Annotated in this window: 39 protein-coding genes and 6 pseudogenes (2 of these 45 only partly in view); 21 read left to right on the forward strand and 24 right to left on the reverse strand. The window is 71.2% G+C overall.

Going from position 1 to position 57671, the window contains the following annotated elements:
• Together ACMTAK_RS42450 and ACMTAK_RS42455 are read right to left on the reverse strand one after the other, a co-directional pair.
• On the reverse strand, nucleotides 1-255 hold the 5' portion of the coding sequence (locus ACMTAK_RS42450; protein ID WP_413811057.1) for a cyclophilin-like fold protein. It extends 126 nt beyond the left edge of the window; only the first 255 of its 381 coding nucleotides appear in the window; the start codon lies at nucleotides 253-255; its stop codon lies off the left edge, out of view.
• 217 nt (nucleotides 256-472) lie between these two features.
• A complete protein-coding gene (locus tag ACMTAK_RS42455) occupies nucleotides 473-1489 on the reverse strand; it encodes a zinc-dependent alcohol dehydrogenase family protein (RefSeq protein WP_413811058.1) in 1017 nt (338 codons plus the stop codon).
• A 216-nt stretch (nucleotides 1490-1705) separates the two neighbouring features.
• On the opposite strand from ACMTAK_RS42455, the gene ACMTAK_RS42460 reads away from it, so the two are divergent.
• Nucleotides 1706-2590, forward strand: coding sequence for a helix-turn-helix transcriptional regulator (locus ACMTAK_RS42460; RefSeq protein WP_413811059.1), 885 nt, complete (start codon nucleotides 1706-1708; stop codon nucleotides 2588-2590).
• Between the two features lie 383 nt (nucleotides 2591-2973).
• Here ACMTAK_RS42460 and ACMTAK_RS42465 read toward each other — a convergent pair.
• The 3 genes and pseudogenes from ACMTAK_RS42465 to ACMTAK_RS42475 form a co-directional block, all read right to left on the reverse strand.
• Nucleotides 2974-3138 (reverse strand): annotated as a pseudogene (locus ACMTAK_RS42465) (ISL3 family transposase); the annotation flags it as partial.
• 248 nt (nucleotides 3139-3386) lie between these two features.
• Complete coding sequence (locus ACMTAK_RS42470; protein ID WP_413811060.1) at nucleotides 3387-3737, reverse strand: winged helix-turn-helix transcriptional regulator; 351 nt, start codon at nucleotides 3735-3737, stop codon at nucleotides 3387-3389.
• A 310-nt stretch (nucleotides 3738-4047) separates the two neighbouring features.
• Nucleotides 4048-5175 (reverse strand): NADH:flavin oxidoreductase, encoded by a 1128-nt coding sequence (locus tag ACMTAK_RS42475; protein ID WP_413811061.1) that lies wholly within the window; start codon nucleotides 5173-5175, stop codon nucleotides 4048-4050.
• 295 nt (nucleotides 5176-5470) lie between these two features.
• Between ACMTAK_RS42475 and ACMTAK_RS42480 the strand changes: the two are divergent.
• A pseudogene (locus tag ACMTAK_RS42480) lies at nucleotides 5471-5605 on the forward strand (winged helix-turn-helix transcriptional regulator); the annotation flags it as partial.
• Nucleotides 5606-5633: 28 nt separating this feature from the next.
• Here the strand turns inward: ACMTAK_RS42480 and ACMTAK_RS42485 are convergent.
• Nucleotides 5634-5834 (reverse strand): annotated as a pseudogene (locus ACMTAK_RS42485) (helix-turn-helix domain-containing protein); the annotation flags it as partial.
• 89 nt (nucleotides 5835-5923) lie between these two features.
• Nucleotides 5924-6832: a LysR family transcriptional regulator gene (locus tag ACMTAK_RS42490; protein WP_413811062.1), complete on the reverse strand. Its 909-nt coding sequence runs from the start codon at nucleotides 6830-6832 to the stop codon at nucleotides 5924-5926.
• A gap of 237 nt (nucleotides 6833-7069) precedes the next feature.
• Here ACMTAK_RS42490 and ACMTAK_RS42495 point away from each other — a divergent pair, with 237 nt between their 5' ends.
• The 8 genes and pseudogenes from ACMTAK_RS42495 (at nucleotide 7070) to ACMTAK_RS42530 (ending at nucleotide 14569) form a co-directional block, all read left to right on the forward strand.
• A complete protein-coding gene (locus tag ACMTAK_RS42495; protein WP_413811063.1) occupies nucleotides 7070-7819 on the forward strand; it encodes an SDR family NAD(P)-dependent oxidoreductase in 750 nt (249 codons plus the stop codon).
• 4 nt (nucleotides 7820-7823) lie between these two features.
• Nucleotides 7824-8093 (forward strand): annotated as a pseudogene (locus tag ACMTAK_RS42500) (inositol monophosphatase family protein); the annotation flags it as partial.
• A gap of 267 nt (nucleotides 8094-8360) precedes the next feature.
• Complete coding sequence (locus tag ACMTAK_RS42505; protein WP_413811064.1) at nucleotides 8361-8936, forward strand: HPP family protein; 576 nt, start codon at nucleotides 8361-8363, stop codon at nucleotides 8934-8936.
• Nucleotides 8933-10720 carry a glycoside hydrolase family 15 protein gene (locus tag ACMTAK_RS42510; protein WP_413811065.1) on the forward strand — a complete coding sequence of 596 codons (1788 nt, stop codon included), beginning with the start codon at nucleotides 8933-8935 and terminating at the stop codon, nucleotides 10718-10720. The genes ACMTAK_RS42505 and ACMTAK_RS42510 overlap by 4 nt, the downstream gene beginning before the upstream one ends.
• A 627-nt stretch (nucleotides 10721-11347) precedes the next feature.
• Entirely contained in the window at nucleotides 11348-11992 is a 645-nt protein-coding gene (locus ACMTAK_RS42515; protein ID WP_413811066.1) for a cytochrome c oxidase subunit II, read from the forward strand.
• Nucleotides 11989-13668: a cytochrome c oxidase subunit I gene (locus ACMTAK_RS42520; protein WP_413811067.1), complete on the forward strand. Its 1680-nt coding sequence runs from the start codon at nucleotides 11989-11991 to the stop codon at nucleotides 13666-13668. Before ACMTAK_RS42515 ends, ACMTAK_RS42520 begins: the two co-directional genes overlap by 4 nt.
• Nucleotides 13665-14024 (forward strand): hypothetical protein, encoded by a 360-nt coding sequence (locus tag ACMTAK_RS42525; RefSeq protein ID WP_413811068.1) that lies wholly within the window; start codon nucleotides 13665-13667, stop codon nucleotides 14022-14024. The genes ACMTAK_RS42520 and ACMTAK_RS42525 overlap by 4 nt, the downstream gene beginning before the upstream one ends.
• 8 nt (nucleotides 14025-14032) lie before the next feature.
• Nucleotides 14033-14569: a hypothetical protein gene (locus ACMTAK_RS42530; protein ID WP_413811069.1), complete on the forward strand. Its 537-nt coding sequence runs from the start codon at nucleotides 14033-14035 to the stop codon at nucleotides 14567-14569.
• Between the two features lie 278 nt (nucleotides 14570-14847).
• Here ACMTAK_RS42530 and qcrB read toward each other — a convergent pair whose 3' ends face one another.
• The gene (qcrB, locus tag ACMTAK_RS42535) at nucleotides 14848-16434 is read right to left on the reverse strand and encodes a cytochrome bc1 complex cytochrome b subunit (protein WP_413813166.1); all 1587 of its coding nucleotides are present in this window, start codon (nucleotides 16432-16434) and stop codon (nucleotides 14848-14850) included.
• A gap of 708 nt (nucleotides 16435-17142) precedes the next feature.
• Between qcrB and ACMTAK_RS42540 the strand changes: the two genes are divergently transcribed.
• The 8 genes from ACMTAK_RS42540 (at nucleotide 17143) to ACMTAK_RS42580 (ending at nucleotide 23001) form a co-directional block, all read left to right on the forward strand.
• Nucleotides 17143-17529 (forward strand): STAS domain-containing protein, encoded by a 387-nt coding sequence (locus ACMTAK_RS42540; RefSeq protein ID WP_413811070.1) that lies wholly within the window; start codon nucleotides 17143-17145, stop codon nucleotides 17527-17529.
• A gap of 247 nt (nucleotides 17530-17776) precedes the next feature.
• Nucleotides 17777-18196 carry a CBS domain-containing protein gene (locus ACMTAK_RS42545; protein WP_413811071.1) on the forward strand — a complete coding sequence of 140 codons (420 nt, stop codon included), beginning with the start codon at nucleotides 17777-17779 and terminating at the stop codon, nucleotides 18194-18196.
• 119 nt (nucleotides 18197-18315) lie between these two features.
• Nucleotides 18316-18528 carry a hypothetical protein gene (locus ACMTAK_RS42550; RefSeq protein ID WP_413811072.1) on the forward strand — a complete coding sequence of 71 codons (213 nt, stop codon included), beginning with the start codon at nucleotides 18316-18318 and terminating at the stop codon, nucleotides 18526-18528.
• A 361-nt stretch (nucleotides 18529-18889) separates the two neighbouring features.
• Nucleotides 18890-19753, forward strand: a complete 864-nt coding sequence (locus ACMTAK_RS42560; RefSeq protein ID WP_413811073.1) for a 3-hydroxyacyl-CoA dehydrogenase family protein — start codon at nucleotides 18890-18892, stop codon at nucleotides 19751-19753.
• A gap of 2 nt (nucleotides 19754-19755) precedes the next feature.
• The gene (locus ACMTAK_RS42565) at nucleotides 19756-20028 is read left to right on the forward strand and encodes an acyl carrier protein (RefSeq protein ID WP_413811074.1); all 273 of its coding nucleotides are present in this window, start codon (nucleotides 19756-19758) and stop codon (nucleotides 20026-20028) included.
• Entirely contained in the window at nucleotides 20021-21130 is a 1110-nt protein-coding gene (locus tag ACMTAK_RS42570; RefSeq protein ID WP_413811075.1) for an acyl-CoA dehydrogenase family protein, read from the forward strand. The genes ACMTAK_RS42565 and ACMTAK_RS42570 overlap by 8 nt, the downstream gene beginning before the upstream one ends.
• A gap of 27 nt (nucleotides 21131-21157) precedes the next feature.
• A complete protein-coding gene (locus ACMTAK_RS42575; protein ID WP_413811076.1) occupies nucleotides 21158-22234 on the forward strand; it encodes an HAD-IIIC family phosphatase in 1077 nt (358 codons plus the stop codon).
• An 89-nt stretch (nucleotides 22235-22323) separates the two neighbouring features.
• Entirely contained in the window at nucleotides 22324-23001 is a 678-nt protein-coding gene (locus ACMTAK_RS42580; protein ID WP_413811077.1) for an O-methyltransferase, read from the forward strand.
• Nucleotides 23002-23078: 77 nt separating this feature from the next.
• Here the strand turns inward: ACMTAK_RS42580 and ACMTAK_RS42585 are convergent, their stop codons facing one another.
• Complete coding sequence (locus ACMTAK_RS42585; protein WP_413811078.1) at nucleotides 23079-24371, reverse strand: carboxymuconolactone decarboxylase family protein; 1293 nt, start codon at nucleotides 24369-24371, stop codon at nucleotides 23079-23081.
• Between the two features lie 431 nt (nucleotides 24372-24802).
• Between ACMTAK_RS42585 and ACMTAK_RS42590 the strand changes: the two genes are divergently transcribed.
• Nucleotides 24803-38497 (forward strand): type I polyketide synthase, encoded by a 13695-nt coding sequence (locus ACMTAK_RS42590; RefSeq protein ID WP_413811079.1) that lies wholly within the window; start codon nucleotides 24803-24805, stop codon nucleotides 38495-38497.
• A gap of 102 nt (nucleotides 38498-38599) precedes the next feature.
• On the opposite strand, the gene ACMTAK_RS42595 is transcribed toward ACMTAK_RS42590, so the two are convergent.
• The 5 genes and pseudogenes from ACMTAK_RS42595 to ACMTAK_RS42615 form a co-directional block, all read right to left on the reverse strand.
• Nucleotides 38600-39967, reverse strand: a complete 1368-nt coding sequence (locus ACMTAK_RS42595) for a protein kinase domain-containing protein (RefSeq protein ID WP_413811080.1) — start codon at nucleotides 39965-39967, stop codon at nucleotides 38600-38602.
• Between the two features lie 102 nt (nucleotides 39968-40069).
• Nucleotides 40070-43495 (reverse strand): protein kinase domain-containing protein, encoded by a 3426-nt coding sequence (locus tag ACMTAK_RS42600; RefSeq protein ID WP_413811081.1) that lies wholly within the window; start codon nucleotides 43493-43495, stop codon nucleotides 40070-40072.
• A gap of 223 nt (nucleotides 43496-43718) precedes the next feature.
• Nucleotides 43719-44558 carry a helix-turn-helix transcriptional regulator gene (locus ACMTAK_RS42605; RefSeq protein ID WP_413811082.1) on the reverse strand — a complete coding sequence of 280 codons (840 nt, stop codon included), beginning with the start codon at nucleotides 44556-44558 and terminating at the stop codon, nucleotides 43719-43721.
• Between the two features lie 200 nt (nucleotides 44559-44758).
• Nucleotides 44759-45508, reverse strand: a complete 750-nt coding sequence (locus ACMTAK_RS42610) for an SDR family oxidoreductase (RefSeq protein ID WP_413811083.1) — start codon at nucleotides 45506-45508, stop codon at nucleotides 44759-44761.
• A gap of 195 nt (nucleotides 45509-45703) precedes the next feature.
• Nucleotides 45704-46019, reverse strand: a pseudogene (locus ACMTAK_RS42615) (fused response regulator/thioredoxin-disulfide reductase); the annotation flags it as partial.
• 127 nt (nucleotides 46020-46146) lie between these two features.
• Between ACMTAK_RS42615 and ACMTAK_RS42620 the strand changes: the two are divergent.
• Both ACMTAK_RS42620 and ACMTAK_RS42625 read left to right on the forward strand, forming a co-directional pair.
• The gene (locus tag ACMTAK_RS42620) at nucleotides 46147-46743 is read left to right on the forward strand and encodes a TetR/AcrR family transcriptional regulator (RefSeq protein WP_413811084.1); all 597 of its coding nucleotides are present in this window, start codon (nucleotides 46147-46149) and stop codon (nucleotides 46741-46743) included.
• A gap of 106 nt (nucleotides 46744-46849) precedes the next feature.
• Nucleotides 46850-47584 carry an NADPH-dependent F420 reductase gene (locus ACMTAK_RS42625; RefSeq protein WP_413811085.1) on the forward strand — a complete coding sequence of 245 codons (735 nt, stop codon included), beginning with the start codon at nucleotides 46850-46852 and terminating at the stop codon, nucleotides 47582-47584.
• Between the two features lie 64 nt (nucleotides 47585-47648).
• On the opposite strand, the pseudogene ACMTAK_RS42630 reads toward ACMTAK_RS42625, so the two are convergent.
• The 10 genes and pseudogenes from ACMTAK_RS42630 to ACMTAK_RS42675 form a co-directional block, all read right to left on the reverse strand.
• Nucleotides 47649-47921: pseudogene (locus tag ACMTAK_RS42630) on the reverse strand (MFS transporter); the annotation flags it as partial.
• Nucleotides 47922-47955: 34 nt separating this feature from the next.
• Complete coding sequence (locus tag ACMTAK_RS42635; RefSeq protein WP_413811086.1) at nucleotides 47956-49134, reverse strand: CoA transferase; 1179 nt, start codon at nucleotides 49132-49134, stop codon at nucleotides 47956-47958.
• A complete protein-coding gene (locus ACMTAK_RS42640; protein WP_413811087.1) occupies nucleotides 49127-50323 on the reverse strand; it encodes an acetyl-CoA C-acetyltransferase in 1197 nt (398 codons plus the stop codon). The genes ACMTAK_RS42635 and ACMTAK_RS42640 overlap by 8 nt, the downstream gene beginning before the upstream one ends.
• Nucleotides 50320-51141, reverse strand: a complete 822-nt coding sequence (locus ACMTAK_RS42645) for an enoyl-CoA hydratase/isomerase family protein (RefSeq protein WP_413811088.1) — start codon at nucleotides 51139-51141, stop codon at nucleotides 50320-50322. Before ACMTAK_RS42645 ends, ACMTAK_RS42640 begins: the two co-directional genes overlap by 4 nt.
• Nucleotides 51138-52067 carry an HpcH/HpaI aldolase/citrate lyase family protein gene (locus ACMTAK_RS42650; protein WP_413811089.1) on the reverse strand — a complete coding sequence of 310 codons (930 nt, stop codon included), beginning with the start codon at nucleotides 52065-52067 and terminating at the stop codon, nucleotides 51138-51140. Before ACMTAK_RS42650 ends, ACMTAK_RS42645 begins: the two co-directional genes overlap by 4 nt.
• Complete coding sequence (locus ACMTAK_RS42655; protein WP_413811090.1) at nucleotides 52064-52930, reverse strand: HTD2 family dehydratase; 867 nt, start codon at nucleotides 52928-52930, stop codon at nucleotides 52064-52066. The genes ACMTAK_RS42650 and ACMTAK_RS42655 overlap by 4 nt, the downstream gene beginning before the upstream one ends.
• Nucleotides 52927-54303 (reverse strand): MFS transporter, encoded by a 1377-nt coding sequence (locus ACMTAK_RS42660; protein ID WP_413811091.1) that lies wholly within the window; start codon nucleotides 54301-54303, stop codon nucleotides 52927-52929. The genes ACMTAK_RS42655 and ACMTAK_RS42660 overlap by 4 nt, the downstream gene beginning before the upstream one ends.
• A gap of 284 nt (nucleotides 54304-54587) precedes the next feature.
• Nucleotides 54588-55337 (reverse strand): 3-oxoacyl-ACP reductase FabG, encoded by a 750-nt coding sequence (gene fabG / locus ACMTAK_RS42665; protein WP_413811092.1) that lies wholly within the window; start codon nucleotides 55335-55337, stop codon nucleotides 54588-54590.
• A 26-nt stretch (nucleotides 55338-55363) separates the two neighbouring features.
• Complete coding sequence (locus tag ACMTAK_RS42670) at nucleotides 55364-56221, reverse strand: MaoC family dehydratase (protein WP_413811093.1); 858 nt, start codon at nucleotides 56219-56221, stop codon at nucleotides 55364-55366.
• Nucleotides 56218-57671 carry the 3' portion of an acetate--CoA ligase family protein gene (locus ACMTAK_RS42675; protein ID WP_413811094.1) on the reverse strand. The gene runs 685 nt beyond the window's last position, so 1454 of the gene's 2139 nt are visible here — the last part of the coding sequence; its start codon lies beyond the right edge, outside the window; it ends in the stop codon at nucleotides 56218-56220. Before ACMTAK_RS42675 ends, ACMTAK_RS42670 begins: the two co-directional genes overlap by 4 nt.

Consider the following 57671-nt stretch of genomic DNA (forward strand, 5'->3'; position numbering starts at 1 on the left):
GTTGCCCCACGGCGCGTAAAAGGCCAGGTCACCCGCCTTGGGCTCGGACGACGCCGGGGCGCCCTCGATGCTCAGCTCGCGCGGCAGGTCGGCGATGCGCTCGGTCTTCTGGAAGTCGTCGAGTTCGAGGGTGAGGGGCAGCAGCGCGGCGAAGTCCCGCGCGGTGGAGCAGTCGTTCAAGGCGGCGTCCACACTGTTGCCGTCGATCGTGAGATGGATGTGCATGGCGCTGTTCTCCTCGGAGGTTTCGGTCATCTACTGGCCGGTCGCGGACTGCCGCGGTGAACCCTGGGGTGCGGCGCCGCGGGCGTGGTGTCCGGCGTGGCGCCGCACGCCGTCACAGCCGGCAGCAGCGCTGCGGCCGGAACCGCGCGAGCCCAGGTGCACCGGGCGAGTGCAGGTTCCTCCGAATGATCGGAACGGGGTCGGTCAGCGCTCGGGCACACCGCTCGGACGAGCGAGTCCCTCCTGGTCAGGGCTTCAGGAGCGCCTTGATGGCACGGCGCTCGTCCATCGCACGGTAGCCCTCGGCGACCTCGTCGAGCGGCAGGGTGAGGTCGAAGACCTTGCCCGGGTCGATACGGCCCGACTGGACGAGGCCGATGAGGTCGGGCAGGTAGCGGCGTACGGGGGCGGGACCGCCGCGCAGTCCGACGTGGGAGAAGAACAGCTCCTGCCCGTCGATGGCAACGTCGTGGGGGACGCCGACGAAGCCGACGTTGCCGCCCGGACGCGCGGAGCGCAGGGCCTGCTGCATGGCCTCGCCGGTGCCGACACACTCCAGCACACTGTCGGCGCCGATCCCGCCGGTCAGCTCCTTGATCCGCTCGACGCCTTCGTCGCCGCGCTCGGCGACGATGTCAGTGGCGCCGAACTCGCGGGCCAGCTTCTGCCGGGAGGTGTGGCGGGACATGGCGATGATGCGCTCCGCGCCCATCTCCTTGGCGGCGATCACCGCGCACAGGCCGACCGCACCGTCACCGACCACCACGGCGGTCGAGCCGGGCTTCACCTCGGCGGCATCCGCGGCCCACCAGCCGGTGCCCATGACGTCGGAGACCGCGAGCAGGCCGGGCCACAGCTCCTCTCCCGGGACGCCGTCGGTGGCGACCAGGGAGCCCTGGGCATTGGGGATGCGCACGTAGTCGGCCTGGCAGGTGGACATGAACTCGCGGTGCAGGCAGTTCGACTGGAATCCGTTGCGGCAGTTCGCGCAGGTGTTGTCCGAGGTGGCGAACGAGCCGATCACGAACTGGCCCGGCTTCACCGAGGTGACCCCGGGGCCGACCTCCTCGACGAACCCGACGTACTCGTGGCCCATCGGATGCGGCTCGTCCGTCGGCTCCAGGCCACGGTAGGGCCACAGGTCCGAGCCGCACACGCAGGTCACGGCAGTGCGGATGATCGCGTCGGCCGGATTGAGGATCTTGGGGTCGTCCAGGGTCTCGAAGCGGATGTCGCCGGGGGCGTAGATCATTGTGCCGCGCATGAGCGGTTCCTTTGCGTGCCGAGGCGACATACCGACAGAGGGGAGCGGCCGTCGCCGAGTGCAGAGCCCGTGGTACCCGTCCCGACCGGCTCACGGCCGGGCGACAAGCACCACGTCATCGAGGTAACCCGCTCCTGGCGCGCGGAGCGAGGCACGGTCAAGGGGTGTACTGCCAGTACATCCCTTCCGCCGCGGACGGGACGTACCGTCGAAGGCGTGGACAACCGAGCAGAGGTCCGCGAGTTCCTGACCTCGCGGCGAGCCAAGATCACCCCCGAGCAGGCGGGGCTGCCCTCCGGCAGCCGGCGCCGCGTGCCCGGCCTGCGCAGGAGCGAGGTCGCCGCACTGGCGGACATGAGCGTGGAGTACTACTCCAAGCTGGAGCGCGGCAACCTCGCCGGCGCCTCCCCGGCCGTCCTGGAAGCCCTCGCCCGCGCCCTGAAACTCGACGACGCAGAACGCGCCCACCTGCTCAACCTCGCGCACGCTGCAGACGGCTCCGACGCCCTCACCCGCCCCCGACGGCGTAGCCCTCAGTGGAAGGCGCACCGCAGCCTGCAATGGGTCCTGGACGCCGTCACCGCCGGCCCGGCCTTCGTACGCAACGGCCGCATGGACCTGCTCGCCGCCAACCAGCTCGCCCGCGCCTTCTACGCCGACGTCTACACCAACCCGCACAACCAGGCCAACCTGGCCCGGTTCAACTTCCTCGACCCGGCCTCACGCCGCTTCTACCCCGACTGGGACCAGGCCGCCGACGTCGCCGTGTCGATCCTGCGCACCGAAGCCGGCCGCAACCCCCACGACAAGGGCCTGCACGACCTCGTCGGTGAACTCTCCACCCGCAGCGACGACTTCCGCACCCGCTGGGGCGCCCACAACGTCCGCCACCACGGCACCGGCACCAAACGCTTCCACCACCAGGCCGTCGGCGAGCTGACCCTCGCCTATGAAGGACTGGAGATGGCTGCCGAACCCGGCCTGACCCTCACGATCTACACCGCCGAACCCGCCTCCCCCTCCGAAGAGGGGCTGCGCCTCCTCGCGTCCTGGGCCGCCACCCGAGATGTCGACACCACGGAACCCTCCGCGACGAGCTGAGCCTGGTATTCGGCGAGCGTGTGAAGGCAGTGACCAAATAGTCGTGGTGGCCCTGGAGTTCTGTCCAGTTCTGCCTTCCGTCGAGCCCGCTGCTGATCACGCGCACCCGGCCGACCACCGCTGGTGGAAGAGACGGTCGCGCTCATCCAGCGCCTGGCGAGAGAGAATCCGACCTGGGGATACGTCAGGATCCAGGGCAACTTCGACGGCTTGGCCATCGGGCCCTGCTCATGGACCTCGAGGAGAGGGCTGGGTGCTTCCGGTTCCTCATCCGCGAACCGGGACAGCAAGTTCACCGCCGCAGGCGACGTGTTGTCCGATTGCTGCTACCGCCGGGAAGGGCGCGGTGCAGGTCCAGATGACGTCGTCGACGGTTCCCGGTGTCGGGTGACGGAGTCACGAACAGCACCCTGAGCGCCGCAGCGTCGACACCAGCCCTCGGTGCCGTCGTCGGCGTCGAGGACTCGGCAGGCCAGGACGGCACGGTCGGGCTCGAGGCGTTGGCCGGTCACGGTCAGGCCGAGCTCGTCGAGCCGGCAGAACGTCAGGTCAGGGCGCCCGAAGGTAACGTCAGCAAGTCGAGGTCTTCCGGATGAGGCGTGTAAGAACCCTCATCTTCGGAAGACCTCGACGCCTATCCGCTCAACGACGCGCCGACCACACCAGCGGTGCGCGCCACACCCTCAACCGGGAAGAGCCAGACAACGCTATCCATCGAAATCGGCTGACGCGCTCCGCGATGTCGTCAACGAACGATCGTCCCGGTGACCAGCCGCCGACTAAGCATCGTCATCCATCAGGATCTGACGGGTTGGCTCGCCAACGCCCCGATCCGATCCATGTGGGCGTATCCCCATTCGCACAGCGGGCGCAGCGCTTCAGCCAGACTCGAGCCGAACGGTGTCAGGGAGTATTCGACGTGAGGGGGAAGCTCCCGGAAGTCCTTGCGGACGACGATGCAGTCTGCCTCAAGGTCTTTGAGCGCGCCGATCAGCATTTTCTCGGTAATGCCGTCGACAAGGCGGCGCAACTGGCCGAACCGCTGGGGACCGTGCACGGCGAGCTGCCACAGCACCAGAAACTTCCATCTGCCCCCGACGACGGACAGTGCGGCGTCCAATCCGCAGTAGAACCCACGCTCAGTCATCTGGACATACCCTTCCGAAGGAGATGATGTGACCGATCCACTCACCGCATTCGACTCCGTACTTGGTGCTGGCCACAAACCATCCCCCACGCCGAGGAACTGGACAACCGCACGCTCGCGCGGCCGCCGCCGTACCGCTCGTTCACCGCCCGCCGCGCGAAACGGCCCGTCCGCTCTTCCTGCCTCATCCGGCATGCCTCATCCGAGACGGCGTCAACGCGGCGCCAATCGGGGCAGTCGTCTCAGTGCGGTGGAAAGTTGGCCATCGTGCCTGAGCTGAATCGGCGAGGGCGGATGCCGGGACCCGATGTCAGTGCAGGGTGGCGACCTGGTCGACGGTGAACGGGATCAGCGCCTCCGTGTCCCCGGTGAGGACCTTGCGAGCCCACTCCGGGTCGGCGATCAGGGCCCGGCCGATCGCGATCAGGTCGAACTCGTCCCGCTCCAGCCGGTCCAGCAGGTTCTCGATGCCCGCCACCCCGGTCCGGCTCCCGCTCTGGAACCCCGGTTTGAACGCCTTGTCCAGGCCGACGGAGCCGACGCTGATGGTGGCCTTGCCGGTGAGCTTCTTGGTCCAGCCCGCGAGATTCAGGTCCGAGTCCTCGAACTCCGGCACCCAGTACCGGCGGGTGGAGGAGTGGAAGGCGTCCACCCCGGCCTCCGCGAGCGGGGTGAGGACCGCCTCCAGCTCCTGCGGGGTGGTGGCCAGCCGCGCGTCGTAGTTGTTCACCTTCCACTGCGAGGTGCGGAAGACGATCGGGAAGTCGGCGGAGACGGCCTTCCGGCAGGCGGCCACGATCTCGGCGGCGAACCGGGTACGCGCGACCGGGTCACCGCCGTAGCCGTCGGTGCGGCGGTTGGTGCGCTCCCACAGGAACTGGTCGATCAGAAGGCCATGGGCGCCGTGCACTTCGACGCCGTCGAAGCCGGTGCGCTCGGCCACGGCGGCGGCCTCGGCGAAGGCGGCGATCACCGCGTCCAGGTCGTCCTGGCTCATGGCCTTACCGGCCGGGGCGCCGTCCAGCCCGATACCCGACGGGCTGACCGTCGGGGCGTCGGGGAACGGGCCCGCGCCCTCGGGGCGCTGCACCCCGACGTGGCAGATCTGCGCCAAGATCCGGCCGCCCGCGCGGTGCACCTCCGCCACCACGTTCTTCCAGCCCGCCAGGGCGTCCTCGCCGTGGAATAGCGGCGCCGTGACGCTGTCCCCCGCCGCGTCGTGACGGATGTACGTTCCCTCGGTGACGATCAGCCCGACCCCGCCGGCCGCCCGGCGCGCGTAGTACCGCGCCACATTGGCACCGGGGACGCCGCCCGGCGAGAAGTCGCGCGTCATCGGCGCCATGACGATCCGGTTCGGGACGGTGAGCCCGCGCAGGGTGAACGGGCGGGACAGGGTCTGAGCCGCACGGTCGGCGGCAGCGCTGCTGGCAGGCACGTGAATGCTCCTCGAAGTAGGACGACTTTTCGCGGAGGGCCGGCTCTCGGAGGCGGCGGCGATGTCGGTGGTGCTGGACGTGTCGGGCATGATCGATGTGTCTTTCGTGCATTCGGTTGGTTTGGTCTGCCTCCCCGACGCCGAGACTCGTGCGCCCGAACCCGGGACGGGGCTTGACGGCTAGGCCGGTTACCTACGCCAGAACCGAGGGAACATGCCGTTCCTTCCCATGGACAAGTACCTACTTTTTTGTAAGTGCCTCCAGCGTGGGTGTTTTCGTAAAACAGGAGCCACGATGAGAACCGATCGCCAGTACTACGGTGGGCTCGACGCAGCACTATCGGTGGTTGGCGGCCGGTGGAAGTACTTGGTCGTGTGGCAGCTCGCCTCGGAAGGGCCTCGCCGGTTCGGGCAATTGCGATGCCACATGGACCAATTGAGTGGCGTACCAGATTCAGCCCATCGTAGTAGGGCTGGTTGGCGGCGATGCGGTCGAGGATCACGTACGCCTTCTTCCGCACGGTCGTCATGGCCTGTTCCAGCGTGCGCGCCCGAGCGGCCAGGAGGTCGACGGCCTCGCGTATGTACCGGTAGACCGTCGCGCTCCCGACGCGGAATCCTGCTGCAAGGCGGGCGTAGGTGTCGCCGCAGCGAAGGTGGATCTCGGTCGTGAACCCGTCTACCAGGGGCTTTTCCGCTGCCGGGGTCGCCCGTCCAACCTGCCGTCAGGCTGGGAACAGCTCAGTACTCAGGCGCAAGCAGGCGGGGCAAGAAGACCTATGCCGCACCAATTCTGTTGGTTCAGGTGATCGAGTACGGCCGTCTCCGCCGGACTCGGATGGCGTCGTACCCCGGCAATGACAGGTTCGGCCAGTGCAGGCAGAAGCGGGCGGGCCAGTTTCTCGAAGCCTTCAGGGAGGGCCGAAGCCGGGGCGACCGTAACACCCAGGCCCTGCGCCGCCAGTCGTACCGCAGTGGAAATCTGTGAGGCTCGGGCCACTGTGCGAGGGCTCAGGTCCGCGTCGGCGAGCTTGCGAGCCAGGTACTCATCGAGGAGGCTGGCGCGCCGGAACCTGACCCAGCCCTCTGACGCCAGATCCTCCAAGCGCAGCGGCGCGCCATCTTCCAGAAGGGGGTGTCCTTCCGGCAGGACGGCTACGTAGGCCTCCTCGCCCAGAACGCGGATGTCGAATGAGCAGCCGTCGGGGACGCGGTGCACCAGAACCATGTCGAGGACACCCTGGCGGGCCAGGCGTTCCATGTCTGCGGGGTCGGGCTCCTCGTGGAGAGTCACCTGCAGCTTGGGGTGGCGGTGGCGTAGCTGCCCCAGCGCTTGCGGCAACTGACGTGCGCCCAGGCCCATGTGGACAGCGATGATGAGCTCGCCTGCCAACTCGCCGTCGGCGGCGCGGGCAGCCGCGAAGGCCCGCCGGGACGCTGTCGTCGCGATCTCCGCTTCCGCGAGGAAGGCTCGCCCGGCAATCGTCACCGTGACCCCGCTCGGGGTACGGGTGAACAGTCTTACCCCAAGGTGCTTTTCCAGGGTGCCGATCTGCTGCGACAGAGACGGCTGTGTGACCCGTAGGCGCTCCGCTGCCGCGGTCATGGAGCCCTCCTCGGCAACGGCGAGAGCGTATTCGTACTGTCGCAGATTCATGCGCATTGACCTTCGAACGACATAGAGGATGTCAATGCAGTATATGCATGTTCACTATTTTTCTCTATGGCCGATCGGTCCTACCGTGTGGCGCATGCATGACGGCGACCAGGAGCGGATGGGTGTGAGCCGGCAGTCTCATCACGCCGACCTGCGGAGTCCTGTGACGCTCGGTGCGGATCCAGGAAGCCGCGGAGCCCGCATCTGGCTCCAGCCGTTTCGACCAAAGGAGAAGACATGCGTCTCGCAAACAAAGTAGCCCTCGTCACCGGCGCGAGCACGGGCCTCGGTCTGGCGATCGCCGAAAGTTTCGCCGCTGAAGGCGCCCACGTCTACATCACGGGCCGACGGAAGGATGCGCTCGACACGGCGAAGGCATCCATCGAAGGACGAGTCACCGCCGTCGCTGCGGACGCCACTTCGTCGGGTGATCTCGATGGTCTGGTCGAAGCCATCCGCCGAGAGAGCGGACACCTCGACGTGGTTGTCGCAAATGCGGGAAACATTGAGCGGATGAACTTCGGGGACGTGACCGAGGATCACTTCGACCGCACGTTTGACCTCAACGCCCGCGGCACGTTGTTCACCGTCCAGAAGGCGCTGCCGCTGCTGCGAACGGGCGGCTCGATCGTTCTGTTGGGCTCGATCACGGCTTTCAAGGGGGATCCCGGGGCGGGGACATACAGCGCGGCCAAGGCCGCCGTGCGCTCCTACGCCCGCACATGGGCGGCAGAGTTCGCCGACCGCGGCCTTCGAGTCAACGTGCTGAGCCCGGGGCCGATCGACACGCTCATCATCGATGGGCAAACTGACTACTTCGGGCAGGACCCGGCAGCCCTCCGAACCATGATGAGTACTCTCGTCCCGATGCGTCGCCTCGGGCGCCCCGAGGAGATTGCCAGCGGTGCATTGTTTCTCGCTTCGGACGAGAGCAGCTTCATGACGGGCGCAGAACTTTGCATCGACGGCGGTATGGCTCAGGTGTAGCTGCCAGCAGGGTGCCGCCGACGCTGTGCGCCAGTGGTTGGTGGACCCCCTGTGCGGCACGCTCAACTACGCCGTCGGCATCATGCTGGTGGCCGTCAACGTGGCGCTGCGCGACGGGGTGGCGGCGGTGGCCGACCCCTTCAGCGGCGAGGTCTTCTTCACCGATCGGGGGGCCGCCTGGGTGCGGCGTGACGGGGCCGACGACGCACCGCTGACGCCCACGCCGTCCACCCGATTGGTGGACGTCAACCTGGATCCGCCGTTCCCGAGTGCGTCAAGCCCTCCACGGCCCGAGCCTGTGGAGTCGTCTCCGCCCGCTCGTAGCCGGCCCTGAGCTCCATCAGGTCAGGGTGCTCTTCGATGCGGGAACCAGGTGTGGTCATGAGGAGGAACCTCCTGACATCATTTGTGCCGAGTTGCCACGAAGGTCGGGGTCAATCGCCGGGGCCATGCCGAGTTCGCCGGATGGGCGCCGTGCTTTCCCCGGTTGCCGTGCCATCACCGGGTACCCGGGGTACCCGGTGAGAAGAGGAGGGGCCGGATGGCACACATGCCCAGTACTGAGACGTTTCCGGCTCGGATCGGCAGGCGGTGGGCGGCCGGTAGGCGTCTCTTCCTGGCCTCGGCGGCGCTGCTGGCCATCGTCGGCGCGATCGGCCAGGGCGTCGGCTGGATCATGCTGACCACCACGCTCGGCCCGACGGCATACGTGCTCCTGGCCCATCCGGAGAGTGAGGCGGCCCGGCTGCGCAACTCCTCGCTGGGACACATGGTGGCCACCGTCTGCGGACTCGCGTGCCTGGCCGTCTTCGGACTCTGGGAGCACCCCTCCGTCGCCGAACAAAAATCCGACACCTGGCCGCAGATAGGCGCCCAGGCGCTCGCCGTGGGCCTGACTCTCCTTGCGCTCGAACTGATCGAGGCCCAGCACCCGCCCGCGGCCGCCACCGCCCTGCTGATTACCTCTGGAATCGCCCGGCCGGGACCACCCCTGTACGGCATGCTCCTCGGGCTCGTCCTGCTGATCGCGGGCGCCGCCCTGATCGCCTGGGTCACCCGGCGGCGGGGCGCGGCCACCACCGGGGAACCTGCGCGGGAAGAGGAAGGCGAAGGATGACCGACACGCCCCCGGGCCGCCAACTCGGCCCGACGCCCCCGGGCGACCACGCCTCGTCACCGTGGACTCTCCGGGAGTACTCCTTTCTCGGAGACGGTGAGCGCGGCGCCCTGGTGGGGCCGCGCGGCGAGATGGTGTGGCTGTGCGCACCCCGCTGGAACAGCGACGCGGTGTTCTCGACCCTGATCGGCGGACCGGGGGAGTACCTCCTGGGTCCCGAGGACCACTGGAACGTCTGGGGCGGTTCCTACGAGGAGGGCACCCTCATCCATGTCGGCCGCTGGCTCACCGGTGACAGCGAGATCGAATGCCGGGAGGCGCTGGCCGTGCCCGCCGACCCGGACCGGCTCGTCGTACTGCGCCGGATCCGGGCGGTGCGCGGCGACGCCCGTGTGACGCTGAGGCTCGATGTCCGCCCCGGCTTCGGCGCCCACCCCATGACCGGCCTGCGGCGGGAGGGCGGAACCTGGTTCGCCCACGGCGGTGGACTGCACCTGCGCCTCACCGGAGCGGCCGACGCCACCCCTGGCCCGCAGGGTGCGCTGGAGGCGCGCTTCGTGGTGGCCTCCGGCGAAGTGCGGGATCTCGTCCTGGAGATCGGCACCCGGGCGGGGACGGAGAAGCTGGACGCGGAGCGGCTGTGGCAGGCGACCGAACGCCACTGGGCCGACGCCGTACCCGACTGCTCCGGGCTGGCCGCCCCGCGCGACGCCCGGCACGCCTACGCCATCCTCCACGGGCTGACCAGCTCTTCCGGCGCCATGGTGGCCGCCGCCACCACCTCGCTTCCGGAGCGCGCCAACGGTGAACGCAACTACGACTACCGCTTCGCATGGATCCGCGACCAGTGCTACGCCGGTCTCGCGGTGGCGGCGCACGGCCCGCACCCCCTCCTGGACGCGACCGTGGGCTTCATGACCGAGCGTCTGCTGGCCGACGGTGGCGAACTGCGCCCCGCATACACCGTCACCGGGGACCCGGTGGCCGAGGAACGCTCCCTGCCGCTGCCCGGCTATCCGGGCGGCACCGATCGGGTGGGCAACCGCGCCGGCCGCCAGTTCCAGCTGGACTCCTTCGGCGAGATCCTCCAGCTCTACGCCGCCGCCGCACGGCTGGACCGCCTCGACGCGGACGCCCGCCGCGCCCTCGACGTGGCCGTGGACGCCGTCGAGCGCAACTGGACGCGCCCGGACGCCGGTCTGTGGGAGCTGGAAAACCATTGGTGGACCCACTCACGGCTGTGCGCGGTGGCCGGTCTGCGCGCCGCGGCGCGCGCGGTGGGGGGCCGGGCGGCGCGCGACTGGGACGGCCTCGCCGAGGCGATCCTGCGCGAGACCCGCCGCCGCTGTCTGAGCCCCCGGGGCCACTGGCGCCGCGCCGAGGGCGACGACGGGCCGGAAGCCGCCCTGCTGCTGCCCCTCGCACGCGGCTGCCTCCCGCCGGACGACCCCAGTGGGCCGCGCACCCGCCGGTTCATCGCGGAACGGCTGTCCGAGGACGGCTACCTCTACCGTTTCGACCACGGCGACCGGCCCCTGGGCGAGGCGGAGGGAGCCTTCCTGCTGTGCGGGTTCATGATGGCGCTCGCCGCCCACCGCCAGCGCGATCCCGTCAGCGCGTTCCGCTGGTTCGAACGCACCCGGGCCGCCTGCGGCTCACCGGGGCTGTTCGCCGAGGAATACGACGTCCGCCAGCGCCAGCTCCGCGGCAACCTGCCCCAGGCGTTCGTCCACGCCCAACTCCTCGAGACGGCGGTACGTCTCAGCGATGAACGGGAAGATTGACACGAAGGCCGTCGGCCAGGTCGGGGGCGGAGGGGCACTCCGGTCCGTCCGGCTGTCGACCACCTCGGTGGTCACGGCGGGGTGGCCTGTGTGGAGGCGATCGAGGCGGCGGGCTGGCGGGTCATCATGCCTGCCGAGCACATCTGCTGCGGGCGGCCGGACCCGCAACGCCTACCACTTCCCGGAGTTCTTCCAGTCTTCCGGAATCGAGCCCCCGCGGCTCGACGGCAGCGCACTGCTGTGGGGCCACTGCCACCACCGCGCCACCGGTGGGTCATCGGCGCCCTCGCGGGAGTCGTCACCGCGGTCGGCGTCCGCGCGGCGTAGGTAAGCCCAAGGTTCATCGGGCAGCCGCCGGCGTGCTCCCGCTCGAACCTCGGGTCAGCCCGACCTGCTGGCAGGCACGCGGTACCGGGTGTCAGTGCCGGATACCGCGGCACTCCGATCGGCGGTGTGTCCGCTCGCGGACCGTTCGGCCTGCCCGTAATGTCCGCTTGGCTGCGTTCTGGAATAGTACGACGGGAGCGATCGAATGCATCTTGGGGACTTCCGCCGAACGGTAGAGGCCCGGGCGAACGTGGAGAGCATTCGATTGAGGGCCACCAACCGCGCGAACCGGGTCGCGCGATGAAGCAGCGTCATATCTTCGGCCGCGTCTTCGCGCTGGAGGCGGTCGTCTCGGCCGGGGTCTTCGCCATCGTGCTCGCCCTCCTGGTCTGCGCGCTGCTCAGGCGGCGGGCCGGGCGGCGGACCGCCGCCTCCGGGCGAGCGGAGCGCCCGCGTCTGGAGGCCTACTACGTTGCCGTCCTGGCCGCGTTCGGCGTGTTCCTGGTGGCGTGGACGGCGTGGCAGAACCACCGGGAACACCGGACGGCCGAGCGCCCACCCGTGCGCGTCGACGTCTCCTCCTTCCAGTGGTGCTGGACCTTCAGCTACCCACAGGCACCCCAGCGGCGCAGTGCCTCCGGGACGTGCCGGGGCGACGACCTGCCGACCCTGGTCGTGCCGACCGGCCGTCCCGTGAAGCTGCGGCTGACCTCCCGCGACGTCATCCACTCGCTGTGGGTTCCGGCACTGCGGTACAAGATGGACGCCTTCCCCGACCATGTGAACTCCTTCACCCTGACCCTGAACCGGGAGGGCCGCTGGTTGGGCAAGTGCGCGGAGTTCTGCGGCCTTCGGCACCACACCATGCACTTCTGGATCAAGGCGGTCTCGCCCGAGGAGTACGACCGGTATGTGCACGGCGGACAGCAGGGAGCGGCGGCATGACCGTCGCACCACCCACCGCCGAGGAGGGCACCGGCGGGCGGCCGATCCCGCCGAGCGGCTGGCTGGGCTGGGTGACCAGCACCGACCACAAGCGGATCGGCGTGCTGACCATCGGCACCTCGCTGGTGCTGCTCCTGGTCATGGGCACCTTCGCGCTGACCATGCGGGCCCAGCTGGCCCAGCCCGAGCAGCACCTGGTGAGCACGCAGTTCTACAACCAGCTGTTCACCCTCCACGGCTCGGGCATGATCTACATGGTCGTCACCCCGTTCGCGATCGGCATGGGCGTGTACCTGGTGCCGCTCCAGATCGGGGCCCCCGGTATCGCCATGCCACGCCTCACCCTGCTGGGCTACTGGCTCTACGTCCTCGGGGCGCTGGTCATGCTGGCCGGTTTCGCCACGCCCAACGGGGCCCATGCCGACGGCTGGTTCTCCTATCCGCCGATGGCCGACAGCGTCCACTCGCCGGGTGCGGGCTCCGACCTGTGGATCGTGGGGGTGTTCCTGGCGACCACCGGGACCATCGTCATGGGCTGGGCCGTGCTGTGGACGGTGCTGCGCAGGCGGACCCACGGGATGACGATGCTGCGGCTGCCCGTGTTCTCCTGGTCGATGGTCGCCACCTGTCTGATGGTGATCGGTGCCTTCCCCGCCCTGCTGGCCGCGCTCGGCCTGCTCGCCGTCGGACGCGCCGACCCGGCGATCTTCCAATCGAACGTGTGGAACATCGGCTACCAGCACCTGTTCTGGTTCTACGGCCATCCGGTCGTGTACGTCATGTTCTTCCCCTACCTGGCCGCCGTGTCCGAGGTGCTCGCCGTCTTCGCCGGGCGCCGCTTCTTCGGCTACACGGGCACGGTCCTGTCATTGCTGGTGTTCGCCGCGATGTCGATGAGCGTGTGGGGGCACCACATGTTCGCCACCGGCCAGGTGACCAACGACTACTACTCGCTGACCTCCATCGCCCTGCTCGTCCCCGCGGGCGTGGAGTACTTCTCCATGATCGGCACCATTCTCGGCGGGCGGCTGCGCCTCGGCCCGCCGATGCTGTTCGCCCTGGCCTTCATCCCGCAGTTCCTGATCGGCGGGCTCACCGGCATCATGCTCGGCACCCCGGTGATCGACTACCACGTGACCGACAGCTACTTCGTCGTGGCGCACCTCCACTACGTGCTGTTCGCGGGCAGCGCCTTCGGGCTGTTCGCCGCCGTGTACTTCTGGTTCCCGAAGGTCACGGGCGTGATGCTGGGCCACCGGGCGGGCCGGCTGCACTTCTGGCTGCTGGTGATCGGCACCAACGTCACGTTCCTGCCCATGTTCGCGCTCGGCTACCTCGGCATGCCGCGCCGGGTGTCGACGTACGCGTCCTTCGAGGGCTTCGGCTGGCTGAACCTGCTGTCCAGCATCGGTGCCGCCGTCCTCGCCGCGAGCGTGGTGGTGTTCGCCGTCAATGTGCTGTGGACTCTGCGCAGGCGGACCCTGGGGAGCGCCGAGCGGGCCCCGGACGACCCGTGGGGCGGGCACACCCTGGAATGGGCCACCACGTCCCCGCCGCCCCGGCTGAACTTCACCCCGGACCACCCGGTGCCGTCCGTAACCGGCTTCGCCCCGCTGCTGGACCTGCGGCAGCGGCGGGACGAGGAGGCCGCCGCGGCCGACGGGGGGCGGCCGTGAAGCGGCACCTGTCCGTCGTCGTCGTGGCCGGCTGGGGCCTCCTCAACGGTGTGCTGCTCGCGGTGCTGGCGGTGTACGGCGAGAGCGCGATGGTGTTCTGGCTGTGGGGTGGCGTCGTCGTGCTGCTGGAGCTGGCGGCCGTGGCCGTGCTCGCCTCCTCCCGCCTCGGGCCCGACCAGCACGTCCGCTATCGGGTGCCGGACCGCGCGGCCAGTGCGGTGGTGCCCGCCGCCTTCGGCTTCCTCCTCGTCGCGCTGGCGTTCGTCTACGGCGCGTGGCTGCTGGCCCTCGCCGGGCCGCTGCTGCTCGTGGCGGTGGCTCTCGCGGTGCGCGGCACGACGGCACGGGAGGAGTAGAACCGGTGATGGACCACTCGGCACACGCCACGCAGCTGTCGTCCGTGGCCGCGATGGCCCTGTCGGGTTTCGCGCTGGCCGCGGTGGTGCCGGGCGTCATGTGGCCGTTGAGACGGGCGTCGCTGTGGGAGCGGGTGAGCCTGCCCCCGGGCGTGGCCCTGCCCCTGCTGGTCCTGCTGCACGGTTGGGCGATGCTCGCCGGCCTGATGCGTCCGATGCCCACCGCTGTCACCATGGTGTCGGAGCTGCTCCTGCTGCCGGCCGCGGTGGCGTTCTGGGCGCCCGTCGTGGTGCGTACCCGGCACCGCCTCAGCGATCCCGGCGCGTGCCTGTATTTGTTCCTGGCCGTCCCGCTGCTGGACCTTCCGGTGCTCGGGGTGATCGCGGCCGGACACTCCGTGGAAGGGCTCGCCATGATCGTCGGCATGCTGCCCCTCGGCATCGCCGCCGCCGCCGTCACCTGGTCCTGGATCAGCCGGGAGGAACGGCAGGCGGCGGACGCGCTCCCGCTCGCGCTGCGGGGCGGTGATCCCCATGGTCGCTGACGGCCGCCCGGGTGTCCTACGGCCGGATACCGCCTGGTCACCCTGACGAACGGCGCGGCGACGATGGTGGCGGTGCACCCGTGGGACATCGACGGCGCCGCCCGTGCCGGTCTCTCCACCGTCTGGCTGCGGCACACGCCGGGGCACTACCCGTCGGCGGCGCGGCCAGCCGACCGGCAGGCGACCGGGGTCGCGGATCTGGCCCGACGCCTGGGGCCGCCCCGCCCGGCTGACCGGTCGGCGGCCGGATCGCGTCCGTGCTCAGCGGGGCCCGTCGCTCACCTGTGGTCGGCCTCCTCCGCCTCGCCCGGGGCGGCGTGCACCACTTCGATGGCGTGTCGCTGCCGGTCGGTGGCGGGCAGTTCCACCCGCTTGCCCAGGTACCAGCGGCTGAGCGCGTTGCGGACGTGGTGCCGGTGGAACCAGCGCCATGCCTCCGTGCCGGGCGCCCGTGGCTCCGGCTCGGCGCGTACGAGGATGCGGTACGCCTCGGCCGCGGGCAGCAGCGTCCGGGCCTGCTCGTAGCCGCCGTCCGCGTTCTGCCGTACCTCGGCGGTTGCCCGCCCCTCCACCAGCCGTCGGCGGTCGGCCGCCTGGAGACCCAGGCAGGCCCGTTTGGTGGCGTGGTAGGCCAGGAACGGCAGCACGAACAGGGCGGTGCGGAGGGTGTATGTCACCAGTTCCACCGAGGTGCTGAAGACGAAGGCGATGACGTCCTGACCGCCCGCCATGAGCAGGACGGCGTAGGCGGAGACGGCGGCGACACCGAGGGCGGTGCGGGTGGGCTGGTTGCGCGGGCGGTCGCACAGATGCTGTTCGGGGAAGGGCCCGGTGATCCACCGTTCGAAGTACGGATAGCCGTAGAGGATCACGAACAGGGCCACGGGCAGCGCCGCCCCCGGCAGGAAGACGTCCCACACGATCGTATGCCCCGCGACGTTCGTCTCGGCGGCCGGCATCAGACGCAGCGCGCCCTCCAGGAAGCCCACGTACCAGTCCGGCTGGGAGTCGAGCGAGACGTGGTCGGCGCGGTAGGGGCCCACCGACCAGATGGGGTTGATCTGCAGCAGCGCGCTCAGCAGGGTGAGCACACCCGTCACGGTGAAGAACAGCCCCAGGGACTTGGCGGCGTATTGCGGGAAGAGCGGCTTGCCGACCGCGTTCCGGTTGGTCCGGCCGGGCCTGGCCCACTGGGTGTGCTTGTGGTACACGATGAACGTCAGGTGCAGGGCGACGAGGGCCAGCAGAAGTCCCGGCAGCAGCAGGATGTGGGCCGCGTACATGCGCGGGATGATCTCGTGTCCGGGGTACTGCCCGCCGAAGACGAAGAACGACAGATAGGTGCCGACGACGGGGACCGAGAGCATGATGCCCTGGGCCGTGCGCAGACCGGTGCCGGACAGCAGGTCGTCGGGGAGCGAGTAGCCGCAGAAGCCCTCCAGCAGGGCCAGCAGGAACAGTGTCACGCCGACCATCCAGTTGGCTTCCCGGGGCCGCCGGAAGGCGCCGGTGAGGAAGATCCGCAGCAGATGCAGGCCGATCGCGGCGACGAATACCAGGGCGGCCCAGTGGTGGACCTGCCGGATCAGCAGACCGCCGCGCACCTCGAAGCTGATGTGCAGCACCGACGTGTACGCCTCCGACGTCATCACGCCCTGTAGCGGCTCGTAGGAACCGGTGTACGGCGTCTCCGTCATGTCGGGGTGGAAGAAGAACGTCAGCCAGACGCCCGTCACCACCAGGACGACCAGGCTGTACAGGGCGACTTCGCCCAGCAGGAAGGACCAGTGGTCGGGGAACGCCTTGCGCAGGAACTCCTTGCCGGCGGCGGCGAGCGGCAGGCGTTTGTCGAGCGTGGTGAACATCCGTTCCGCACGCCCGGTGGGCGGCTCGGATTCATTGGCCAAACCGCGCTCGCCCTCCTGCCGTTCCGCTTCCGACCCCGCTGCGTGGTCAGTCGCCGACTGTTCGTTCCCGAGCCTGGCACGAGTGCGCTGGACACGCGCGGCCGATACGGCGTCGGAGGGAAACGCATGGCGATGTGGGCGACGGCTCCCCCCTGGGTGGTCACCGCCGCCCACGGCGCTCGGGGCCGGGATCGTCTGGAACGTCGCCCGTTCTTCCCGCGAAGGAGAGCTCGTGCTGGATCCGCACACCGGCGCGTGGGTCCGGCTCGTCGGAATTCTCAGCTCTCTGCCTGCGACCGCGGACGTCGGCACCAAACCTGCTTGGGCGCCGCCTCGGCCGGCGGCAGCCGCCGATCACGCACGGAAAACACCGCAGCCCGCACGGTCCGGCCACTCCGGTCCGCGGCAGCCATCAGCGAAGGCACCCATTCCACGGCAGGTCACCTCGCCTCCCTGCCGTCACAACCTCCTTCGCATACCAGGTCCAGCGCGGCGCCAACCTCACAGATTCCTCACAGGCAAACCCAGGAGAATCTTGTCGAAATGTCTCTTATTTGGTATATGCGAACTATGAGGGGGGGGGAGACGAGGCCACGCAAAACCGGATCTCATCAAGCGGAGGAGTTCAGACCTGCCCGGCGTCCTGCCGGGGACGGGGTGAGATTCATGGACGCGCTGAAGATTTCTTTCCACCGGCAAAACGCATGGCCGGTCATCCAGGTGGACGGGGAACTCGACCTCGCGACGCGGGACCAACTGCGGCACCATCTCGATAAGCTCATCGCCGCTCGCAATCCGGCCAGAATCATCGTCGACTTCTCCCGGCTGAGCTTTTGTGACGCGAGCGGCCTGAGCACGCTCGCGGCCGCAGACCGGGAAGCCCGGAGGCGTCACGGCGGACTGCGCCTGGTGTGCCCTGAGGGAAAGGTCCGGCGCCTGCTGAGGCTCACGCAACTGGCCCGGTTCATTCCGGTCTTCGACAGCCTCTCCCAGGCCATCGCCGACGGCGAAAGCGGCCCCTATTCCACCTCTCCACGTCAAACGGCGGTGTGATCGCCACCTGGGCCATACGAGCCGCTTACACCGATTCCCGGCCGGCGAGTGCCCGGCCCGGATCTCTCCGGCAGCTGCTCACCTGAGCGGCGCCCGCGGGGCGATGCCCTGTCCTTGGCACCCACCTCAGGGAACAGAAACCCTCCCGCACAACGAGGTACAAGCGGTTCGCCGGGTACTCGGAGCCGCGAAGGCCGCTGTACAGGCCAAGGGGGATCCGCACCTTCAGGCACTGAGGAGCGTTTCCATGTCGCAGCGCATACGAGAGATCATGACCAGACCTCCTGTCGCGGTCCAGCCGCAGACCCCGGTGGCCGATGTCGCCCGCCGCATGCGGGAGGAGAACATCGGCGACGTCCTGGTCACCGAAGGCGATCAGCTCCGAGGTCTGGTCACCGACCGGGACCTGGTGATACGAGCGCTTGCCGAGGGCGGGAACCCCGGCGCCAAGCCCGTTCAGGAGGTCTGCAGTGAAGACCTGATCGCCGTCTCCCCCGACGATGACACCGACCGAGCGGTGCAGCTGATGAGGGAGCGGGCCATGCGCCGACTGCCCGTCGTCGAAGGGAACCGGCCGGTGGGCATCGTTTCCCTGGGCGACCTCGCCCTTGAGCGCGACCCCGACTCCGCGCTCAGCGACATCAGCGCCGCCCAACCCATCCAGTAGCCACGTGGCCCCTGCCCTCGGGCAGGGGCCTTTCGGGGCGGAATCGCTGAGGTCAGTGGCCGGCGGTGAGTTCGCCGCTGAGCTTGCCGTGAAGGTGGGCACTGGCTTCGTTCAGGCCGGTGATCTCGACGGTCTTGCCCCGCTGGGCGTACTTGGTCGCGATCGCGTCGAGGGCGGTGCCGCCCGGTGAGCAGGAGAAGCTGCTGGACCGGGTGCGCGGTTACCAGGAAACCGCGCGGCAGCGGGTGGCGGATCTGCGGACCCAACTGGCGCGAGCGGAAGAGTTCGCCGCCACGCTGGACGAGCGCCTCACCTCGGCGCGGCGTCCCTGAGGACAGGGCTTCGGCGTCCGGCTCGTCCGCCGCTCCGGGAGGCTCCCGGGGCGGACGGCGTTCCATGTCCGTGGGACGGACGTTGGCTGATCCTCACCATCATGCTGCAACGCTGGTGGAAAGCCTGGTCCAGCACGCCCCCGCCAGCAGAGCCACAGAACCTGGTCAACGCAGTCAGTACCGGCCGACCACTCAGCCCCTACCTCCCACTCCCGCCCTAACGAACCACGGGTAACGGCGTCCTACTAGTATTTTTACCTGAAAGTGCCATTGAAGCAGTGGTCTGCCGTTCCTGTTGGCATTCACTTGTTGTGCGCCCTACGGAGGGCGCACACATCTGAGTGACGATTGGAGGCAGGGGATGGCGGGTTCCGCATCCGACACGATCGCTGTCGTCGGTGCCGGGGTAATGGGACGCAACATCACCGCACTCGCGCTGGGCCGTGGGGTCGATGTCGTGCTGGTCGATGTCTCGGGTGACGTGCTGGAGAGCGCCCGAGCGGAAATCGCCCAGCTGTTGCGGCACGGGCAGTTCATGGGCGCCTTCCCCGCCTCCCAGACCACCGGGACACTGACCACGACGCTCTCCAGCGGCGATGTCGCGGACGCCGATGTGGTGATCGAGGCGATCACCGAGGACGCCTCGCTCAAGGCGCGGGTCATGGCGGACCTCTCCGGCACGGTCCCCGCCGGGGTGCCGCTGATCACCAACACCTCGGGAATTCCCATCGCCGAACTGGCGAAGTCGGTGCAGCGGCCCGCGGAACTGGCCGGGGTGCACTTCATGAATCCTTCCTATCTCATCGAGATGGTGGAAGTGGTGCGCGGCCCGCAGACCGGCGAGGCCGCCATGGCCGCGATCCTGTCCCTGCTGGGCCGACTGGGGAGGAAGACGGTCGTCGTGCGTGACGCGCCGGGGTTCGTCACCAGCAGGCTGCTGCACCCCATGATCAATGAAGCGGCGCGCATCGTGGCCGAGGGCACCGCGAGTGTCGAGGCCGTGGACCAGCTGATGCACGGCTGCCTCGGTCATCCGACCGGTCCGCTGCGCACCGCCGATCTGATCGGACTCGACAATCTCGCGGACGCTCTTCGGCTGCTTGCCGAGCGGACCGGAAATTCCACCTTCGAACCCTGTGAACTTCTGATGGAGAAGGTGCGCCGCGGTGATCTGGGGCGCAAGACAGGGCGCGGGTTCTACAACTATGGAGAGGTGCTTTCGTGAGTATGGACCAGGCAGTCACCGCCGAGGCGACCGAGCAGGCGATCACAGCGTTCGTCTCGGAGCGGGTGAAGGCGGAGGTCCCTGCCGACCAGGACCTCTTCGGGTCCGGGCTGGTGTCGTCGATGTTCGCGATGGAACTCGTCGTCCATCTGGAACAGGCCTTCTCCGTACAGATCCTGGGAGACGACCTCAAGCGGGACAACTTCCGCACCATCGAGGCCATGACCGCTCTGGTGGTGCGGTTGCGCGGCGCCGAGAAGTCCGCCGATGACTGAGCCGCTCGACGGCGCCCGTGACCTCGTCGACGACCTCGTCGGCGACCGGGCCGCGGAGTGGGACCGGACCGGTCTGATCCCCGACGACGTACTGCGCACGCTGTCCGCTCGCGGCCTGCTGTGCGCCGGGGTGCCGGAGGCGTCCGGCGGACTCGGCGCGAGCAGCGCGGCGAACGGCGAGTTCACCGCGTTCGTGGGCAGCCGGTGCAGCTCCCTGCGGAGCGTGATGACCTCGCAGGGCATGGCCGCGTGGACCATTCAGCGCCTGGGCAGCGCGCAACAGCACGCCGAGTACCTGCCGAAACTGGCCGGGGGTCAGCTCGCCGCCGTCGCGTTCAGCGAGCCGGAGGCGGGCAGCGATCTGTCGGCGATGACCACGACCATCGAGCGGGACGATGACACCGTCATCGTCCGCGGCCAGAAGGTCTGGACGACCGCGGCCCACTACGCCGACATGATCGTTGTCGTCGGACGCTTTGGCTCAGGTGCGGCCGCCGTCGTGGTGCCCACCTCGGCTCCGGGCGTCACCGTGACCAGGGTGGCGCAGCCGTCCGGCTGCCGGGCGGCGGGCCATGCGCATGTACGGTTCGACGAGGTGCGGCTGCCCGCCACCGCGCTGCTCGGCGGTGGACAGCCCTTGATGCTCCTGGTGACGACCGCGCTGGCGTACGGGCGGATCTCGGTCGCCTGGGGCTGCGTCGGTATCCTCCGGGCCTGTCTCGACGCCGCCCGTGGCCATGCCCGCACCAGGACGCAGTTCGGAAAGCGGCTCGCGGAGCACCAGCTTGTCGCCCGCCACCTGGCGAATCTGCTGACCTCCGAGCAGATCGCCACCCGGGTGTGCGAACACGCCAGCCGGTGCTGGGACGACGGCTCTCCCGAGATGGTCGTCGCCACCGTACTCGCCAAGCAGGTGAGCGCGGTCCAGGCCGCGCAGGGCGCCGCCACGGCGGTGCAGGTCCTGGGGTCGGCGGCCGCGCACGAAGGCCATGTGGTCGAGCGCGCGTACCGCGACGCGAAGCTCATGGAACTCATCGAGGGCAGTACGGAGATCTGTCAGCTGATCCTCGCCGACCACGCCGTGTCCATGCCCGCGACATGAGTTGGCGAACCGAGACAAGGAAGAGCCGTGGTTGAACAGACCTCGATCGTGAAGTGTCTGGTGTGGGACCTCGACAACACCCTGTGGCAGGGCACGTTGCTGGAGGACGGGACGGTGACGCTCCCCGCGCCGGTCAGAGAACTCATCGCCGAACTGGACAGCCGCGGCATCCTGCAGTCCGTGGCCAGCAAGAACGACCACGACCTGGCGTGGAAGCAGTTGGAGGCGCTGGGCGTCGCCGAGTACTTCGTGCTGCCGCGCATCGGCTGGGGTCCGAAGTCCGATTCGGTGCGGGAGATCGCCGCCGAGCTCAACTTCGCGCTCGGCACGATCGCCTTCATCGACGACCAGCCGACGGAGCGGGCGGAGGTCCAGTTCCATCTGCCCGAGGTCCGCTGCTATGACGCCGAGCAGCTGTCCGGGCTCTCCGCCCTGCCGGAGTTCAACCCGGCGACGGTGACCGTGGACGCGCGCCGCCGTCGGCAGATGTACCAGGCCGGATTCCAGCGGAAGGCGGCCGAGGCGGATTTCCAGGGGCCGAGTGAGGACTTCCTGCGCTCGCTGGAACTGGTGATGCGCATCGGACGCGCCACCGAGGAGGAGCTCTCCCGGGTGGAGGAGCTGACGCTGCGCACCAGCCAGATGAACGCCACCGGTGTGCACTACTCCATCACCGATCTGCGTGCGCTGCTGGCCGATCCACGCCATGAGGTGCTGGTGACCACGCTCACCGACCGGTTCGGGCCGCATGGCGCGATCGGTCTCCAACTGCTGGAGAAGCACGAACACGTCTGGCATCTCAAACTGCTGGCCACGTCGTGTCGTGTGGTGTCGTTCGGCGCCGGTTCGGCGATCCTCCGCTGGCTCGGCGACCAGGCCGCCCAGGCGGGTGTCCACCTGGCCGCCGACTTCCGGCGGACCGAGCGCAACCGGATGATGGAGATCGCCTACCGCTTCGCCGGTTTCACCGACGAGCCGTGCGACTGCCGGGCCGGACTGTCCGCGCCCGCACAGGAGGAGATCCAGCGGCTGCATCTGTCCCCGGCGCCGTCCGACCCGCCGCCCACGATGGAGCTGCACGCCGTCAGCCTCCAGGGCGTCTGAGCCCTCGCCGGCCGGGAGGCACACCTCCCGGCCGGTTCCGACGTGAGAAGACCAGAGAAGCCAGAGAAGCCAGAGAAGATGGATGACGCATGGCGAACCAGGTAGGTCTCCCGGCCGCGCTCTCGGAGTACATCCGGGAGTTCTCCCTGCGGGAGGACGCGGTCCTGCGGCAGCTGCGCGAGACGACGGCGGAGCTTCCCGCGGGCACCGCGATGCAGGTCATGCCCGAGGAGGGCCAGCTGCTGACGCTGCTGGCCGGACTCACCCCGGCGAAAAGGATCCTGGAGATCGGCACATTCACCGGATACAGCACCCTGTGCCTGGCCCGTGCGCTCGCGCCCGGCGGTCAGCTGGTCACCTGTGACATCACCGACCGCTGGGCAGGCATCGGCGCCGACTACTGGGCCAGGGCGGGCGTCGAGGGGCGGATCGACCTGCGTGTCGGTGACGCGGCCGACACCCTGAAGGCGATCCTCGCGGAGGAGGGTCCCGGCACGTTCGACTTCGTGTTCATCGACGCCGACAAGCAGGGCTACCCGCACTACTACGAGATGGCGCTGACGCTCCTCGGCGACCGCGGCCTGATCGTGGTCGACAACACCCTGTTCTTCGGCAGGGTCGTGGACCCCGAGGCGCAGGACGTCGACACCGCCGGGATCCGCGCGTTCAACAAGCTGGTCCACGACGATCCGCGGGTGGAGATGTCGCTGGTCCCCATGGCGGACGGCATCACGCTGATCCGCAAGAAGTCGCCCGCGGGCGAGTGAACGGGCCAGTGGGTGAGTGAAGGCGGGCCGGGCCGTCGGCCCCGGCCCGCCTCAGCCGTCCGCGGGGGCTTCCCCGCTCAGGTGACCACCCTCGGTATGTACGCCGCCTGGGACCCGTCGGAGAAGCGGCGCAGTTCGACGCCGTACACCTCGGCGGGGCGGAGCTGCTGGCCGAGGAACGAGATGACCCGGTTGAATTCGGGCGGGAATTGACTGGCCACAATGACCATACGGAGCCTGCCCAGGGCCAGATTCGCCTCGATCGTGCGGAGGAACGAGCCCTGGTCGATCGGATAGCCCATCTCCTCCAGCAAACCGTCCGCGGTGTTGTCCTGCAATTGCGCGGTGTACTCGAGCGAGCGCTGCAGTATGTGGAGCGGCCAGTGCCGGGCCCCACTGCCCGCGTAGTCGAGAATTTTGGACAGGGCGCTGTGCGCGTTCCAGGTGTCGTGTGGTTCCACCACTTCGGCGAGAATCGGGACACCTGTGGAATCGGCGAACAGATGGGTGGCGCTGAAGGAGTAGCCGTCCGTGTCCGGCATGATGTCCGAGGAGTTCCTGCGGATCAGCAGGAGCGGCGAGCCGGCCTCGGGGGCCTGCGTGGCCGTGGACATCAGGTCCGGATAGCGGACGAGGATCTCATGAAGTGGCGGCTCGGGGTGGGCCGCCGAGGGTGTGAGCTGCGAGAGCCCGGTGTCGTTCTGCAACACGATGCGTCGGTTCCATGTCTCGGCGCCCGATCCCGGAAGCGACTCGCGCGGGCGGGCATGCCTGCCGGAGGTCATCTGCCCCGGGTCCGCCGGCAGCAGCGCCGGACGCTCCATCCAGCTGTCGACCGGAACCAGACAGGAATTGAGGATGAACGCCAGGGTTTTGTAGGTTCCGGCGAGGGCCAGCAGTTCGAGGATCTGCTCCTCGCTGTACTGCTCGGCGAGTTGCTTCCAGGTGCTGTCCGATATCGCCGACTTGGTGTGGAGCTCGTCGACCGCCTTGAGGAGGGCCGCCTCGAAGGGCGTCCAGCCGGTGGCGTCCTCCGAGGCGGCTCGGGCGATCTCCGTCTCGGTCAGCCCGACGAGGAGTCCCGCGGCATGGTGATGCGCCCAGACGTACGCCGCCTGTGAACGCCACGCCGTCCGCAGGATGACGAGCTCGCGCTCGCGCGGCGCGAGGATGTCGCCCGCCACATGCGACATCAGCGGCCACATCGCGGGCAGCAGCGTCGGGTGGTTGGCGATGGTCCGGTGGACGTTCGGCGGCGGCCGGTCCGCGAGGAGCCCGTTCAATGACTGGCCGACCTCCTGGAGGTAGACCTGGCCGGCCGGTGTGACGGCGAAGTCGTCCGCGTCCTGCGGATCGATCCTGGGCCGCATTTCCTCACCCTCGCGCTTGTGTTGTCACGTCGGCGTCCCGACGGACGCGCTGTCGGCTGTCGGGCAGCGGGCAGCTAGACGTTCGGCAGCTCTTTTCGGCTGACCCCGCCCAACGATAGGCGATCGCACGGACTTTCAAACACCGGAGGTCTAGGTGAATTCCCAGCAACCTTCGTGTGCCTCGGGTGACGGTAATGAGGCGGAATGCCTCCATGGCAGGGGAAACAGGCCACGAATAGCCCCAAAGGGAGAGTGACGCCGTGCGCGGGAGGCTAAGGGATTTCTGCCGACCATACGTGTACTGTTTCGCACATTGTTGATCACGGCTTGAAACGGCAATCCGGTGTCGCCGGATTCTCGGAGACCCGGCGTGTGCCAACACTTGCCTTCTCCTGCCCAGCCCGTGAGGACGACGAGGGGGGAGCGGCACCGTGAGCCGACCTGAGTCCATATCCGCTGGCCGAACCCAGCAGCAGGACACCGCCATCGCGGTAGTGGGGCTGTCCTGCCGGCTGCCGTCCGCGCAGGATCCCGCGCGGTTCTGGCAGTTGTTGACCGGCGGGATGAGCGCGGTGTCACAGGTGCCCCCGGGCCGCTGGAGCGACGACGCGGCGGCGGACTCCGGCGAGACCGGGTGGGGCGCCTTCCTGGACGAAGTCGACCGTTTCGACCCCGAGTTCTTCGGGATCTCGCCGCGTGAGGCGCGGGCGATGGACCCACAGCAGCGGCTCGCGCTGGAGCTGGGCTGGGAGGTCCTGGAGGACGCGGGCGTCTTGCCGGCCGGGGTACGGGGCGACGACACCGGCGTGTTCATCGGGGTGACCGCGGACGACTACGGCGTACTGGACCGGCGCAGGGGACCCGCGGCGATCGCTCATCACACCCTGACCGGACTGAACCGCAGCGTGATCGCGAACCGGGTGTCCTACTTCCTGGGTCTGCGGGGACCGAGCCTGGTGGTGGACACCGGGCAGTCGTCGTCGCTGGTCGCGGTGCATCTGGCCTGCGAGAGCCTGCGGCGCGGGGAGTCGGCCATGGCGCTGGCCGGCGGTGTGCACCTCAACCTGGTGCGGGACAGCGCGCTGGCGGCGGCCCGGCTCGGCGCACTGTCCCCGGACGGCCGCTGCTTCACCTTCGACGAGCGCGCCAACGGGTATGTCCGCGGTGAGGGCGCGGGGATGGTGCTGCTCAAGCCACTGGCGAGGGCGCTGGCCGACGGGGACGAGATCTACTGCGTCATCGAAGGCAGCGCGGTGGGCAACGACGGCCCCGGCGCGGGCCTGACCACCCCCGATCCCGAAGGGCAGGGGGCGGTGCTGGCGGCGGCGTGCCGACGTGCCGGGGTCGACCCGGCGGCGGTCCAGTATGTGGAGCTGCACGGCACCGGCACCCGGGTGGGCGATCCGGTGGAGGCGGAGGCGCTCGGCGCGGTGTACGGAGCGGACCGTGCCGCGGACAGTCCGCTGCTGGTCGGCTCGGCCAAGACGAACGTGGGGCACCTGGAGGGCGCGGCGGGCATCGTGGGCCTCCTGAAGGTCGTGCTGTCGCTGCGGAACGGCGAGCTGCCGGCCAGCCTGAACTTCGAGCGGCCCAATCCGCGGATCCGCTTCGACGAGTGGCACCTGGACGTGGTGTCAGCCACCCGCCCGTGGCCCTACCGCGCCGGCCGCGCCCTGGCCGGAGTCTCGTCGTTCGGCATGGGCGGCACCAACTGCCATCTGGTGGTGTCCGCCACCCAGCCGACGCCCGAGGATCCGCCCGCGGACCCGGGCGCGGGCGCGGTGGACGGCGCCCTGGTGGCGGGTGGCGACGTGCCGTGGCCGCTGTCGGGCCGGACCCGGGACGCGCTGCGCGCGCAGGCCGCCCGCCTCGCCTCCCATCTGGCACAGAACGAGCGGCTCGATCCGGTGGACGTGGGCTTCTCGCTGGCCACCACCCGAACCGCGTTCGACCACCGCGCCGTCGTCCTCGCGCCGGACCGGCCGGAGGCCCTGGGCGCGCTGGCGGCGCTGGCCGAGGGCGAGTCCGCGCCGGGCGTGGTGCGGGGAGTGGCCGACGTCGAGGGCCGGACGGTGTTCGTCTTCCCCGGCCAGGGTTCGCAATGGGCGGGCATGGGCGTCCGGTTGATGGCGGAGTCCCCGGTCTTCGCCGAGCGGCTGGCCGAGTGCGCGGCCGCGCTCGCGCCCCATGTGGACTGGTCGCTGCCGGAGGTGCTGCGGCAGGCCGAGGGCGCCCCGTCGTTGGAACGGGTCGATGTGGTCCAGCCCGCCTCCTGGGCGGTGATGGTCTCCCTCGCGGCGGTGTGGCGGGCGCACGGGGTGGTCCCGGACGCGGTGCTGGGCCATTCACAGGGGGAGATCGCGGCGGCGTGCGTGTCCGGTGCGCTGTCGCTGGAGGACGCGGCCCGCGTGGTGGCGCTGCGCAGCCAGGCCATCGCACGCCGCCTCTCGGGGGCGGGCGGCATGCTGTCGGTGGCGCTGCCGCGGGCCGAGGCCGAGGCGCGGCTGGGCCGCTGGGACGGCCGGGTGTCCATCGCGGCGGTGAACGGGCCCGGCTCGGTGGTGGTCTCCGGCGAACTGGAGGCGCTGGACGGGCTGTTCGAGGAACTCGCGGGCGCGGATGTGCGGGTGCGGCGGGTCGCGGTGGACTACGCCTCGCACTCGGCGCAGGTGGAGCGGGTGCGCGAGGAGATGTCGGCCGCGCTGGAGGGCATCGCCCCGCGCCGGGCCGAGGTGCCGTTCTTCTCCACGGTGACCGGCGAGTGGCTGGACACCACCGGTATGGACGCCGGGTACTGGTACCGCAATCTGCGGCAGACCGTCGCCTTCGAACCGGCCGTCCGGGCGCTGCTCGGAGCGGGCCACCGGGTCTTCGTCGAGGTCAGCTCCCACCCGGTGCTGACCCCCTCGGTGCAGGAGGCCATCGACGCGGCCGACGTCCGGGCGATCGCCGTCGGCACACTGCGGCGGGAACTGGGCGGGATGGATCGGTTCCTGAGCTGTCTGGCCGAGGTGTACGTCCGCGGGGTGCCGGTCGACTGGGCGCGGCCGTTCGCCGGGGCCGACCCCCGGCGGGTGGCCCTGCCGACGTACGGATTCCAGCGGGAGCGCTACTGGCTCCCGGAGCCCGCCGGGGGCGCCGCGGCGCCGGACGCGGCTCCGGCCGTTCCGGCGGCCGTGACCGGACACGCCACCGACCGGGAACCGGCGCCGGAGCGTGCGGAATCCGGCAGTGCGTGGACCCGCCCCGGCCTGGGGCGGCTGGTGCGCACGGAGACGGCCGTGGTGCTGGGTTTCGCCTCCGCGGAGCGGGTGAACCCGGCGCGGTCCTTCAAGGAGCTGGGCTTCGACTCGGCGATGACGGTGGAGCTGGCGACCCGGCTGAAGGCCGCGACCGGGCTGCGGCTGCCCCACACCGTGCTGTTCGACCATCCCACCCCCGACGCGTGCGCGGACCATCTGGCCACGGAGCTCACCGGCCCGCCGACCGGCGGCGCCTCGCAGGCGCCCCGCGCCGTACCGGTGGACGACCCGGTGGTGATCGTGGGCATGGCCTGCCGCTACCCGGGCGGGGTGCACTCGCCGGAGGGACTGTGGGATCTGGTGTCGGGCGAAGTGGACGCCGTCTCCGGCATGCCCGCCAACCGGGGATGGGCGCCGGAGATGACGGCGACCGGCAGGCCGGGCGGATTCCTCTACGACGCGGACCGGTTCGACGCGGCGCTGTTCGGGATCTCGCCGCGTGAGGCGGAAGCCATGGACCCCCAGCAGCGGCTGGCGCTGGAGATGAGCTGGGAGGCGGTCGAACGGGCCGAGATCGCCCCGTCGTCCCTGCACGGCAGCCGGACCGGCGTGTTCATGGGTGCGATGGCCCAGGACTACGGTCCGCGACTCAAGGACGGCTCCGGCGCCGCGGAGGGATATCTGCTCACCGGCACCTCGCCGAGCGTGCTGTCCGGCCGGATCGCCTACGCCCTGGGGCTGCGCGGGCCCGCGCTGACCGTGGACACGGCGTGCTCGTCGTCGCTGGTGGCGATGCACCTGGCGGCGCAGGCGCTGCGCAACGGCGAGTGCTCCCTGGCGCTGGCCGGCGGTGTCACCGTCATGTCGGAGCCCGGCATCTTCGTGGAGTTCGCCCGGCAGGGCGGCCTGTCGCCCGACGGCCGCTGCAAGGCGTACGCGGAGGCCGCGGACGGCACCGGCTGGTCCGAGGGCGTGGGCGTCCTGGTGCTGGAACGGCTCTCGGACGCGACCCGGGCCGGCCACCGGGTGCTGGCCGTACTGCGCGGCTCCGCGGTCAACTCCGACGGTGCGTCGAACGGCCTGACCGCGCCCAGCGGAATCTCGCAGCGGCAGGTGATCGGCCAGGCCCTGGCCGGTGCCGGACTGGTCCCGTCGGACGTGGACGCGGTGGAGGGCCACGGGACCGGCACCCGGCTGGGTGACCCGATCGAGGCCCAGGCGCTGCTCGCCGCCTACGGGCAGGACCGGGACCCGGACCGTCCGCTGCTGCTGGGGTCGCTCAAGTCCAATATCGGGCATACGCAGGCCGCCGCCGGTGTCGCGGGCGTCATCAAGATGATCCTGGCGATGCGGCACGGCGTACTGCCGCGCACATTGCATGTGGACGCGCCGTCGTCGCGGGTGGACTGGTCGGCCGGCGCGGTGGAACTGCTCACCGGGCCCACCCTGTGGCCACCGGTCGAGCGGCCCCGCCGCGCGGGCGTGTCGTCGTTCGGGATCAGCGGCACCAACGCGCACGTGATCATCGAGCAGCCGCCGCGGGAGGAGCCCGATGAGACCGCCGAGCGGCCCTCGGGCGCGCCGCGGGCACAGGCCGGGCCGGACGTGGTGCCGTGGCCGGTGTCGGCTCGTAGCGAGTCGGCGCTGGAGGCGCAACTGGACCGGCTGGCCGCGTTCGTGACCCATACCGGCGCGGCGGCCGCGGACATCGGCTATTCGCTGGCGACGACCCGCTCCGAGCTGGAGCATCGAGCGGTCCTCCTGGCCGCGGCGGACCGCACGCCGGACGGCGACGCGCGGCCCGTGAAGGTGGCCGAGGGCATGGCGGGCGACCCCGGCCCGCTGGCGCTGCTCTTCGCCGGCCAGGGCGCCCAGCGGCTGGGCATGGGGCGCGAACTGCACAGCCGGTTCCCGGTGTTCGCGGCCGCGTGGGACGAGGTCTGCGCGCTGCTGGACGGCGAGCTGGAACGGCCGCTGCGCAAGGCGGTGTTCGGCGACGACGCGGAGCTGCTGAACCGCACCGAGTACGCCCAGCCCGCGCTGTTCGCCCTGGAAGTGGCCCTGTACCGGCTGGTGGAGTCGTGGGGGACGGCGCCGGATCTGCTGGTCGGGCATTCGGTCGGCGAGATCGCGGCGGCCCATGTGGCCGGGGTGCTGTCCCTGCCCGACGCGTGCACACTCGTCGCCGCCCGCGGACGGCTGATGCAGGCGCTGCCCGAAGGCGGCGCCATGGTCGCGCTGCGGGCCACCGAGGACGAGGCGGCGGCGCTGCTCACCGGCTCCGAGGACCGCGTGGGACTCGCCGCGGTCAACGGCCCCGAGGCGGTGGTGGTGTCCGGGGAGGCCGACGCGGTCGAGGCCATCGCGGACCGGTTCGCGGCCGACGGCCGCAAGGCCACCCGGCTGCGGGTCAGTCACGCCTTCCACTCCCCGCTGATGACACCGATGCTGGACGGCTTCCGGGCGGTCGTCGAGGGCCTGGCCTTCGGCGAGCCGCGCATCCCGATCGTCTCGACCGTCACCGGTGAGCGGATCGCCGCGGAGCGGATCCGTACCCCCGACTACTGGGTGCGGCACGTCACGCTGACGGTGCGGTTCGCCGACGCGGTCGGCGCCGCGGCGCGGGCCGGCGCGCACACCTTCCTCGAACTGGGCCCGGACGCCACGCTGTCGGTGCTGGCGCAGGACGCCCTGCCCGATGTGGCGCGCGTGGAGGCCGTGCCGCTGCTGGGCAAGGACCGTGGCGAGGAGTCCACCGCGCTGGCGGCGGCCGCCCGGCTGTATGTGCGGGGCGTACCGGTCCGGTGGGCCGAAGTGTTCACCGGGACCGGCGCGCGCCGGGTCGCGCTGCCCACCTACGCGTTCCAGCGGGAGCGGTACTGGACCGCGCCCATCGGCAACGCCTCGGCGGGCGCGGTCCCGGCGGGGCTCGGCGGTGTGGAGCATCCGCTGCTCGGCGCGGTCGTGGAGTTGCCCGAGACCGGTGGTCTGCTGTGCACCGGCCTGCTGTCGGTGGCGGCGCGGCCGTGGCTGGCCGACCATGTGATCGCCGGGCACATGACCTTCCCCGGCGCCGGATTCGTCGAGCTGGCGGTGCGCGCGGGCGACGAGGTCGGCTGTGGTCTCGTCGAGGAACTCACCCTGGACGCCCCGCTGGTGCTGCCCGGACAGGACGACGGTGTGCGGATCCAGGTCGCGCTCGGTGGCCCCGGCGACGGCGGCCGACGCACCCTGGGCATCTACGCGCGGCCCGCCGACACGCCGGACGCGCCATGGACGCGGCACGCCACCGGCATGCTCGCGCCGGGCACGCCCGGTGCCGGTGCCGGTGCCGGTGCCGGGTCGGCGTGGCCGCCCGTGGACGCCGTACCCGTCGACCTCGACGGCTTCTATGAGCGGCGGCGCGAGGCCGGGCTCGCCTACGGACCGGCGTTCCGGGCCGTCCGGGCGGTCTGGAGGGCCGGGGACGAGGTGCTGGCCGAGGTCGTCCTCCCCGAGCACATCGCCCACGAGGCCGATGCCTTCCGCCTCCACCCCGCGCTGCTGGACGCGGCGCTGCACATCGCGTCGTCGACCGGGCTCGACGGCCCCAACGGCCCCAACGGCGGGCGGCCGGCGTCGGCTCGGTCCGAGGTGTCGACCTGGTCCGGGGTGGCCCTGCACGCCGTGGGCGCGTCGGTGCTGCGGGTGCGGATGCGCGCGACGGACGAGGACACGGTCACGCTGAGCGCGGTGGACACCGAGGGCCATCCGGTGGTGTCGGCGCGCGCGCTGACGCTGCGTACGCCGGACGTCCACACCTCGGGGGCCATGGCGGCGCGGCCGCTGCTGCGCCTGGACTGGCTGCCCGCCCCGGTGCCGGACACCGGTGGGCACGACCCCGTGAGCGCCGGGGAGGCGGTGCTGGTCCCGGTCGCGGCGCTGGCCGGTGTGCCGGTGCCGGAGGCGGTCCGTGCGGTCACCGCGTCCGTGCTCGACACGCTGCGGCATCACCTGAACGACGACGACGCGGACGAGACCGGCGGGAGCCGGCCCGCCCGGGTGGTGTTCGTGACCCGTGGCGCGGTGGCCACCGCCGCCGGCACGGCCCCTGACGTGGTGGCGGCCGCGGTGTGGGGGCTGGTGCGGTCGGCCCGGCAGGAGAGCCCCGACCGGTTCGTCCTGCTCGACCTGGACCCCGCGGACACCGGGGATCCGCTGTCGGCCGCCGCCGGGACACTGCGCGCGGCGCTGGACTGCGACGAGCCCGAACTGGCCGTGCGCGCGGGCGAGTTGCTGATGCCTCGGCTGGTTTCCGCCGACGCCCCGGACCCGTCCGCGCCGGGCACCGTATGGGGCGGTGACGGCACCGTGCTGGTCACCGGCGGTCTCGGCGGTCTCGGCGCGCTGGTGGCCCGGCACCTGGTCACCGCGCACGGGGTGCGCCACCTGGTGCTCGTCGGCTGTCGCGGCGCCGACAGCGAGGGCGCCGACGCACTGATGGCCGAACTGGCCGGGCAGGGCGCGCGGGTGACCGCCGCCGCCTGCGACGTCTCCGACCGCGCGGATTTGGCCGCCCTGCTGGCGGCGATCCCGGCCGAGCACCCCCTGACCGGTGTGGTGCACGCCGCCGGTGTCCTCGACGACGGGTTGATCGGGGCACTGACCCCGGACCGGCTGGACACGGTCTTCCGTCCGAAACTGGACGGTGCCTGGCATCTGCACGAACTGACCCGTGACCACGGTCTGACCGCGTTCGTGATGTTCTCCTCGGTGTTCGGTGTCCTCGGCAACGCGGGGCAGGCCGGTTACACCGCGGCCAACGCGTTCCTGGACGCGCTGGCGCGGCGGCGGACCGCGGAGGGGCTCGCCGGCCTGTCCATCGGCTGGGGACCTTGGCCGCAGAGCGGCGGTATGTCCGCCGGGCTGAGCGCCGCCCAGCTGCGCAGGATCGCCGGGGCCGGGCTGCCGACGCTCACCGTCGACCAGGGACTGGCCTGCTTCGACACCGCGGGCGCGGTGGGCGAGGCGTCCGTCCTCGCCGCCCGCGTCGACCGGGCCGCCCTGCGGGCGCGCGGCACCGTGCCCGCCGTCCTCCGTGGCCTGGTCCCCACCGGCGCCGTCCGCCGGGCCGCCGCCACCGGTGGCGGCTCCGGCCTGCTGACCGGGCTGACGGCCGACCGGGCCCGGGACACCCTGCTCCAGCTGGTGCGTGAGCAGGTGGGTTCGGTGCTCGGGGTCGTGGATCCGGTGGCGGCCGGGGGCGGGCGGACGTTCAAGGACATGGGCTTCGACTCCCTGACCGCCGGCCAGTTGCGCAACAGCCTGCGGAAGCGGACGGGCCTGAGCCTGCCCTCGACCCTGATCTACGACCACCCGACGCCGGAGGCCCTGGCCGGTCATCTGTGGACCGAGCTGGGCGGCGAGGCCGACGAGCGGCGGAAGAGCGCCGTACCGGCCCCGATCACGGCAGGCGGCCCGGCAGCCGGGGCAGCCGATCCGGAGCCGATCGCGATCATCGGAATGAGCTGCCGTTTTCCCGGCGGGGTGCGCTCGCCCGAGCAACTGTGGGAGTTGCTGACCGAGGGCACGGACGCCATCTCCGCGCTGCCCGCCGACCGTGGCTGGGACCCGGGCGCGTACCACCCCGATCCGGAGCGGACGGGCACGACCTACTCGGCGGCGGGGGGCTTTGTCGACGGCGCGGCCGAGTTCGACGCCGCGTTCTTCGGCATCTCCCCGCGTGAGGCGGTCTCGATGGACCCGCAGCAGCGGATGCTGCTGGAGCTCACCTGGGAGGCGTTCGAACGCGCCGGGATCGACCCCGCGTCCCTGCGGTCCAGCATGACCGGCACCTTCGTCTCGGCGACCGCGCAGCAGTACGGCACGGGGGTGTCGGCGGACTCCGACGGATACCAGCTCACCGGCACGATCCCCGGCGTGCTCTCGGGCCGTCTGGCCTATCTGTTCGACCTCCACGGGCCGACCGTGACGGTGGACACCGCCTGCTCGGCGTCCCTGGTCGCGTTGCACATGGCGTGCCAGTCGCTGCGTTCGGGGGAGAGCACCCTGGCCCTCGCGGGTGGTGCCACGGTGCTGACCGGCCCCGACCTTCTGATCTCGCTGAGCAGGCACCGGGTCATGGCGCCCGACGGACGTTGCAAGGCGTTCGCCGAATCGGCGGACGGCATGGGCATCGCCGAAGGCGCCGGTCTCCTGGTGCTGGAGAGGCTCTCGGACGCGGTCCGGAACGGCCATCAGGTGCTGGCCGTGGTCCGCGGGTCGGCGGTGAACTCCGACGGCGCCTCCAACGGGCTGACCGCGCCGAGCGGGCCGGCGCAGCAGCGGGTCATCCGCCAAGCCCTCGCCAACAGCGGTCTTTCGGCGTCCGACGTCGACGTGGTCGAGGCACACGGAACCGGCACCGCACTGGGCGATCCGATCGAAGCGCACGCGCTGCTGGCCACCTACGGCCAGGACCGGGGCGGCAACCCGCCGCTGCTGGTCGGCTCGGTCAAGTCCAACATCGGACACACCCAGGTGGCCGCCGGTGTCGCGGGTGTCATCAAGATGGTGATGGCGCTGCGCCACGGCCGGCTGCCGAAGACGCTGCACGCCGCCGAGCCGTCCTCCCGTATCGCCTGGGACTCGGGCGCGGTCGAGCTGCTGACCGAGGCGGCACCGTGGCCCGACCTCGGCCGTCCGCGGCGGGCCGCGGTCTCCGCGTTCGGCATGAGCGGGACCAACGCCCACGCCGTACTGGAGCAGGCCCCGGCGCCCACCGGCCCGGCCCCGGATCCGGTGTGGGACGGGCCGGTGGCATGGCCGCTCGCGGGCAAGTCGGCCGGAGCGCTGCGTGCCCAGGCCGCGAAACTGCTCGCACATCTGGACGCCCACCCGGGGGCGCACCCGGTGGACATCGGGCATTCCCTGGCCACGACCCGTGCCGCGTTCGAGCATCGGGCGGTGCTGGTCGGCGAGGACCCCGCGGCGCTGCGCGGAAGCCTGGCGGCCCTGGCCGAGGGCACCTCGGATCCCGGAGCGGTGCGCGGGACGGCGCCCGAGCGCGGCCCGGTGGTCTTCGTCTTCCCCGGGCAGGACGCGGCGTGGGCCGGGATGGCGGCCGAACTGCTCGATGCCTCCCCCGTCTTCGCCGAGCGCGTCGCCGACTGCGAGGCGGCCCTGGCCCCGTACCTCGACTGGTCGCCCACCGAGGTGATCCTCGGCGAGCCCGGCGCTCCGCCGATCGAGAAGCGCCCCGATGTGCTGCAGCCCGTGCTGTGGACGGTCATGGTCTCGCTCGCCGCCCTGTGGCGCTCGTTCGGCGTCGAGCCCGCTGCCGTCGTAGGCCACTCCCAGGGCGAGGTCGCCGCCGCCTGCGTCAGCGGCGGGCTGTCGCTGGACGACGGCGCCCGCGTGGTGGCGCTGCGCAGCCGGCTCATCCACGAGCGCCTGTCCGGACGCGGCGCGATGATGTCGGCGATGGCATCGCCGGAGCGGATCCGGGAGTTGCTGGACGAGGTGTCCGGCGCGGTGTCGATCGCCGCGGTCAACGGACCGAAGACGGTGACGCTCTCCGGCGATCCGGCCGCTCTCGACCAGGTCGAGCGCGGTCTGTCCGCCGCCAGGATCATGCGATGGCGGCTGGCCGGGGTGGACTTCGCCGCCCACTCGGCGCATATCGACGAGATCGAGGCCGAGTTGCTGGAGCTGCTGGCCCCGGTGCGGCCCCGCCCGTCGGAGGTGCCGTTCTACTCCACGGTGACCGGGGGCCGTCTCGACACCGAAGAGCTGGACGCCGGGTACTGGTGCCGGAACCTGCGGCAGACCGTGTCCTTCGCCGAGACGATGACGGGTCTCCTGCGCGAGGGCTACGGGGTCATGATCGAGGTCGGCCCGCATCCGGCGCTCGCGGTCGGCACCAGCGAGCTCATCGAGAACGCGGGCAGCCCGGCGGTCACCTTGGGCACCCTGCGCCGGGACGACGGCGGATGGGTCCGGGTCCTGCGCTCGCTCGGGGAGGCGTACGCCCACGGCGTGCCCGTCGACTGGACCAGGGTGCTCCCCGGCGGCCGCACGGTGGACCTGCCCACCTACGCCTTCCAGCACGAGTCGTACTGGATCGCCCCGCCCGCCCCGTCCACCTCGCCGGCCGGCACCGCCGAAGGCGCCGACGAGCCGCTGTGGACCGCCGTGGACCAGGGAGACAGCGCCGCGGTCGCCACGCTGATCGGCCTCGAACCCGAGGGCAAGGGCGCGCTCGACTCGGTGCTCCCCGCGCTGTCGGCGTGGCGCAGGCGGCAGGACCAGCACACGCTGGCCGACCTGCGGCGCTACCGGACGGTGTGGACATCCCTGCGCGTCCCCGCCGGCCCCTCACTGACCGGAACCTGGCTGGTACTCACCACCGACTCCATCGACGACACGGACGTGGTGGCCGCGCTGAGCGCACACGGCGCCCAGGCGCGCCGTGTGGTGCTCGACGGGGCCCGCACCGGCCCACAGTCGATGGCCGCACAGCTCGCCGACGTCGGCCTCGACCGGGTGGCCGGAGTGGTGTCGCTGCTCGCGGCGGCCGAGGGGGCGGACAGCGGCGAACCCGCGCTGCCCGCCGGTCTGGCCCTCAGCGTGTCGCTGGTCCAGGCGCTGATGGCGGCCGGGGCCGAGGTGCCGCTGTGGACGGTGACCCGCGGCGCGGTCTCCACCGGCCCGGCCGACCCGGTCCGCGACCCGCGGCAGGCGATGGTTCTCGGACTCGCCAGGACCGCGGCCCTGGAGGCACCGTCGCTGCGCGGCGGGCCGGCCGACCTCCCGGAGCGCCTCGACCCCGAGGCGGCCGGGCGGTTCGCCGCGCTGCTCTCGGCGGACCTGGGGGAGGACCAGGCAGCGGTGCGCTCCTCGGGCGTCCTCGTCCGGCGGCTGGTACGGGCACCGGCACGAGCCGACTCGCCCGGCACCTGGGCGCCCCGTGGCACGATCCTGGTCACCGGCGGCACCGGGGCGCTGGGCAGCCGGGTCGCCCGATGGCTGGCCCACCAGGGCGCGGAGCACCTGGTGCTGATGAACCGGCGTGGCCCCGGGGCACCGGGCGCGGCCGAACTGGTGGCGGAGCTGACCGCGCAGGGGACGACCGCCGAGGTGGTGCGGTGCGAGCTGACCGACAGGGAGGCCGTGGCCGGGGTACTCGACCGGCTCTCGGCAGAAGGCCATCCGGTACGCGCGGTCGTGCACACGGCGGGGACGAGCCCGCTGGGACCGCTCTCCACGGCGGGCCCCGACCACTTCGCCGAGGCGCTGCACACGAAGGTGGCGGGCGCCGCGCACCTCGACCAACTGCTCGACGACACCGGCCTGGACGCCTTCGTGCTGTTCTCCTCGATCTCCGGCGTCTGGGGCATCGGCCACCACGCGGCACAGGCGGCGGCCAACGCGTATCTGGAAGCGCTGGCCTCCCAGCGCCGCGCCCGGGGGGCCCGCGCGACGGCGATCGCCTTCAGCCCCTGGGAGGAGGCGCGCGGGCGGATGAGCGAGCACGACCGCGAGCAACTCCTGCGCAGCGGGATGTCCTTCCTCGACGGCGACCTGGCCCTGGCCGCGCTCGCCCAGGCGCTGCATGAACGGGAGACCGCGCTGACGGTCGCCGACATCGACTGGGACCGCTATCTCCCCGTCATCACCGAGGCCGCGCCCCGCCCATTCTTCAGCGAGCTGCCCGAGGCAGCCAAGCTCACCGAGCCCGAACCCACGAGCGGACAGCGCGACTTCACGGCACGGCTGCGGAGCCTGCCGCCCGCGGAAGCGCGGCGGCTCCTCCTCGACCTGGTGCGGAGCGAGGCCGCGGTGGCCCTCGGCCACTCATCCGGCGAGGCGATCGAGGAACACTCCGCCTTCCGCGACAACGGCATGGACTCGCTCGCCGCCATCGATCTGCGCAACCGGCTTGCCGCCGCGACGGGCACGACACTGCCCAGCACCGTCGTCCTCACCCACCCCACCCCGGCCGACCTGGCCGGCCACCTCCTCGACCACCTCGCCGCGGCGCCGGCCGGGGACCACGGCACCGGCGCGGCCCCGACGACCGACCTGGTCGCCCGCCTCCACCGCGACGCCGTGCGGACGGGCCGCCGGAACGAGGCCAGAACCCTGCTGCTCGACCTCGCCGCCCTCCGGCCCAAGAGCGCCGGGCCCATCCCGTCCACCCTGGACCGGCTCACCACCGGCACGTCACACACCCGTCTGATCTGCGTGGCCCCCATCGTGCCCCTGACCGGACCCGACACCTACTTCACCCTGGCCCAAGTGCTCCCCGACACCTGGGACGTCTCGTGCCTGACGCCCCCCGGCTTCCGCACCGACGAGGCACTGCCCGCCACCCGCGAAGCCCTCGTCGAAGGGCTGGCCCAAGCCGTGACCGCGAGCACCGGCGGTGACACCACCGACCCGGTGATCCTCCTGGGCACCTCATCCGGCGGCATCCTCGCTCACGAGACCGCCCGCCATCTCGCGGACCACGGAACGCCGGTGCGGGCCGTCGTCCTCCTGGACACCTACATCCTGGAATCCCCTGCCGCCCGCGCACTCCAACCCCACCTGTGGCACGGCCTGTACGAGCGCGAGCACCACGCCGACGGCTTCACCGCCACCGACCTGTCCGCCTACGCCTGGATGGAACAGCTCATCCACACCTGGACCCCCGCACCCATTCCCTTCCCGACCCTGCTGCTGCGCGCCTCGGACCCGCTCCCCGCGTCAGACGGGGCGGACCCGGTGCCGCACGACTGGCAGACGGCCCTTCCCCACATCACCACCACCCTCACCACCGCGGGCAACCACTTCACCCTCGTCAGCCAGCACGCCTCCGCCGCAGCCGGCCACATCACCGACTGGCTCACCGGGCTGGAATGAGAGGAACAGCTTCTCCGCGGCCGGATATGCGGTGGCGCCCAGGATGTAAAACCGCTCGAACTCCCTTAGCGCGTTCGGCAGACGCAGGGCGAACCCCCGGGCTCACCGTCCGGCCCGCTCCAGCGCCCCGCGCAGCTCCGCCGCGCTCGCGCAGCCGATCTCGGGGTGCTCCCGCAGCGCCGTGTCGATGACCTCCGCGAGGCGTCGTGGGATGGCCGGGTCGCGGCGGCGGATCGGGATCGCCGGCTCCTGCAGGACGACCTGCCAGGGGTCCTTGGCGCGCGGGAATTCGCGCGGGGTCCTTCCGGTCAGCGTGTGGTAGATGCAGGCGGCAAATGCCCAGACGTCCACGGCGGGGGTGGCCTTGCGGAAGTCGATGACCTGTTGGCGCGGCATGAACATCGGTTTGCCCGCTGTGGTGCCGGTGCGTGTCAGCCCGCTCAGGCCCGCCTGGTCAAAGGCTTTTCCGATGCCGAAGTCCGCGATCTTCGCCGTCGTCGAGCCGTCGGTCTCCCGGTGCAGCAGGATGTTGGAGGGGCTCAGGTCGCGGTGGACGACGCCCTGCCCGTGCGCGTGTTCCAGGCCCTTGAGCGCCTGCACCGCGATGGGCACCGCTTCCTCGACGGGGAGTCGCCCGCCGCGTTCGGCGACGAGTCGGTCCAGGCTGCCGTCGGTGCAGAACTCGGTTGTCAGATAGAAGGTTCCGTATCCGAAGCCCGCGTCGTGCAGCGCGGCTATGTGCGGGTGCTTCATCGCCCGGGTGAGCGCCACCTCGCGCAGGAACCGGGCGCGCGCCGTCTCGCTCGCCGCCACCTTCGGCAGCATCACCTTCAGCGCCACCTCGACGCCGGTGGCCTCGTGCCGGGCCAGGTACACCGCGCCCATCCCACCACGGCCGAGCTCCCGGATCACCGAGTAGCCGCGGATGGCCTTGAGGTCGGCGCGGCCGCCGTGCGCCAGCTCGAGCAGCAGCTTGAGCACGGCGTCGGGCCGGGCCTGACAGGCGGCGCACAACAACTCGCCGGTGCGGCCGCCCGTCTCGTCGCCCAGCTCGCGCTCGCACTTGGCGCAGCGCGCGAGCCTCACCGTGGCGACCTGCGGCCGAGTGATGTCGACGCGGAACACGGTGTCACCGAGGCGGATCCGGTCGCCGTCCTTGAGGTCGTGCTCGGGGTAGGAGTCCGCGGCGGCCTCCTCGGGGGTGAGGCCGCGGCGCCGCTGGCCGATCTTCTCGCCGTTGACGTACGTGCCGTTGAGGCTGCCGAAGTCGCGGATGCGGATGTCCGGCGGGTTGATGTCGAGCAGGCAGTGGTGGCGGGAGACGGTCTTGTGGTCGGAGTCGTCCGGTAGTCGTGGCGAACAGTCGGTGGAGCGGCCGAGGACGCAGGTGGTGCGCTCTTCGAAGACGTACGCGCCGGGCTTGACCCGGCCCTCGACGAGGGTGAGCGTGATGGCGGCCGAGGGCGTCACGGAGGATCGTCTCCTTGTGCGTAGGGGAAGAGCTTCGGGGGACGAGACGGTGAACGTGAGCGTGCCGTCTGCGGCGTCGGACGGTTACGCATCCCGCTCCGCTCAGTTGGCCGCCAGCTCCCAGTCGAGGTCCCAGAGCCGGATGCCGTCGTCTCCCGCCGAGACCAAGTTGCGCAGGTCGGGGGTGAGTTCGAGGTGCCGGATGCGTTGTTGGTGCCCTTCGAGCACGTGCAGGCATCGGCCGGTGGCGACCTCCCACATCCGTACGGATCTGTCGTGGCCGGCCGAGAAGGCGAACCGGGCGTCGGGTGTGAACCGCACGGCGGAGACCCAGCCCTCGTGCCCCGTGAACTCGCGTACGGACCGCCCGGAACCGGCGTCCCACAGCCGGATCGGTTCGTCCTCGGCGCCCGAGGACATGACCTGGTGTGTGGACATGGCCAGGCGGCCGTCGGCGCTCAGGCACGCCGACAGGATCGGTTCCCGGGGGCCGGTCCAGGTCCGCAGGCAGGCTCCGGTGTCGAGATCCCGCAGCCGGACCACGCCGCCTGAGTCACCGACCGCCGCGAGCCGTCCGTCCGCGGACGTGGAGATCACGTTGACCGGGCCGTTCCGGGTGATCGTCGTGACGCAGCGGTCGTCGTCCAGGTCCCATCGGCGCAGGACACCGTCGCCGCCGCCGAGCCAGGCGTACCTTCCGTCGCCGGTGAACATGATGGTCCGCCTCATGTCCCAGTCCGGAGTCAGCCGATGGCACTCGCCGTCCGCCAGTCGCCGCCGAATGATCGCGAGTGGCTTGGTGCCCTCGCACAGGACGTGCCGACCGTCGTCGCTCAACGCCACCCCGCCCACCCTGCCCGGGTGATCGTCGAGGACGTGCGTGCACGCGCCGCTGTCCAGATCCCAGATCCGTACGGTGCCGTCGCTCTGTCCGCTGACGGCGAGCCGGACACCCGCGGCGACACCGATCGCCGTGATGGCGCCGTAGGAGAGGTGGCCGGCGTCCAGTGGCCGCGACCAGGCGGAGCGCAGCCGTACGTGGCGCGCCGAGCGGCCCAGTTCGTGCCAGGCGGCCAGCACCTGGGGGGCGCGCTCGTATCCGGGTATCTCCCGTGCGCGGGTCAGCAGGGCGAAGGCCGACCGGTGTCGGCCGTTCGACATCGCCTGGCGTGCTTCGGTGAGCAGTTCCTCGGCCAGTCCGCCGAGTCGGCTGACCTCCGCGTACTCGCGCGGCTTGATCACATGCGACTCGGCGGCGTATGCGGTATCGGGCAACCGCCAGCGATGCATGGGCAGTTCGGGATGCCCGCCGACGGAAGCGCCGAACCGGTCGTCGCTGTCGGGGAATCCGACGTGGTGCATTCCGTACGCGTGGGTGGTGAAGGTCCGCAGACACCGGCCGCTGCTCAGCTCCCAGAGCTGAACGGTGTGGTCGCCGGTCGTTCCGGACAGCAGCAGCCGCCCACTGTCGGCGAAGGCCAGGTGACTGGCCGCGGCGGTCAGTCCCGTCAACGTACGCATCGTACGGACCCGCTGGCCGTCCCCCACATCCCACAACCGGATCACCCGGTCCTCGCCGGCCACCGCGACCATCCGCCCGTCGGGACTGAAGCACAGCGCATGCGTCGCCGAGCCGGCGGCCAGTACCCGGCACCGGCCATCGGCCACGCTCCACAGCCGCGCCCCGTCCTCCTCGGCGGTGAGCACATGGCGCCCGTCGGCGCTCACCTCGTACTGGGCGCCGTCCAGGTAGTTGGCCTTGAATGCTTCCCCGAGCAACCATTGGCAGGTCCCGGTCCGCGGTTCCCAGACCTGGACGCGCCCGTCCATGCCCTGCCACACACCGATGCGCCCGTCGGCGCTCAACCTGACCGGGCACCCCGTGGGGCGTGCGGCGGAGGGAATGACGCGGGTACACCTGCCCTCCTCAAGATCCCAGAACTGCACCGTGCCGTCGCGGCTCGTGGACAGTGCGTACGAGCCGTCAGGGGTGAGGTCGACGCCGAGCACCTGCGTGCGGTGGCCCTTGACCGCCAACCGCTGTGCGCGGGTCGCCGTGGACCACAGCCGCAGCACGCCGTCCCAGTGGCCGCTCAGCGCGAGGCGTCCGTCGGGAGTGAACCGGATCGGCAGGTGGCCCATCACCTCGTGCCGGGCGAGCAGTTCCACCGGCGCGAACGGCAGCGCGAACGGCTCGCGGAACTCGCGGGTGCCGGTGTGGCGGGCATCGGCCACGGTTCCGGAGGCCGCCACCCGCAGCGCCGCCCGTACGTCGGTGTCGTCGGGCCGTTCGCGCGCGAGGGCGTCGAGCAGGTCGCGTGCCGCCGCGAGGTCGCCGCGTTCGAGGTGGACCCGGGCCAGAAACAGCCGCACCTGCCAGGAGGACGCGCCGGAGCCGCGCGGGATCGCCTCCAACCGGGCGACGAGTTCCCCATCGGTGATCGCCCCCGTACGCCACCGGAACAGGCCACCGTTGTACACGGCCCCGACGTGGTGCGGGTCGACCGCGAGCGCCTGGTCGAAGGCATGCTCGGCGTCGGCGGCCCGGTCCAGGTCGAGGAGCGACAGGCCACGGTTGTTGAGCTCGTCGGCGCGCAGATCGGCGGCCTGCGACGCGGGACGCGGATACGCCGAGCCGGTCGCCTGCTCGTAGATCCCGGTCAGTACATCCGCGATGTCCGCCATCGAGGCCGGCCGGTGGGCCGGGTGCTGCCGCAGGCAGCGCCGGAGCAGGTGGGCGACTTCCGGCGGCGCCGCGACCGGATTCGAGGGATCGGCCAGGTATTCCTCCAGCGCGAGACCCGCGACCGAACCAGCCGCCCAACGCACACCGCCGGTGAACATCTCCAGGACCGAGACCGCGAAACTGTAGACATCGCTGCGCCGCCCGACGTGCTCACCCGCGAGCTGCTCCGGGGACGCGTAGCCGACCGTCATGCCGCCGGACGGCACCAACACGCTGAGACCGGGCGCCGCTTGGAGGTCAGCCGGGGCCGTGGCGGCCTTGGACCGGGCGAGACCGAAGTCGGTGATCTTCGCGGCGCCCGTGCCGTCGAGCAGAATGTTGGCCGGCTTCACGTCCTGGTGCACCAGGTCTCTGCTATGGGCGTGCTCGAGCCCACGGGCCGTTTGGACTGCCGTGTCGAGAACACGGGCGAGGGCCTGCCGCGCATCCCCGGCGTGGAGGCGCCCGTCGCCGATCCACTCGGCCAGGCTGCCGCCGTCGACGTACTCGGCGAACACGCGGGGGATACCGTCGATCACCCGCACGTAATGGCAGGCGCAGACGTTGGGATGGAGCCCGAGGGACACCCACGCCTCGGCCTCCCTGACGAACAGCTCCTGATCGCCGGGGCTCCGGAACAGCTCGGGCCGCGAACTCTTCACCGCCATGTCGATGCCCCAGGCGAGATGCCGTACCCGGTGCACGACGCCCATCCCGCCCCGGCCAAGCTCGCCGATCACCCGGTACCGGCCGTCGACGGTCTCGCCGGTCACCCAAACGGTCGGCGACGTAGGTGCGTTCACTGCGATTCCTCATCGTGATTGCGGCAGAAGTCGCCGTCCTGGAAGGTCCGGACGCAGAAGGCCCCGTTGTCAGATTTCGACGAGGTCAGTATGTGACGTCGTCGATCCTGGTGTCGATGTTTCAGGCTCACCGCGGGGGTGCGCCCGAGGCAAGCGTCACGACGACCTGGTCCGGCGGCTGACTCGCGGAGCCGAGCCCGGACCCGTCCCCCGGTCCAGGACGTCAGGGGGTGAGCCGCTGGTGCCCGATGACGGAGAGCAGTCCGAGCTTGCTGTGGCTCTCCGTACCGGGGCGAGTGGTCAGCACCACCAGGGTCTGGGCGCGGTTCTCGGTGAACAGGACCTGGGCGTCGACGTCGATGCGACCGAGTTCGGGATGGAGGATGATCTTGCAGTCGTCGTAGCGCTGGGCGACCTCCTGAAGTTCCCACATGCGGACGAACTCGGGGCTGCGTTCCTGGAGCTCGGCGAGGATCCGGGCGGCTCGGGGGGTGTCGCTGCCGGCCGTCAGCGCGGCCCGCAGGCGTGCTGCCTGGGCGCGGCCGTGGCGTTCGCGTGCCTCTTCGGGAACCATCAGACGCTCCGCCGGGTCCATGAACCAGCGGTAGTAGCCGCTGCGGGCCAGACCGGTGTGGCGGGTCTGGTCGCCGAGCAGCGCGACGGCCAGCGGGTTCATCGCGAGAGTGTCGACCAGGTCGGTCTGCACCAGGGCCGGGGAGTCGTCCAGGCGGTCCAGGACCCGCATCAGCGTCGGGCTGACATGTTCGGAGCGCTGGAAGCGGGCCGGGGCGTTGTGGCCGATGAGGACGAAGAGATGGTCGCGTTCGTCCAGGGTCAGCCGCAGCGCCCGGGCGAGAGCCGTGGTGATCTGGACGGAGGGCTGCGGAGCACGCTGCTGTTCCAGCCGGGCGTAGTAGTCGGTGGACATGCCGGCGAGCTGCGCGACCTCCTCGCGGCGCAGCCCCTGCGTACGCCTGCGCGCCCCGTCGACCAGGCCGACGTCGCGGGGGCGCAGCGTCTCACGCCGGCGGCGCAGGAATGCCGCCAGGTCCTTCTTGTCCATGCCTCCATCCTCGTCGCATCCCGCCCGACTATCCAGAGACCGCCGATCCATGGCTGAGCACTCCTCTCCCGCCCGCCTGAAGCCGCTCATGGGGCCGACGGCGAGGGCGCTCGCGGCGAGACCACCCGATGATCACTCGACCCGCATGACCCGCTGGGACACTCGCCGCCCGTCGGCGGCGCTCGGGACGGAGCCGGTCGTCAGAAGCTGCTGAGCATGGCGAGGACGTTGTCGTAGGAGCCGTTGGCCTCCGCGTCGCGCATGATCCTGGCGCGCTCGACGACAAGTTCCTTCGCGTCGGGCTTCTGGCGCAGCAGATCGAGGGTCTCGGTGAGGAAGTCGTCCAACGGCATGGCGTGGTCGTCGTCCTGCTGGCCCAGCAGGGTCGTGCGCACGCCTGGCGGGACCACCTCGATCACCTGGACGCCGGCGTCAGCACCGGCGAGCTGGATGCGCAGGCTCTCGGAGAAGGAGTGCAGCGCGGCCTTGGTCGCGCTGTAGGCCGGGGTGCTCGGGAACGGTACGAACGCCAGCGCGGAGGTGACGTTCATGACGGCCGCGTCGTCCTTGCCCACCAGCAGCGGCAGGAAGGCGTACGTCATCCGGATCGTGCCGAGCAGATTGGTCGCGACGTGATCCTCGGCGACCTGGAGTCCGGCCGGGTCGAGGAGGTTCTCCCACTGCATGATGCCGGCGTTGTTGACCAGGACGTTCAGCTCCGGGCGGCTCGCTGCCACGGTCTCACGGGCCCGGGCAATCGAGTCGGGGTCCGCGACATCGAGGACGAGCGCGTCGATGCCCGGGTGCTCGGCCGTGATCTCGTCCAGGAGTTCCTTGCGCCGGCCGGCGACGATCACCTTGTTGCCGGCCTCGTGCAGACGCAGGGCCAGGCCAAGCCCGATGCCCGAGGTTCCGCCGGTGATCAGAATCGTGTTGCCGGTCATCTTCATGGGGTCGCGCTCCTTCGTTACGGCGGGCCGATGAGCGCCCGCGGCCTCGACCGTAGGGGCGCCCGCGCAGGGGCGGGAGGGGAAGGTTTATCCATGGATCGGCGGTTCCTGGCTGTACCCGCGTGGACCCGGCCGGCTCCAGTGCCACCACTTCCCGGGTGCTGAGAATCTCCGTGCCGACCTTCACCCGCCTGGTGCCGGGCCGACCACGAGGTCGTAGAGCTCGGCGGCGGGCGCGGTGCTCAAGCCCGACATGGGCGGCGAGCTCCGCCTCTGTCGGTCGGACCAAGGCCGTCCCGTCGGCGGTGACCACCAGCGGCACCTGGGTGGCTGTGAGCCCGGCGGCGGCGAGCAGCCGACCCCTCCGGCCCGTCGGCCGGCAGCCGGCGACAGGGCGCGAGGCTCCCGGGTGAGAATGTCCCGCACTGCGAAGGAGATGCTCCTCCGGCGGGTTCCACGGCTTGAGGAGACAGTGGTCGAGGTCGACCACGTTGATGGCGTCGATCACCGCACCTCCTGACCGGGAAGCCGCGGAGCGGAGTGTGGTCGAGTTGACCGGATGCTGCCTCCGTTTTACGCTGGCGCCAATACGGAGGCAGTGTTCGTTTCGCTGAGCCGGCGGGGAACGGGGAGTACGCATGGATGTCGATGGCCGGCACGGGCGCAAGCCGCGTGCGGACGTCATGCGCAACCGGGCCGCCCTCCTGGAAGCGGCGCAGCGCCACTTCCTGCGGTACGGCGTAGGTACGTCGCTGGAGGCGGTCGCCAAGGAGGCCGGGGTCGGGCCTGCGACGCTGTACCGGCACTTCCCGACCCGGGAGGCGCTGCTGGCGGCGGTGCTGCAGACGCGTTCGGACGAGTTGCTCGCCCGCCGGGCGGAGATCGCCCGGGTCGGCGACGCGGCCGAGGGGCTGCGGCAGTGGCTGCGCGCGTTGGAGGAGTACTTCAGCGCCTTCAGTGGGCTGCCGGAACCGCTGATGGCCGCGGCGAAGGCACAGGAGCCGGGCAATCCGCTGACTCTGCCCTGCGACATCCTCATCGCCACGACGGACGAGTACGTGAGGGCCGCCCAGCACGCGGGGTGCGCACGGCCCTCGGTGACGGGGTTCGATCTGTTCCTTGCCGCGTGTTCCGTCGCCTGGCTGATGGGCACCGGAGCTACCGACGAAGAATCGCTCGGCCGCCTGCGCGACCTCATCGAAAGCGGATACCGCCGACCCGGCGAAGCGGAGTAGGCCACCGGGCCGGGAAACCCCGCAGGCGCTCGCGTCCTGCCAACTCAGCCGTCCATCGCGTCGTCCCTCTCCATGGGGAACGGCGCACCCTTCAGAAGGACAAATCGTGAAACTTGGCATTATCGGAACAGGCCCGGTCGGGGCATCACTGGCGCGCACGTTCAGCGCCGGCGGGCACGACGTCCAGGTGGCGAACTCGCGGGGCCCGGAAACAGTGGAGGCCACGGTGGTGGAGTTCGGGGCGCGGGCGGTGACCGCGGAGGACGCTGTCCAGGGCAAGGACGTGATCATCTTGTCCGTCCCCTTCGCGCGCATCCCGGACGTGGCCGGACTCTTCGCCTCCGTGCCGGCCGAGACCGTGGTCATCGACACTTCCAACTACTTCCCCCACCTCAGCGGCCCCATCGACGCGGTGGAGAAGGGCCAGGTGGAGAGTCTGTGGGTGGCCGAGCAGCTGGGGCGGCCCGTCGTCAAGGCGTGGAACGCCGCCCTGGCAGGCACCTTGCAGACCAAGGGTGTACCGGCGGGAACCCCGGGCCGCATCGCGCTCCCCGTCGCAGCCGACTCCGAGGAGGCGCGGCGCGTGGGCATGCGGCTGGTGGACGAGAGCGGCTTCGACCCCTTCGACACCGGTGTGCTGGCTGACTCCTGGCGTCAGCAGCCGATGACGCCCGCCTACTGCACCGAGCTGAGCCGGGAGGACCTGGGACCGGCCCTGGAACGGGCGGACAAGGCCGAGGCCCCGCGTAACCGGGACCGCCAGATGGAGCGCTTCGCCGCCCTCACCTCGGCGCCCACGCTGGATGAGGCCGTCGAGCTCAACCGCTCCCTCCACCGCTGACGCACCTGTCACTGCCGCCGCGCGGGGAGACCATCATCATCGCGAGGCCCATGGAGGCGATGCCGACGGCGATCGCGGCCATGGCCACCGCGCCGATGGCGGCGGCGCCGAAGAACAGCCAGTGCCAGTCGACGTTCCGGGCGACGAGCGCGGCCAGCGGTATGGCGAGCGCGCCGCCGACGCCGAGGGAGCTGCTCATCAGCGCCCTCGCCGATCGGTGCCGCTTGGGCGGCAGCTCGTCCCGCATGATGCTGATGCCGAGCGGGACGGCGCCCAACGCGAAGCCCTGCACGGCGCGGCTCACGACCATCGGCATGAGGTCCGAGGTGAACCCGCAGCGGTCCTTCCATGCCGGGCCCCTGCCCCGTCCGTCAGCCGTTGACCGGCTGCGGGATGGAGCCGTGGAGGCTACCGGTGTCCGCACCGAGCCGGGGTGCCGGAGCGGCCGCCGGCGCCGGGTCACCGGAGAACATCAGCGGTGAGCCGGGAGCCAGCAACCTGCCGATCCCCGGCTGCTCGATGCGGGAGAAGAGTGGGTTCTGCGTCGAGCAGCGCGGGTCCTCCTCGACCAGCTGCCGGAACGTCTGGTACGGGCCCCACAGCACGCCGGTGCCTTGCAACGTCGCGCGCAGTTCGGCCAGTGTCCTGGCGGCGAACCAGGGTTCGAGCACGGCGGCGATGGCGTGCCGGGCGGTGTACCGGCCGCCTTCCGTCGTGAGGTCGACGCCCATCAGGGGGCCGGTCATCTCCAGCTTCTCGGTGAGTCCGGTGGCCCGGCCCAGGGCGCGGAACTGGCGGGTGGTGATGGCCACGACCATCACCGAGCGCCCGTCGGCGGTGGTGAAGTCCCGTCCGAAGGCGCCGTAGAGGCTGTTGCCGATCGGTTCCCGGGAGACGCCGTTGATCTGTACGTCCGCGAGGTAGCCGAGGTTGCCGACGGTGGCGAGCATGACGTCGGACAGGGCGAGTGTGACCTCCTGGCCCTGTCCGGTCGCCTGCCGCCTGCGCTCGGCGGCCAGCAGACCCACGGTCAGGTAGAGGCCGGCGGCCACGTCCCAGGCCGGGAGCACGTGGTTGACCGGCTCGGGGCCGGTGCCCGTCGCGTGCGGGAAGCCGCTGGCGCAGTTGACGGAGTAGTCCACGGCGGGGGAGCCGTCGTGGTCGCCCAGCAGCCGCATCATGATCAGGTCGGGCCGCCGCGCGGACAGGTGCTCGTAGCCGAGCCAGCCCCGGGCGGGCAGATTGGTGATCAGGATGCCCGCACCGTCGCCGTCCGCGCAGATGATGTCGGCGGCCGCGCGCTGCCCCTCGGGGGTGTCCAGCGGCAGGGTGACCGACCGTTTGCCTTTGTTGAGGCTGGCCCAGTAGAGGCTCTCGCCGTGTGCGGTTTCCGGCCAGCGGTGGTAGTCGATGTTTCCGCCGAGCGGGTCGATGCGGATCACTTCGGCGCCCAGCTGGGCCAGTGTCATGGAGGCCAGCGGGGCTGCGACGAAGGCCGAGACCTCCACGACGCGCAGCCCGGCCAGTGGACCGCGGCGTTCCTCAGGCACGTTCGAAGACGGCTGCAATGCCCTGGCCTCCTCCGATGCATATGGTCTCCAGCCCGAACCGGGCGTCGCGTCGTTCCAGTTCGTGCAGCAGTGTGGTCATGATGCGTACGCCCGTCGCGCCGACCGGGTGGCCGAGTGAGATTCCGGAGCCGTTGACGTTGACCCGCTCGGTGTCGTCGATGCCCCACTCCTTGAGGACCGCGAGCACTTGGCAGGCGAACGCCTCGTTCACCTCGATGAGGTCCATGTCCGCCAGGGTCAGGCCGAGGCGTTTGAGGAGCCGGGCGGTGGCGGGTACGGGGCCGATGCCCATGCGGGAGGGCTCGCAGCCGGCCGCCGCCCAGCCGCTCAGATACGCGATGGGGGTCAGGCCCAGCCGCTCGACCTGGTCCTCGGCGATGACCAGGCACGCCGCGGCGGCGTCGTTCTGCTGGCAGGCGTTGCCCGGTGTGACGGTCCCGCCGGGCTCGACCGGGCGCAGCCGCGCCAGTTTCTCCGCCGTGGTGTCCGGACGCATCCCCTCGTCGCGGGTGACCGCCACGGGGTCGCCCTTGCGCTGGGGCACTGTCACCGGCACGACCTCGCGTGCGAAGGCGCCCGACTCCCAGGCCGCCGCCGCACGTCGCTGGCTGCGGAGGGCGTAGGCGTCGGCCTGCTCGCGGGTGATCCCGTAGTCCCGGGCCAGGTTCTCGGCGGTCTCGATCATGCCGGAGATCTCCCCGAACCGCTCCACCGGCTGAGCGCGTTCGCGTCCCCGGTCGAGCCGGTCGTGGAAGACGGTGGAGCCGAAGCGTCCGCCCCAGCGCATGTCGGTGGTGTAGTACTCGACGTTGCTCATGCTCTCGACGCCGCCCGCCATGACGACCTGGGCCGCTCCGGACTGCACCATCATCGCGGCCGTGGCGATGGCCTGGAGCCCGCCACCGCAGCGCCGGTCCAGCTGCAGCCCGGCGACCTCGACCGGGAATCCGGCCTCCAGGGCGATCCAGCGGCCGACGCACGGGGTCTCGCTGCTGGCGTAGGACTGTGCGAAGACCACGTCCTCGATCAGGGCCGGGTCGATACCGGCGCGCTCGACCACCGCCTTGGCGACGGTGGCGCCCAGCTTCTCGACGGGCACCGGGCGCAGGCTGCCGCCGAAGGCGCCGATGGGGGTACGGACGGGGGTGACGATGGCCGCACGGGTCATGCGGGGGTCTCCTTCCTCTTGGTGCTCTTGGAGGCGGCGGTCCGGAAGTCGGGGGCACGCTTGGCGAGGAACGCCTGGACGCCCTCGGCACTCTCGGCGGAGGTGAACGCCTCGTCGCTGGCCTCCAGCGAACGCTCGATCAGCTCCTCCTCGGTGAGGTCGTACGCGGCGTCGATCACCGACTTGCACAGCGCCATCGACCGGGGCGGGCGGTGGAGCAGCACCTCCGCCAGTTCCAGCGCGGCGGCGTGCGCCCCGCCGCGCGGCGCGACCCGGTTGACCAGGCCCCAGGCGAGCGCCGTCGCCGCGTCCACCGGCTCGCCCAGCAGCTGCATCTCCTTGGCGCGCCCGGCCCCGATGCGTCGGGCGACCCGGAACGTGCCGCCGCTGCCGGGGAAGACGCCGAGTGTGATCTCCGGCGAGCCGATGCGGATGTGTTCCTCGGCGACGATGAGGTCGCAGCAGACCGCGATCTCCAGGCCGCCGCCGAGGGTGTGCCCGTTCAGCGCGGCGATCGTCGGCTTCGGGAAGGACGCCAGCCGTGCGAACAGCTCCTGCTGCGGACGGAGTTTCTTCGCCACCGCTTCACCCGGCGCCCGCATCGGGGCGAACTCGACGATGTCCGAGCCCGCGCAGAACGCCCGGTCCCCGTCGCCGGTGAGCACCACCACGCCGATGGACGGGTCTCCCTCCACGGCGTCCAGCGCCTCGGCCAGGCCGTGGGTCATGGCCGCGTTCCACACATGCAGTGGCGGGTTGTCGAAGACGATGGTCGCCACCCGGTCCGATATCCGCAGGCGGACGTGTGCGCCGCTCACCGGTCACCTCCATGGTCGGTCGTTACTGCGTCTCCCGTGGCGGCCGCCGGGGACAGAGAGGAGAGAAGGGTGCGCGCGCGGCGCAGGACGGGCGCGTCGACCATCAGGCCGTCGACCCGGATGACACCTGGGCCGCCCCCATCGCCGCTGCCGCCGGCGGCGTCCCACGCCTCGGTCACCCGGCGCGCCCAGGCGATTTCCGCGTCGTCGGGCGCGTACGCGGCGTTGACCGCCGCGACCTGCGTCGGGTGGACGCACAGGGCGCCGGTGACGCCCAGTTCCCGCGTCTGCCGGGCAGCGTGTGCCAGCGCCTCGGGCCGGTCCAGGACGGCCAGGGACAGCGGCAGCGCGAAGGAGCCGATTCCGGCGGCCGAGGAGGCCAGCGCGATCCAGCGGCATGGTTCGGTCAGCACGGAAGGCGTGGGCGCCACGCCCAGAGCCGAGGCGAAGTCCTCACTGCCCAGCGCCAGTGCGCGGACCCGCGGCGCCGCCGCCAGTGCGGTCAGCGCGAACAGCGCGGCCGGGGACTCGACCAGCGCGATCAGCCCGACCGAGCCATCGGGCAGCCCGCGTTCCCGCTCCAGTGAGTCGAGGCAGGCGGCCACCTCGGCCAGCTGTTCGGGACGCTCGCTCTTGGGCAGCATCACCGCCCGCAGGCCGGGACGGACCGCGGCCCGCAGGTCCCTCTCCCAGTCCTTGCGCACCGTGCCTGTCCGCACCACCAGGTACTGGCCCTCGGCGGTCAGCCGGTCGACGTGGGCGGGCAGGCCCCGCCGCGCCGACTCCTTGCCCGATTCCGGGACGGCGTCCTCCAGATCGAGAATCAGCCCGTCCGCGCCGCGCAGATGCGCCCTGGACAGCAGCCGCTCGTCGTCGGCCGGGACGAACAGCAGCGACCGCGGGCCCCCGGTGTCGTGTGCGCTCATGCGGCGTCCACCTCCGCGCTCATCACGGTCCGCCCCCGGTCGTCGGCGGCGTACAGGGACGCGCCGGTCGCGGTCGGTGTGCCGTGCAGGGTCAGCTCCCGGCCGTCGAAGGCCGGGCGCAGGCCGCGGAACCGGAAACCGGTGACACGCGCGGCCGGCCGCTCCCGTACGTAGAGGTCCATCAGCAGTGTCGCCGTCAGCGGTCCTTGCACGACCAGCCCGGGGTAGCCCTCCTCCCGCTGGGCGTAGGCGCGGTCGTAATGGATGCGGTGCCCGTTGAAGGTCAGCGCCGAATAGCGGAACAGCAGGACCGGATCCGGGACGAGGGCGCGCTGCCACGCACCGGGCGCCGGAGGCTCCTCCTCCGGCCGCTCCCGCGCGTCCCCGGAGGCCGCCGGGGCCTGGCCGGGGGCGGCGCGGTAGACGATGTCCTGCCGCTCGGTGAGGACGCGGTCGCCGTCCTGGCGCAACTCGTGGTCGACGGTGACGAAGACCAGCGGCCCGCTGCGCCCCTCACGCTCGCGTATGTTCGCGATCACCGAGGTCCGGTGCACCGGGACACCGGTACGCAGCGGCGCGGAGAACCGCAGGTCGCCGCCGGCCCACATCCGGCGGGGGAGCCGGACGGGCGGCAGGAAGGCGCCGCGCCGGGGATGCCCGTCGGGGCCGAGATCGCTCTGCGGGGTGCGAGGCAGGAAGCAGAGCCAGTGCGCGAGGGGCGGCGGGGTGGCCTCCGGGCTGTCCGGGCTGTCCGGGGCACGGTCCAGGACGCCGGTCAGCCCGCGGGCGGTGTCCGCGCTCAGTGTGTCCTCGGCTTCCTCGCTGCGGCCGATCCAGGAGACGTACTCACTTGGCGCGGTCACGGGGCGGCCTCCTTCAGCCGGATGCGTTCGATACGGCCGACGACCAGCAGGAAGGACAGTGCCGCGGCGAGGCCGGAGGCGCCGACGAAGTACAGCGCGCCGTCGAAGGATCCGGTGACATCGACGACGTAGCCGATGATGACCGGGGTGGTGATGCCGGCCAGATTGGCCAGGGCGTTGAACAGACCACCGGAGAGCCCCGCGGCCTCCTTCGGGGAGGTGTCCGAGAGGACGGTCCAGCCGAGGCTGCCCAGTCCCTTGCCGAAGAACGCGATCGCCATCAGGACGATGACCACGGTCTTGGTCGAGGTCCAGGCGCACGCGATGATGCAGGTGGAGAGAGCCAGTCCGACGACGATCGGGAGCTTGCGGGCCGCGGTCACCGACATGCCCCGGCGCAGCAGCCCGTCGGAGAGCAGACCGCCCAGGATGCCGCCGATGAAGCCGAACAGCGCCGGGATGGACGCGGTGAAGCCCGCCTCCAGCAGCGGCATGCCGAGTTCCTTGATGAGGTAGATCGGGAACCACGTGAGGAAGAAGTAGACGAGTGTGGCGATGAAGAACTGGCCCAGGTAGAGGCCGATCATCATCCGGCTGCTGAGGAGTTGCCGGACCACGGACCAGGTGTTGACGCCGGCCCTGGTGCCGATCGAGGAGGCCTCCTCGATGTCGACGAGCGCGCCGCCCTCGACGAGGTGGTCCAGCTCTGCCTGGTTGACGCCCCGGTGCTCACGGGGCTGGCGGTAGGCCACCCACCACCAGACGCTGAGGACGAGGCCCACTCCGCCCATCACGAAGTACGCCGAGGGCCAGCCCCAGCCATGGGTGAGCCACGCCATGAACGGGGTGAAGACGACCGGCGCCGCGTACTGCGAGGAGTTGAAGATCGCCGAGGCGGTGGCCCGTTCGGCCGTGGGGAACCAGGTTGCCACGACCCGGCCGTTGGTGGGGTAGGCCGGGCCCTCGGCCAGGCCCACCGCGAGCCGCAGGACGAACAGCGCGACCATCGCCGAGGCGATGCCGAACAGCGGGACGAAGCCCTGGAGCAGGGTGGTCAGGGACCACACGAAGATGCTGCCCGCGTACACCTTGCGGGCGCCCCACTTGTCCACGATCCAGCCGCCGGGCAGCTGGGCCAGCATGTAGGCCCAGGAGAAGGCGGAGAACAGATAGCCGAGCGTGACATCGCTGATGCCGATGTCGCTCTGGATCTCCGTACCGGTGATCGACAGGATGGCGCGGTCGGCGTTGTTGAGGGTGGAGACCATGAAGAGCAGCGCGACGATCAGGAAGCGTGCTCTGCTGCGGCGGGGGGACGGTGATGAGCCGGCGGGGCGTACCGCCCCGGCGACTGCTTCACGGGAAGCGGACATGGGATATCTCCATTGACATCATGGGCAAGCTTGGGGAGCGCGGCGCGTGCGTCGTCGGCAGGCCGAAGTGGTGACACTCACGGATGTGCGGGGCGGGCACGCGGTGCGCCCGGTGCGGGGCGGCCCGGGGGTTGTGGGGTCGCCGGGGGCGGCCGGAGCGGTGCGGCCGCGGGTGGGCCTTCGGGCGGGATCGTCCGCCGTACGGCCGGAGAGTGGGCCGGGAGAGGAGTGCGACGTTGGCCACCGTGGGGGCGGCGGGCCTGGTGCGGGCTGAGCCGGACCGGTCAGCCGAAGCGGCCGCCGGTCACGTGCAGGGTCTCGCCGGTGATGAACGACGCTCGCTCGGAGGCGAGGAACGCCACCGCGTCCGCGATGTCCTCCGGCTGCCCGGTGCGGCGCAGCGGCTGGGCGGCGACGGCCCTCTCCCGGATCTTCTCGTAGTGGTCCAGGGAGCGGACGGCCTCGGTCTCCATGAAGCCCGGGGCGACGGCGTTGACGGTGATGCCGTAGCGCCCCTGCTCCGCGGCGAGCGCGCGGGTGAAGCCGAGGATCCCGGCCTTGGCGCTGGAGTAGTTCGCCTGGCCCGGGTTGCCCAGGTAGCTGCGCGAGGAGATGTTGACCACCCGTCCCCAGCGCCGCTCGATCAGCTGTGGCATGACGGCCCGGGTGACCAGGAACGATCCCTTGAGGATCACCTCGATCACCGAGTCCCAGTCGGTGTCCGTCATCCTCGTGAGCAGTGTGTCGCGGGGGAAGCCGGCGTTGTTGACGAGGATGTGCACCCCGCCGAACTCCTCGGTGGCGGCGGCCACCAGGGCCTCGACGTCCGTGCCCGAGGTGATGTCCGCCCGGACGGCGATCGCGCGGTGGCCGAGTCCGGCCAGCTCCTTGGCGGTCGCCTCCGCGCCCTGCCCGTCGATGTCGGTGACGACGACGCGGGCGCCCTCCTGTGCCAGGCGGCGGGCGGTCGCGGCGCCGAGGCCCCGGGCGGAGCCGGTGACGATCGCGGTCTTGTGGTTGAGTTCCAGATCCATGAAGCGGCTCCAGTGCGTCAGTCGGGTCAGATCAGGTCGGCGCGGCCGGCGTCCAGGACGACCGCGCCGCGTTCGACCGCGGTGGTGCGGAAGGACACGACATCGCCGTCGGTCCAGGACTCGGTCCGCAGCGTCTCCCCGGGATGGACGGGGGCGGAGAAGCGGACCCGCAGCCGGTACAGCCTGGACTCGTCCCAGTCCAGGGCCCCGGCCAGCAGGGCGTGCACGGCCATGCCGAAGGTGCACAGTCCGTGCAGGATGGGCCGTTCGAACCCGGCCGCCCGCGCGGTCACGGGGTCGGCGTGCACCGGGTTGGTGTCGCCATTGAGCCGGTAGAGCAGTGCTGCCTGCGGCAGGGTCGGCAGATCGCGCACCGCGTCCGGGGCCCGGTCGGGCATCCGGTGCGGCGGGGGAGCGGGGTCCGTCGTGCTGCCGCAGCCGCCGTCCCCGCGCAACAGGCTGACCTGGCCCACCTCGGCCAGGAGCCGTCCGCTGCCGGCGTCCAGGACCTGCCGCGTCTGGTAGAGCAGCGCGCCCTTGTCCACACCCTTGTCCACGATGCCGGTGACGCGGGTGTGGCCCACGACGTCGCCCTCGGGTGCCGGCGGGGTGTGCAGCGTCAACGACTGCTCGACGTGCAGCAGCCGCCGCCAGTCGATGCCGGTGTCCGGTTCGCGGGCCCAGAAGCCGGGGTAGCCGAGCACGTTCGGCATGGTGGGGAAGGCGCGCTGGCCCTCCTCGTAGACGTAACCCAGCTGACGGGCGTCCAGTGGATCGGCGCCGAGCCCGAGGCTCAGGGCGTACAGGCGCGAGTCCCGGGCGGTGTAGCGCTGCCGGACCGGCGCGAACTCCCGCCGCATCAGCCTGTGCGGGTCCATCGTCATGACGTCTCCTCGCATGGCACCACCAGGGCGTCCAGCGCCAGCACACCCTGGCCGGCCTCGCGGACGATCACCGGGTTCAGCTCCAGCGTCCCGATCCGGTCGGCGTTGGCGACGGCGAACGCGGAGACGGTGACCAGCAGGTCGGCGAGGGCGTCCACATCGGCCTCGGGCAGCCCCCGGAAGCCGGTCAGCAGGGCGTGTCCGCGGGTCTCGGCGATCATCCGCAACGCCTCGTCCCGGCTGACGGCGCCGACCCGGGTGGCGACGTCGCGGAACAGCTCGGCCTGCACCCCTCCGGTTCCGAACATCACCACCGGTCCGAAGACCGGGTCGCGCCGCGCGCCCACGATCACCTCGGCCCCACGCGGCGCCGTCCGCGCCACGAGCACCCCCTCCACCCGGGCGTCGGGCCGGGCCGCGGCGGCGCGAGCGGTCAGCGCGGTGAACTGTGCCGCGGCGGCGTCCGCGTCCGCGACGCCGAGTACCACGCCACCGATCTCCGTCTTGTGCGGGATGTCGGGCGAGACGATCTTCATGACGGCCGGGAAGCCGATCCGGGTAGCGGCCTCGGCGGCCTCCGCGGCCGACGTCACCACCCGGGACGCGGGGAACGGCACGCCCGCCGAGGCCAGCAACTCCTGCGCCGCGGACTCGGACAGCGGTCCGCCCGGCAGCTCGCGGCGCAGTGCGTCCGTCCCGCCGGGGAGCCCGCCGGGTGCGGGCAGCGGGCGTTCGAAGCCCTCCCGCAGCCGGGCGAGCCCGTCGAGCGCGGCGACGGCCCGCTCGGAGTCGTCGAAGACGAGGAAGCCGGCGTCCTCGTAGGACCGCACGACTTCGGGGCGCGCCTCCATGCACAGGACGGTCGGCCGGTCCATGAAGTCGGAGGTGCCCTTGCGGATGGCTTCCTTGATGCCCTCGCCGTAGGTGGGGGAGTCCGGCAGCATCGTGAACGAGCCGATCACACTGTCGTAGTCACCCTGGGCATACATGACCCCGAAGGTGTCGGTGATCAGGCTCATGTCGTTGAGCCAGCCCGCGGTGGTGTCGCAGGGATTGTCGTCGCTGCCCATCGGATTGATCGCGCGCAGCCGGGCGCGGGCCTCCTCGGGCAGCCCGGCGACATCGAGCCCGTACCGCTCGGCGGCATCGCACAGCTGCACGCCGAAGCCGCCGGACACGGTGACGATGCCCACCCGGCGTCCGGCCGGCAGCACGCCCCGGCTGCACGCGTAGGCCAGGTCGACCTGCTCCTGGGTGGTCCGGGCGCGGTGCACGCCGTACTGGCGGAAGATCGCGTCGTAGACGGCGTCGCTGCCCACCAGTGAGGCGGTGTGCGACTGCGCGGCGGTGGCGCCGACGCTGGAGGAGCCGACCTTCATGAAGACCACCGGCTTGCGCCGCTCGTGCGCCACCGCCAGCGCGGTGCGCAGCCGCCCGGCGTCCCGTACCC

This window comes from Streptomyces lacaronensis (assembly GCF_047337785.1).
GTDB classification, from domain to species: Bacteria; Actinomycetota; Actinomycetes; order Streptomycetales; family Streptomycetaceae; genus Streptomyces; species Streptomyces lycopersici.

What these genes read in the sequence shown, in the direction of transcription:
- ACMTAK_RS42520 (WP_413811067.1), top strand. Translation starts at nt 11,989, where the DNA reads ATGACCGTCGCACCACCCACCGCCGAGGAGGGCACCGGCGGGCGGCCG.
- ACMTAK_RS42585 (WP_413811078.1), bottom strand. Translation starts at nt 24,371, where the DNA reads ATGCGGCCCAGGATCGATCCGCAGGACGCGGACGACTTCGCCGTCACA.
- ACMTAK_RS42560 (WP_413811073.1), top strand. Translation starts at nt 18,890, where the DNA reads ATGGCGGGTTCCGCATCCGACACGATCGCTGTCGTCGGTGCCGGGGTA.
- ACMTAK_RS42510 (WP_413811065.1), top strand. Translation starts at nt 8,933, where the DNA reads ATGACCGACACGCCCCCGGGCCGCCAACTCGGCCCGACGCCCCCGGGC.
- ACMTAK_RS42530 (WP_413811069.1), top strand. Translation starts at nt 14,033, where the DNA reads ATGGACCACTCGGCACACGCCACGCAGCTGTCGTCCGTGGCCGCGATG.
- ACMTAK_RS42610 (WP_413811083.1), bottom strand. Translation starts at nt 45,508, where the DNA reads ATGAAGATGACCGGCAACACGATTCTGATCACCGGCGGAACCTCGGGC.
- fabG (WP_413811092.1), bottom strand. Translation starts at nt 55,337, where the DNA reads ATGGATCTGGAACTCAACCACAAGACCGCGATCGTCACCGGCTCCGCC.
- ACMTAK_RS42545 (WP_413811071.1), top strand. Translation starts at nt 17,777, where the DNA reads ATGTCGCAGCGCATACGAGAGATCATGACCAGACCTCCTGTCGCGGTC.
- ACMTAK_RS42505 (WP_413811064.1), top strand. Translation starts at nt 8,361, where the DNA reads ATGGCACACATGCCCAGTACTGAGACGTTTCCGGCTCGGATCGGCAGG.
- ACMTAK_RS42490 (WP_413811062.1), bottom strand. Translation starts at nt 6,832, where the DNA reads ATGAATCTGCGACAGTACGAATACGCTCTCGCCGTTGCCGAGGAGGGC.
- ACMTAK_RS42605 (WP_413811082.1), bottom strand. Translation starts at nt 44,558, where the DNA reads ATGGACAAGAAGGACCTGGCGGCATTCCTGCGCCGCCGGCGTGAGACG.
- ACMTAK_RS42515 (WP_413811066.1), top strand. Translation starts at nt 11,348, where the DNA reads ATGAAGCAGCGTCATATCTTCGGCCGCGTCTTCGCGCTGGAGGCGGTC.
- ACMTAK_RS42670 (WP_413811093.1), bottom strand. Translation starts at nt 56,221, where the DNA reads ATGACGATGGACCCGCACAGGCTGATGCGGCGGGAGTTCGCGCCGGTC.
- ACMTAK_RS42470 (WP_413811060.1), bottom strand. Translation starts at nt 3,737, where the DNA reads ATGACTGAGCGTGGGTTCTACTGCGGATTGGACGCCGCACTGTCCGTC.
- ACMTAK_RS42570 (WP_413811075.1), top strand. Translation starts at nt 20,021, where the DNA reads ATGACTGAGCCGCTCGACGGCGCCCGTGACCTCGTCGACGACCTCGTC.
- ACMTAK_RS42455 (WP_413811058.1), bottom strand. Translation starts at nt 1,489, where the DNA reads ATGCGCGGCACAATGATCTACGCCCCCGGCGACATCCGCTTCGAGACC.
- ACMTAK_RS42565 (WP_413811074.1), top strand. Translation starts at nt 19,756, where the DNA reads ATGGACCAGGCAGTCACCGCCGAGGCGACCGAGCAGGCGATCACAGCG.
- ACMTAK_RS42495 (WP_413811063.1), top strand. Translation starts at nt 7,070, where the DNA reads ATGCGTCTCGCAAACAAAGTAGCCCTCGTCACCGGCGCGAGCACGGGC.
- qcrB (WP_413813166.1), bottom strand. Translation starts at nt 16,434, where the DNA reads ATGTTCACCACGCTCGACAAACGCCTGCCGCTCGCCGCCGCCGGCAAG.
- ACMTAK_RS42650 (WP_413811089.1), bottom strand. Translation starts at nt 52,067, where the DNA reads ATGAGCGCACACGACACCGGGGGCCCGCGGTCGCTGCTGTTCGTCCCG.
- ACMTAK_RS42640 (WP_413811087.1), bottom strand. Translation starts at nt 50,323, where the DNA reads ATGACCCGTGCGGCCATCGTCACCCCCGTCCGTACCCCCATCGGCGCC.
- ACMTAK_RS42580 (WP_413811077.1), top strand. Translation starts at nt 22,324, where the DNA reads ATGGCGAACCAGGTAGGTCTCCCGGCCGCGCTCTCGGAGTACATCCGG.
- ACMTAK_RS42540 (WP_413811070.1), top strand. Translation starts at nt 17,143, where the DNA reads ATGGACGCGCTGAAGATTTCTTTCCACCGGCAAAACGCATGGCCGGTC.
- ACMTAK_RS42620 (WP_413811084.1), top strand. Translation starts at nt 46,147, where the DNA reads ATGGATGTCGATGGCCGGCACGGGCGCAAGCCGCGTGCGGACGTCATG.
- ACMTAK_RS42660 (WP_413811091.1), bottom strand. Translation starts at nt 54,303, where the DNA reads ATGTCCGCTTCCCGTGAAGCAGTCGCCGGGGCGGTACGCCCCGCCGGC.